Source organism: Inhella sp. (genome assembly GCF_041912635.1).
In the GTDB taxonomy this organism is placed as follows: domain Bacteria; phylum Pseudomonadota; class Gammaproteobacteria; order Burkholderiales; family Burkholderiaceae_C; genus Inhella.
The window spans coordinates 1-56,517 of record NZ_JAYRMO010000023.1; the positions used below are offsets into that span (position 1 = coordinate 1).

The 56,517-nt window shown below is 67.2% G+C and carries 50 protein-coding genes (1 of these 50 only partly in view); 32 read left to right on the plus strand and 18 right to left on the minus strand.

The window, feature by feature from the left end; all coding sequences use genetic code 11:
- Nucleotides 1-241 precede the first annotated feature (241 nt).
- The 7 genes from ACE3QP_RS13975 (at nt 242) to ACE3QP_RS14005 (ending at nt 12,700) form a co-directional block, all read left to right on the plus strand.
- Nucleotides 242-541 (plus strand): hypothetical protein, encoded by a 300-nt coding sequence (locus ACE3QP_RS13975; RefSeq protein WP_374436985.1) that lies wholly within the window; start codon nt 242-244, stop codon nt 539-541.
- Nucleotides 542-640: 99 nt separating this feature from the next.
- The gene (locus ACE3QP_RS13980; RefSeq protein ID WP_374436987.1) at nt 641-3,580 is read left to right on the plus strand and encodes a Tn3 family transposase; all 2,940 of its coding nucleotides are present in this window, start codon (nt 641-643) and stop codon (nt 3,578-3,580) included.
- A 542-nt stretch (nt 3,581-4,122) separates the two neighbouring features.
- Nucleotides 4,123-4,839 carry a hypothetical protein gene (locus ACE3QP_RS13985; protein WP_374436988.1) on the plus strand — a complete coding sequence of 239 codons (717 nt, stop codon included), beginning with the start codon at nt 4,123-4,125 and terminating at the stop codon, nt 4,837-4,839.
- An 84-nt stretch (nt 4,840-4,923) separates the two neighbouring features.
- On the plus strand, nt 4,924-6,462 hold the full coding sequence (locus ACE3QP_RS13990) for an RCC1 domain-containing protein (RefSeq protein WP_374436990.1): 1,539 nt from the start codon (nt 4,924-4,926) through the stop codon (nt 6,460-6,462).
- Nucleotides 6,463-6,505: 43 nt separating this feature from the next.
- Nucleotides 6,506-7,579, plus strand: coding sequence for a S8 family serine peptidase (locus tag ACE3QP_RS13995; RefSeq protein WP_374436992.1), 1,074 nt, complete (start codon nt 6,506-6,508; stop codon nt 7,577-7,579).
- 111 nt (nt 7,580-7,690) lie between these two features.
- Nucleotides 7,691-9,379, plus strand: a complete 1,689-nt coding sequence (locus ACE3QP_RS14000; RefSeq protein ID WP_374436994.1) for a phage integrase family protein — start codon at nt 7,691-7,693, stop codon at nt 9,377-9,379.
- A gap of 147 nt (nt 9,380-9,526) precedes the next feature.
- Entirely contained in the window at nt 9,527-12,700 is a 3,174-nt protein-coding gene (locus tag ACE3QP_RS14005) for a PAS domain S-box protein (RefSeq protein ID WP_374436996.1), read from the plus strand.
- A 13-nt stretch (nt 12,701-12,713) separates the two neighbouring features.
- On the opposite strand, the gene purL is transcribed toward ACE3QP_RS14005, so the two are convergent.
- A complete protein-coding gene (gene purL / locus ACE3QP_RS14010; RefSeq protein WP_374436998.1) occupies nt 12,714-16,691 on the minus strand; it encodes a phosphoribosylformylglycinamidine synthase in 3,978 nt (1,325 codons plus the stop codon).
- Nucleotides 16,692-17,164: 473 nt separating this feature from the next.
- Between purL and ACE3QP_RS14015 the strand changes: the two genes are divergently transcribed.
- Nucleotides 17,165-19,150, plus strand: coding sequence for a hypothetical protein (locus ACE3QP_RS14015; RefSeq protein WP_374437000.1), 1,986 nt, complete (start codon nt 17,165-17,167; stop codon nt 19,148-19,150).
- Here the strand turns inward: ACE3QP_RS14015 and ACE3QP_RS14020 are convergent, their stop codons facing one another.
- From ACE3QP_RS14020 to sdhC, 9 genes are all read right to left on the minus strand, one after another.
- Entirely contained in the window at nt 19,151-20,476 is a 1,326-nt protein-coding gene (locus tag ACE3QP_RS14020) for a TRZ/ATZ family hydrolase (protein WP_374437002.1), read from the minus strand. It abuts the gene before it with no gap.
- A 31-nt stretch (nt 20,477-20,507) separates the two neighbouring features.
- Nucleotides 20,508-21,461: a nucleoside hydrolase gene (locus tag ACE3QP_RS14025; RefSeq protein WP_374437003.1), complete on the minus strand. Its 954-nt coding sequence runs from the start codon at nt 21,459-21,461 to the stop codon at nt 20,508-20,510.
- On the minus strand, nt 21,458-22,366 hold the full coding sequence (locus tag ACE3QP_RS14030; RefSeq protein ID WP_374437004.1) for a ribokinase: 909 nt from the start codon (nt 22,364-22,366) through the stop codon (nt 21,458-21,460). Before ACE3QP_RS14030 ends, ACE3QP_RS14025 begins: the two co-directional genes overlap by 4 nt.
- Before the next feature lie 73 nt (nt 22,367-22,439).
- Nucleotides 22,440-23,750: a citrate synthase gene (gltA, locus tag ACE3QP_RS14035; protein WP_374437104.1), complete on the minus strand. Its 1,311-nt coding sequence runs from the start codon at nt 23,748-23,750 to the stop codon at nt 22,440-22,442.
- A 20-nt stretch (nt 23,751-23,770) separates the two neighbouring features.
- Nucleotides 23,771-24,052: a succinate dehydrogenase assembly factor 2 gene (locus tag ACE3QP_RS14040; protein WP_198109128.1), complete on the minus strand. Its 282-nt coding sequence runs from the start codon at nt 24,050-24,052 to the stop codon at nt 23,771-23,773.
- A 2-nt stretch (nt 24,053-24,054) separates the two neighbouring features.
- Nucleotides 24,055-24,762, minus strand: coding sequence for a succinate dehydrogenase iron-sulfur subunit (locus ACE3QP_RS14045; RefSeq protein WP_198109127.1), 708 nt, complete (start codon nt 24,760-24,762; stop codon nt 24,055-24,057).
- A 15-nt stretch (nt 24,763-24,777) separates the two neighbouring features.
- The gene (gene sdhA / locus ACE3QP_RS14050) at nt 24,778-26,550 is read right to left on the minus strand and encodes a succinate dehydrogenase flavoprotein subunit (RefSeq protein ID WP_198109126.1); all 1,773 of its coding nucleotides are present in this window, start codon (nt 26,548-26,550) and stop codon (nt 24,778-24,780) included.
- A 3-nt stretch (nt 26,551-26,553) separates the two neighbouring features.
- Nucleotides 26,554-26,913: a succinate dehydrogenase, hydrophobic membrane anchor protein gene (sdhD, locus tag ACE3QP_RS14055; RefSeq protein WP_374437007.1), complete on the minus strand. Its 360-nt coding sequence runs from the start codon at nt 26,911-26,913 to the stop codon at nt 26,554-26,556.
- 9 nt (nt 26,914-26,922) lie between these two features.
- Nucleotides 26,923-27,348, minus strand: a complete 426-nt coding sequence (gene sdhC, locus ACE3QP_RS14060) for a succinate dehydrogenase, cytochrome b556 subunit (protein ID WP_198109124.1) — start codon at nt 27,346-27,348, stop codon at nt 26,923-26,925.
- A 197-nt stretch (nt 27,349-27,545) separates the two neighbouring features.
- On the opposite strand from sdhC, the gene ACE3QP_RS14065 reads away from it, so the two are divergent.
- From ACE3QP_RS14065 to ACE3QP_RS14100, 8 genes are all read left to right on the plus strand, one after another.
- Complete coding sequence (locus ACE3QP_RS14065) at nt 27,546-28,535, plus strand: malate dehydrogenase (protein ID WP_374437009.1); 990 nt, start codon at nt 27,546-27,548, stop codon at nt 28,533-28,535.
- A 59-nt stretch (nt 28,536-28,594) separates the two neighbouring features.
- A complete protein-coding gene (locus tag ACE3QP_RS14070; RefSeq protein ID WP_374437010.1) occupies nt 28,595-29,578 on the plus strand; it encodes a CoA ester lyase in 984 nt (327 codons plus the stop codon).
- Between the two features lie 17 nt (nt 29,579-29,595).
- Nucleotides 29,596-30,093, plus strand: coding sequence for a hypothetical protein (locus tag ACE3QP_RS14075; RefSeq protein WP_374437011.1), 498 nt, complete (start codon nt 29,596-29,598; stop codon nt 30,091-30,093).
- Nucleotides 30,094-30,281: 188 nt separating this feature from the next.
- The gene (rpsU, locus tag ACE3QP_RS14080; protein ID WP_198100531.1) at nt 30,282-30,494 is read left to right on the plus strand and encodes a 30S ribosomal protein S21; all 213 of its coding nucleotides are present in this window, start codon (nt 30,282-30,284) and stop codon (nt 30,492-30,494) included.
- A gap of 106 nt (nt 30,495-30,600) precedes the next feature.
- Nucleotides 30,601-31,047, plus strand: a complete 447-nt coding sequence (locus ACE3QP_RS14085; RefSeq protein ID WP_374437013.1) for a GatB/YqeY domain-containing protein — start codon at nt 30,601-30,603, stop codon at nt 31,045-31,047.
- Between the two features lie 5 nt (nt 31,048-31,052).
- The gene (locus ACE3QP_RS14090) at nt 31,053-31,397 is read left to right on the plus strand and encodes a TIGR01244 family sulfur transferase (RefSeq protein WP_198109119.1); all 345 of its coding nucleotides are present in this window, start codon (nt 31,053-31,055) and stop codon (nt 31,395-31,397) included.
- A gap of 80 nt (nt 31,398-31,477) precedes the next feature.
- On the plus strand, nt 31,478-32,068 hold the full coding sequence (locus tag ACE3QP_RS14095; RefSeq protein WP_374437014.1) for a TRAP transporter small permease subunit: 591 nt from the start codon (nt 31,478-31,480) through the stop codon (nt 32,066-32,068).
- On the plus strand, nt 32,065-33,756 hold the full coding sequence (locus tag ACE3QP_RS14100; protein WP_374437015.1) for a TRAP transporter large permease subunit: 1,692 nt from the start codon (nt 32,065-32,067) through the stop codon (nt 33,754-33,756). Before ACE3QP_RS14095 ends, ACE3QP_RS14100 begins: the two co-directional genes overlap by 4 nt.
- A 69-nt stretch (nt 33,757-33,825) precedes the next feature.
- Here the strand turns inward: ACE3QP_RS14100 and ACE3QP_RS14105 are convergent, their stop codons facing one another.
- On the minus strand, nt 33,826-34,911 hold the full coding sequence (locus ACE3QP_RS14105) for a TRAP transporter substrate-binding protein (RefSeq protein ID WP_374437017.1): 1,086 nt from the start codon (nt 34,909-34,911) through the stop codon (nt 33,826-33,828).
- Between the two features lie 100 nt (nt 34,912-35,011).
- Complete coding sequence (gene pmbA, locus ACE3QP_RS14110; RefSeq protein ID WP_374437018.1) at nt 35,012-36,373, minus strand: metalloprotease PmbA; 1,362 nt, start codon at nt 36,371-36,373, stop codon at nt 35,012-35,014.
- A 52-nt stretch (nt 36,374-36,425) separates the two neighbouring features.
- Between pmbA and yjgA the strand changes: the two genes are divergently transcribed.
- Together yjgA and mog are read left to right on the plus strand one after the other, a co-directional pair.
- Entirely contained in the window at nt 36,426-36,998 is a 573-nt protein-coding gene (yjgA, locus tag ACE3QP_RS14115) for a ribosome biogenesis factor YjgA (protein ID WP_374437019.1), read from the plus strand.
- Nucleotides 36,998-37,582, plus strand: a complete 585-nt coding sequence (mog, locus tag ACE3QP_RS14120; protein ID WP_198109113.1) for a molybdopterin adenylyltransferase — start codon at nt 36,998-37,000, stop codon at nt 37,580-37,582. The genes yjgA and mog overlap by 1 nt, the downstream gene beginning before the upstream one ends.
- Here mog and ACE3QP_RS14125 read toward each other — a convergent pair.
- The 3 genes from ACE3QP_RS14125 to ACE3QP_RS14135 form a co-directional block, all read right to left on the minus strand.
- A complete protein-coding gene (locus tag ACE3QP_RS14125; RefSeq protein WP_374437021.1) occupies nt 37,579-38,271 on the minus strand; it encodes a hypothetical protein in 693 nt (230 codons plus the stop codon). The two genes, mog and ACE3QP_RS14125, sit on opposite strands and share 4 nt — an antisense overlap.
- Before the next feature lie 161 nt (nt 38,272-38,432).
- Nucleotides 38,433-39,197, minus strand: coding sequence for a serine O-acetyltransferase (cysE, locus tag ACE3QP_RS14130; RefSeq protein WP_374437022.1), 765 nt, complete (start codon nt 39,195-39,197; stop codon nt 38,433-38,435).
- Nucleotides 39,198-39,273: 76 nt separating this feature from the next.
- Nucleotides 39,274-40,014, minus strand: a complete 741-nt coding sequence (locus ACE3QP_RS14135; RefSeq protein ID WP_374437024.1) for an RNA methyltransferase — start codon at nt 40,012-40,014, stop codon at nt 39,274-39,276.
- Between the two features lie 104 nt (nt 40,015-40,118).
- Between ACE3QP_RS14135 and ACE3QP_RS14140 the strand changes: the two genes are divergently transcribed.
- The 3 genes from ACE3QP_RS14140 (at nt 40,119) to mutS (ending at nt 44,713) form a co-directional block, all read left to right on the plus strand.
- Nucleotides 40,119-41,051: an inositol monophosphatase family protein gene (locus ACE3QP_RS14140; protein WP_374437026.1), complete on the plus strand. Its 933-nt coding sequence runs from the start codon at nt 40,119-40,121 to the stop codon at nt 41,049-41,051.
- A gap of 291 nt (nt 41,052-41,342) precedes the next feature.
- Nucleotides 41,343-42,053 carry a PEP-CTERM sorting domain-containing protein gene (locus tag ACE3QP_RS14145; protein ID WP_374437027.1) on the plus strand — a complete coding sequence of 237 codons (711 nt, stop codon included), beginning with the start codon at nt 41,343-41,345 and terminating at the stop codon, nt 42,051-42,053.
- Nucleotides 42,054-42,163: 110 nt separating this feature from the next.
- Complete coding sequence (mutS, locus tag ACE3QP_RS14150; RefSeq protein WP_374437029.1) at nt 42,164-44,713, plus strand: DNA mismatch repair protein MutS; 2,550 nt, start codon at nt 42,164-42,166, stop codon at nt 44,711-44,713.
- Between the two features lies 1 nt (nt 44,714).
- Here the strand turns inward: mutS and ACE3QP_RS14155 are convergent, their stop codons facing one another.
- A complete protein-coding gene (locus ACE3QP_RS14155) occupies nt 44,715-44,936 on the minus strand; it encodes a DUF1161 domain-containing protein (protein ID WP_374437031.1) in 222 nt (73 codons plus the stop codon).
- Between the two features lie 72 nt (nt 44,937-45,008).
- Between ACE3QP_RS14155 and ACE3QP_RS14160 the strand changes: the two genes are divergently transcribed.
- The 9 genes from ACE3QP_RS14160 (at nt 45,009) to ACE3QP_RS14200 (ending at nt 53,361) form a co-directional block, all read left to right on the plus strand.
- Entirely contained in the window at nt 45,009-45,827 is an 819-nt protein-coding gene (locus ACE3QP_RS14160) for an alpha/beta hydrolase (protein WP_374437033.1), read from the plus strand.
- A 160-nt stretch (nt 45,828-45,987) separates the two neighbouring features.
- Nucleotides 45,988-47,634, plus strand: a complete 1,647-nt coding sequence (locus ACE3QP_RS14165) for a CTP synthase (protein WP_374437034.1) — start codon at nt 45,988-45,990, stop codon at nt 47,632-47,634.
- Nucleotides 47,631-48,488 (plus strand): 3-deoxy-8-phosphooctulonate synthase, encoded by an 858-nt coding sequence (gene kdsA / locus ACE3QP_RS14170; protein ID WP_374437036.1) that lies wholly within the window; start codon nt 47,631-47,633, stop codon nt 48,486-48,488. Before ACE3QP_RS14165 ends, kdsA begins: the two co-directional genes overlap by 4 nt.
- Complete coding sequence (locus tag ACE3QP_RS14175; protein ID WP_374437038.1) at nt 48,488-48,793, plus strand: DUF1330 domain-containing protein; 306 nt, start codon at nt 48,488-48,490, stop codon at nt 48,791-48,793. The genes kdsA and ACE3QP_RS14175 overlap by 1 nt, the downstream gene beginning before the upstream one ends.
- Nucleotides 48,794-48,851: 58 nt before the next feature.
- On the plus strand, nt 48,852-50,138 hold the full coding sequence (eno, locus tag ACE3QP_RS14180; RefSeq protein WP_374437040.1) for a phosphopyruvate hydratase: 1,287 nt from the start codon (nt 48,852-48,854) through the stop codon (nt 50,136-50,138).
- 4 nt (nt 50,139-50,142) lie between these two features.
- Nucleotides 50,143-50,448 (plus strand): septum formation initiator family protein, encoded by a 306-nt coding sequence (locus tag ACE3QP_RS14185; RefSeq protein ID WP_374437042.1) that lies wholly within the window; start codon nt 50,143-50,145, stop codon nt 50,446-50,448.
- Nucleotides 50,445-51,059 carry a nicotinamide riboside transporter PnuC gene (gene pnuC, locus ACE3QP_RS14190; protein WP_374437044.1) on the plus strand — a complete coding sequence of 205 codons (615 nt, stop codon included), beginning with the start codon at nt 50,445-50,447 and terminating at the stop codon, nt 51,057-51,059. Before ACE3QP_RS14185 ends, pnuC begins: the two co-directional genes overlap by 4 nt.
- Nucleotides 51,056-51,634 carry an AAA family ATPase gene (locus ACE3QP_RS14195; protein WP_374437046.1) on the plus strand — a complete coding sequence of 193 codons (579 nt, stop codon included), beginning with the start codon at nt 51,056-51,058 and terminating at the stop codon, nt 51,632-51,634. The genes pnuC and ACE3QP_RS14195 overlap by 4 nt, the downstream gene beginning before the upstream one ends.
- Before the next feature lie 44 nt (nt 51,635-51,678).
- Entirely contained in the window at nt 51,679-53,361 is a 1,683-nt protein-coding gene (locus ACE3QP_RS14200) for a bifunctional UDP-sugar hydrolase/5'-nucleotidase (protein WP_374437048.1), read from the plus strand.
- A gap of 4 nt (nt 53,362-53,365) precedes the next feature.
- On the opposite strand, the gene ACE3QP_RS14205 is transcribed toward ACE3QP_RS14200, so the two are convergent.
- Both ACE3QP_RS14205 and ACE3QP_RS14210 read right to left on the minus strand, forming a co-directional pair.
- Complete coding sequence (locus ACE3QP_RS14205; RefSeq protein WP_374437049.1) at nt 53,366-54,334, minus strand: Hsp33 family molecular chaperone HslO; 969 nt, start codon at nt 54,332-54,334, stop codon at nt 53,366-53,368.
- Nucleotides 54,331-54,855: a gamma carbonic anhydrase family protein gene (locus ACE3QP_RS14210; protein ID WP_374437051.1), complete on the minus strand. Its 525-nt coding sequence runs from the start codon at nt 54,853-54,855 to the stop codon at nt 54,331-54,333. The genes ACE3QP_RS14205 and ACE3QP_RS14210 overlap by 4 nt, the downstream gene beginning before the upstream one ends.
- Before the next feature lie 56 nt (nt 54,856-54,911).
- Here ACE3QP_RS14210 and ACE3QP_RS14215 point away from each other — a divergent pair, with 56 nt between their 5' ends.
- Together ACE3QP_RS14215 and ACE3QP_RS14220 are read left to right on the plus strand one after the other, a co-directional pair.
- Nucleotides 54,912-55,718, plus strand: a complete 807-nt coding sequence (locus tag ACE3QP_RS14215) for a ferritin-like domain-containing protein (protein WP_374437052.1) — start codon at nt 54,912-54,914, stop codon at nt 55,716-55,718.
- 8 nt (nt 55,719-55,726) lie between these two features.
- Nucleotides 55,727-56,517, plus strand: the 5' portion of a protein-coding gene (locus tag ACE3QP_RS14220; protein ID WP_374437054.1) for a DMT family transporter. 109 nt of this gene lie beyond the right edge of the window; 791 of the gene's 900 nt are visible here — the first part of the coding sequence; it begins with the start codon at nt 55,727-55,729; its stop codon lies off the right edge, out of view.

The window sequence follows — 56,517 nt, forward strand, 5'->3', positions numbered from 1 at the left end:
AGGGGCCGGACGCAAGGCGCCGGCGCGCAGCCGGACTCGCGTCCGGCAAGCGCTGGCAACGCAGCAGCGGGCCCCTGGGCGACCGAACCCTCTGGGCCGGGGCCATTCAGGGGGCCATCCGTCGTTGCCGGCTCGTTGTGGGGCCCGCCCCACGGCCTCGCCGACGCCTCGTCTGGCCCCCTGACTGGTCCCCGGCGCGGGGTACTCCCAAAGCCCGACAGCCTCCTTGCCCTGTGCTAGCGTGAAGCGCATGCTCGGCCCCACGCGCGCTCCGCTGAAACACTGGCTGTTCCACTGGCCCAGCCTGCTGACCTGCCTGCTGTGCGTGGGCGTGGTGCTGGCCACCGCCGATCTGCGCGCCACGGACCGCATCGAGGCGCAGCGCCGCGAGGTGCAGCGCCTGCTGAGCGAGGCGCAAGCCCGGCTGGATCTGGTGGTGGAGTCCACTTTCAGCCCGGCGGCCGGCCTGGTGGTGCTGATCCGCGTGGATGGGGGTGATCTCGGTTTCCGTGCACAGAGTAGCGGTTTGCGGCGCGGGTAAACCCGCGCGCGTATGAGACCCCCCTGGGCCAACGCCTACTGACCCGCTACGTCTCGGTGGATAACGTCCCCGCCCTTCCGGGATCCGTCAGGGGCGAGCTTGACCACGTTTCGTCAGCGCTTTGTTGGCGCCAAGGAGTTGCCGAGGTCGCTCACTGAGTTCGACGTCGAACAGTCGTTCCAGCTGAGCAAGGCGGATGTGGAGGCTATTCGCCTTCGTTTCAGAACCGCCGGCCGGCTGGGCGCCGCCGTGCAACTGCTGGCCCTCCGTGCGACAGGCCGAACCATGGAGCGGGTGGTCGGGCTGCCTCGCGCCTTGCTCCGCTACCTGTGCGACGCCTTCGGCCTTCCTGAAACCTCGCTGGCCAGCCTCAAAACCCTGTACCAGCGACGCGCCACCCTCTTCGCCCATCAAGCCTGGGCCCTGGAGCACTGCGGCGCCACTGCGGTCGACGACACCGTCATGTCTGAGCTGGCGGAGGTCCTGGCCAAGCTGGCCAACTCTGCGGCCTCGGTCGATGAACTGGTCAAGGATGCCGAGGTTTGGCTGCACGACCGAGACCATCTGCTTCCCAGCGATCGCGTGCTGCGCGACGCCGCTCGGGATGCATTTGCCTCGGCCGACGCGATGTCGCACGGCATCGTGCGCGCCCAGCTGTCGAATGAACAGCTCACCAAGCTGCTGGCGGCCGTGCACAGCAAGCGCCGCGGCCGGGGCGGCGGCTCGGTGCTGGAGTGGCTCAAAGGCACCGTCGGTAAGCACAGCCCAAGCGGCCTTGCCGAGGTGACCAGCAAGATCAGCTACCTGAAGCAGCTCGGCGTGCATGACTGGACCTTGGAAGGCCTGTCGGGACCCCGAATGCGCGCCTACGGTCAAGGGGTCGTCAACCGGCCGCCCGTCGAAACCAAGCGCCTCAAGCCCGACTCGCAAGCCTTGGAGGTGGTCTGCTTTCTTCGCATGACCCTGCTGAACCTGACCGATACGGCGCTGTTCATGGCCGCGCGCCGCATCAGCGACCTGATGCGGCATGCCAGCGTGCGTGTGCAATCCAAACAGACGCGCGGCCTGACGCACTACCGCGAGCGCCAGGACCAGATCCGCGCGATCGTCCATGGTGAGGACCAGGCTGACGAGCAGAAGATCGCAGCCCTCAAGCAACTGCTGCCCGCCCATGAAAGCGAGCAGCGCTTCAGTCGCGCCGCCCTGGTGCGCCAAGGCGTGGTGGACGACGCGATACGAGTCACCGCCTTGCTCAATGCCCTGGTCGGGCTGGACATCCAGGGCCACGTCGCCACGGCCTCTCTCAAGCTGGTTGGCCTGCTGCGCGCGCTTCGCGAGGGCAACGTCAAGGAGCTGCCACGGGACTTCGATCTGGGGCAGGCGGATCCGACTTGGCATGCATTGCTCAGCGACCCCAACCGCGTGCGGGCGCTGGCCGCGCTGCGCGCCTGCACCCTGGTCTCGGTCCGCCGGGACCTGCGCGCCGGACGGCTCTGGATCAATCACAGCCAGGAGTACCGCAACCGGGAGGAGATGCTCATCCCTCCCGCGCAATGGAAGAAGGAGCGCAGCCATCTGATCAGCGCCCTGAGCCTGACGACCGATCCAAAGAAGTTCCTCGAACGCCTGAACGCCAATCTGGAGGTCGGCCTGCGCGGCCTGGCCGAGGCGATCGAGGGGGGTGGCGTGGAAATCGATGCGCAGGGAGACTTTCGTCTGCCCGCGCTCGCGCCGCTGGAAGTGGATGACGAGGTGCGGCGCAACCGAGAGTTGATCGCCGCCGCGATCGGCGAGACGCAATTTAGCGACCTCATCGTCGAAGTGGATGTGCACGTTGGCTTCAGCGAAGTGCTGCTGGGCCGCAAGCCCGCTTCGATCCAAGAGCTGCTCGGGTGCTACGGGGCCTTGCTGGCCCATGGCACGGAGAACGACGCTAAGGGAGTCGCCGCCATGGTGCCCGGTCTGGAGGCTGCCCATGTCACGGCCGCCATGCGCGCACTCGAAGCCCAGGGGCGGCTGCGCCGCGCCAATGAGCGGGTCGTCGCCTTCCAGCGCCGCTTCCCGATCGCCGAGCTCTGGGGCAAGGCCGACAAGGCCTCGGCCGACATGATGGCCTTGGATGCCTCCAAGCACCTCTTCAGCGCCCGCATCGACCCACGCCGGCGCACCTACGCCGTGGGCATCTACACCCATGTCCTCAGCACATACGGCGTCATCTATGACCAGCCCATCGTGCTCAACGAACGTCAGGCCGGCGCCGCGCTCGAAGGCGTGGAGCAGCACAACGCCCGCGTCGAGGACGGCATCAAGCTGTCGCTGTTGGCGGTCGATACGCACGGCTACACCAACGTCGCGATGACGGTGGCCAAGCTGCTGGGCTTTGATCTGTGCCCGCAGCTGCGCAATCTCTCCGAGCGACGCCTGTTCCTGCCGCGCGGGATGGCCGTACCGGCGGCTCTCCGCGCGGCCGCCCTCTGCGACGTGTCCGAGCGCGCCATCGTCAAGGGCTGGGATGAGCTGCTTCGCCTGGTCGCTTCGATCCGAACGGGGCGGATCTCTGCCAAGCTGGTGCTGGAGCGCATGGGCAGCGCGGCCCAAGGGGATCCCCTGCACAAGGCCGCCGATCACTTGGGCCGCCTGCTGCGCACGCTCTACCTATGCGACTTCTTCAGCAATCCGGACTTCCGGCGCGAGATCCATACCCTGCTCAACCGAGGCGAATCGGTGCACCAGTTGCAGCGCGCCATCTTCCACGGCCGGCTGCTCCCGGAGCGCGGCCGCCGGGGCGACGAGATGCGCGCCATCTCGGGCTCGCACGCCCTGCTGACCAATATGGTCATCGCCTGGAACACCATGAAGATGCAGGAGGTCGTCGACCGGCGGCGCAAGGATAAGCAGCCTGTTGAGGAGGCCTGGATCCGCCGCATGGGTCCGGTGCAGTTCGGGAACATCAATTTTCGGGGGACCCTGTCCTTCGGAATCGAGCGCCACGCGGCGACGCTCCTGCAGCGCCAGCAGCCACAGCGCAGGCGCGCTTGATTGGGCGGCCGATGGCCTGGCCGGCCACGCCCACCAGCGCCTGTCCAGATCCGCACCCGCCTCCTCGCCATGGGATCGGTGCAAAAAGTAGCGGTTTCGAGATTCGTGCCATTACGAATCAACGGCTTACCGCATGACGGCGAAAGCACGATCTATGGGATCGGTGCAAAAAGTATCGGTTTCCCTCTCCGCGCTGCTTCGGCGCCCCATTCGGCCTGAACGGGCCTGTCCCTGGCTCGCGCAGAAGCCGAGCACTCATGCGAGGCCGCCGACTTACAGACAGCTACAGAGCAGATGCACATTTCCCCGCCTTTTGGGGTGTCCACAGCCCGGGCCTCCACAAGGCCCGGCTTAGCGCCACGATTGTTCATGCTGGCATCCACGCAAAACTATGAGGAGCCCGCGCCAGGCAATCCGTCAATTGGATGAAGGGAATACCCTCCAGAGTAAGGAGCCGAGGACAACTAATCTTCCCTCTGAAAGTTTATCCGCGGCATTGGGCCAGCGGTGCGCTTTCGCCTTTTCAATCTATGGAGGATAAATTGATCATCAAGAATCCAGAGAAGATGAAGGGATATTCACTGCCTTTCCGAGAGGTTGCCGTTGCGGTAGCGATGGCAATGGTCGGCAGTGCTGCCATGGCCGACCAAGAGTTGGCGGAAAAGTTCCCGCAGATCGCCAACGTGCCATTGATGAGCCTTCCGCCCCTCGGCAGCATTCCAACTTACTACGTCAACCTTGATGCTCTCACGATGGCAGACCTCCTGCGGCGGGACCGCGAGGAGGGCAGGAAGTATTTTAGTAAAGGCAAACCATCTCACCTTGAGAAGTTCATTGTCAAGAGAGCGCACTTGCCTGTAGGGAACTCTTCCGGCAATGGATTCTCACAAGGAAACCCGAATATATGCATCACTGAGATAAATGCCAGTATTCCGGCCTGGAACAACTGGAACGATCCGCCGGCTTCATTTAATGCGCCAATTGTGGCGGCCCGGACCTGCACCACGAATCCTGCGGTAGGACCGATAACAAGAAGTAGTCCTGCATTGACATCGCTTTACACCAGCTTTGGTGTAAAGGTTGTTCATAATCCAGGATTCAAAGTGCAGGTGCTAAACAAGATTGGCGAAAACGTGAGTGCTGTTCAGGCCAATCCGGAGCCCGCCATTGGATGGGGAACGTCCTTTTTCGACACGAACGGAACAGGTGGGCGTTTGCAAGAAGTGGTCTGGATTAATGCCGCGTACATCTATAATTGATAGTTGAATGAGGCGGCGAGTAATTGCGTGCTCAACGGGTTACTCGCCAAATTTTCTTGAATGCGCCTTGGCGGGTCTGTCGGTATGCGAGTTAAGCTGCATGTATTTCATCTTGCTGTCGCCATCAACTGCTTCTGGTTTGGGCAGAATTCGGCTGCTGCAATCCCCCAGATTGTCAGCTCTGACACCCACACGCTTGCGCTCAAAAGCGACGGCAGCCTATGGGCGTGGGGCAACAACTATCGGGGGGTGCTTGGCGATGGAACGACGACAAGCAGGCCAAGTCCCGTGCTTATTGGGCGCGAATTTGTAAATATTGCCGCCGGCTATCTAAGTAGTTTTGCGATAAAAAAGGATGGCAGTTTGTGGGCTTGGGGGCCGAATGAGCAAGGGCAACTGGGGGATGGCAGCACGACTGATCAACTACGCCCCGTCAAGATTGGTGAAAATTTTGAGTTAGTCGTCGCAAATTGGTTCTCCGCTGCGGCCCTCAGCCGGGACGGCGGTCTTTGGACATGGGGGAAGAACGCCCATGGCATCCTTGGCATAGGCTCACTGACGCCTCCTGTATTGACTACTCCAGTCAGAATCGGGGAGGGATTTAAAAAGCTGGCCAGCAGCAAGGCGCACGTCCTGGCGCTAAAAGGTGATGGCAGTTTGTGGGGCTGGGGGGCAAACGGCGAAGGCGAACTTGGCGATGGAACGCTTACTGACCGGTACATTCCAAAGCTACTTGGTCAAGGCTTCGAAAGCATCACGGCAGGCGAGAGTTTCTCATTGGCCATCAAGCGGGACGGAACGCTCTGGGCCTGGGGTTGGAATGCCTACTCGCCGTTGGGGATCGGGAAACTTTCGACAGGACTCTATCCCGATCCTCGATGGCCAGCCGGCGTTTTTGTGAATCGGCCAACAAAAGTCAGCGGGACCGGGTATGTTGCAGTAACCAATGGCAGCTATCACGCGCACGCCATCAAGGCCGACAATAGCCTCTGGGGTTGGGGACTCGGTATATACGGCGCACTAGGCGACGGGCTGGATACGGCGCCAGATGGCAAAACGCATATCGTCTACGAGCCGAAGAAGATTGGCGACGAATACTGGAAGACGACCCCGGGAGGGGGCGGAAACAGCGGTTTTGCAATAACCTTTGATGGCACTTTGTTCGCCTGGGGAGGAAATGCAGGCGGACTGCTGGGTGACGGCACTCTTATCAATCGGCTAGTTCCAACAAATATCGGGTTCAATGTTTACACGGACCAACCTGAAGTGACGATGGTGTCTATTGGCACACTTCGCCGTCGATCCGTGAAAGCCCAATTTTCTCCAGCCCGGATGGACGCAGGAAAATTTGGTTGCAGTTTCGTTGCAGCGGTTTTTCCATGGGATGGAAGCATCTTGACCCTATCATCGAATGGATGGGGTGTTCATGATGACCGCAACCCATCGCCATTCCGGTGCGGACGGTTGACGGCACAGGAGGCTGAACTTGCAATAGAGGCGGACTTGTCGCAGTACTCAGGTGCGCATATCTACATCGGATATGGACTCGGAAGCGTCCCGCGAGATGCGCTTCGCGACATGCTGACCAACAATCGCGTCTTTCACAGGTATACCGTTGAATGAACTACCGCCCTAGTGATAAGCGCGCATGAAGTCGGATTGATGAATGTTGTTAATTCAATATGAACGACTATTTTCTATAGTCTTGGTTGGCCTTTTGGCGACAGCAATCACGAATGCGTTTGCACGACCTCTTGCAACTCAGTCTGAGTGTCATGTCGGAAACTCTGAATCTGCGGCGTCTAGACAGTGGTGGCATCGGAGCTTGCATATTCGCCATGACCAGGAGCAAATCCGCGGCGCCGGAATCACAATCGCACTGATTGACAGTGGTGTCGACCTATCACACCCCCTGCTGCGCGATAGGTTGGACGGTCGTGGTGCCAATTTTGGCGACTGCAACATGGATCTTGCCGACTGCTCAAGGCCTGATGCTCCGGCACCACAGGATCAGTTAGGCCACGGAACTCAAGTTGCGGGTGTCCTAGTTGGGCCGGTTGTCGGCGTTGCAGCATCCAGGGCCAAACTCCTCCCGATCAAGATCAACCCTGGCACAGAAGATGATTTCTCCGCACGAACGGTATCCGCTGCAATTCGGTACGCCGTTCTGGCTGGAGCGCATCTGATTCACCTCAGCTTTGCAATGCCTAACGCGACGCAGGCGGAGCGTAGTGAGGTCGACAGCGCACTGTCATTTGCTGAGCAGTCTCGTGTCGTTGTGGTCGTCGCTGGAGGGAACCACGGTCCCCTTGCTGTCTACCCTGCGACCCACCCATCAGTTATTGCGGTAGGCGGCATCGGATGCTCTGGCGAGCCGTTGAGGGGCACGGCGATTAGCTCGGAAATCGTTGTGGCTGCCCCGGCAGAGCAGGTGCAAACGACCCTCTTGGGAGGAGGCACTGGACCTTCGATGCGAGGGACGTCCATCGCGGCTCCATTTGTAACGGCGACGTTGGCGAACCTACTGGCGCTGAATCCTGACCTCACTGCGGCCCAAATGCGAGCGGCCCTCATGACTTCAGCGACGCCATTGCGTTGGGGCGGGAAGTCAAACAGCAAGTTGCACTTCAAGCAACTCGGGTTTGGGCTGCTCAACGTTCAAGCGACGAAGGGCCGCCTGAACAAAGTAGGCAAGCCGAGGGCATTTCCATCTATTGATGACGGAAGACAAGGCCGGTGACTCTGCATGCAATTGCAGACAGCATTTGGTTTCGCTCGCTCATCTTGGATCGTGCTGTAGCGATAAGTCTTCTTATCGACACAGCAACGAATCAGGACGAAACTGTTCCCCGTGAAAATCGTCCAGGTCGCAGCTGCGGGCGTGAGCAAGGACAGCGAAGGCTGGCCGAGCTCGGCCGCGATCGCAGCTCTGCGTGCTTGGGTCGAGGGCATTCCGGCACCTGAAGTGGCCGCGCGCTACTGGACGGCGCAGGAGCGCGTGGGCCGAAACGCCCGTGGTTTGATCGCTGGTGTGAAGCAGCAGTTGGGGCAATGGGCAAACGCCCGCGGCAGGCCAGACCTAGCCGACGCTGTGGCCGCGCTGCGTCCCACCGCGCAGAGTCGCGACAGGCTGGCCGCTCTGCTGGACAGGCTGCACCGTTTGCCACCAGCAAACCCGCTGATAGGCGATGAGGTGGGGCGATGGCTGCCGCCACGCGTTGCCAGGGTTCTGCTGGCCGCTGGAATGCGCACACTGGCCGACCTGACTCTGCGTGTGCCGCGCCGCCGCCGCTGGTGGAGTGTGGTCCCGGGGCTTGGATCTGCAGGCGCGCGCCAGGTGGAAGCCTTCTTTGACGCGCACCCGGCACTGACGGAGCGCGCCAGGGCCCTGGTCGCAGTCCGTACGCCCGACTTGGTGCCCTGGGAAAAGCTGGAAGTGCCTGAGGTACTTGACGGCACGCAAGGGCGGTACCGGGCGCCCATCAGGGACTGCCTGCTGCGGGCTGACAACGATTACGACGCGATCAACGCCTGGCTGCAACTGCACGAGTCCCCGGCCACGCAGCGTGCCTACCGCAAGGAGGCTGAGCGCTTGCTGCTGTGGGCCATCGTGGAACAGGGCCGGGCGCTGTCATCGCTGAGCACCGAGGATGCCACCGCCTACCGTCGCTTCCTGAGCCAGCCGTCGCCCCGGATGCGCTGGGTGGGGCCGGCCCGGCCGCGCAGCTCGCCAGAGTGGCGGCCGTTCACTGGTGCACTGGCGCCGCGCTCCGTGGCCTATGCCCTAAGCGTGCTCAATGCAATGTTCCGGTGGCTGGTCGAACAGCGCTACCTCCTGGCCAACCCCTTCGCCGGGGTCAAGGTGCGTGGTTCCGGGGCCGCAGCTGTCGACGCGCGCCGCGCCTTCACAGCCGGCGAGTGGATGCTGCTGCGCGTGGTCGCCGATGGATTGGAGTGGTCCTACGGCTGGTCGCCCGAGGCCGCGAAACGCATGCGCTTCGTGCTGGACTTCTGCTATTCGACGGGCCTGCGAGCCAGTGAGCTGGTTGGGGCCAAGCTCGGCCAGCTGGAGCGAGATCGGACCGATGTGACATGGCTGCGTGTCCGGGGCAAGGGGAATCGGGAGGGGCGGGTGGCGATCCCAGCGCTGGCCAGCGAGGCCTTGGACCGCTACCTGCTGGAGCGCAAGCTGCCAACGTCGCCATCGCGCTGGGATCCCGCAACCCCGCTGATCGGAAGCTTGGGGACCGAGCCCGGCATCACCGCCGGCCGGCTCTGGGCCATGCTTAAGCGCTTCTTCGCCACCGTCGCCAAAGCGGTGCAGGACGACAACCCAGCCCTGGCGGAGAAGCTGCTGAAGGCCAGTCCGCATTGGATGAGGCACACCCATGCGACGCACTTGCTCGACTCCGGCGCCGACCTTGCGGCCGTGCGCGACAACCTGCGGCACGCGTCAATCAACACGACTTCGCTGTACTTGCACAGCGATGACGCACGCCGCGCCAGTCAAGTCGGAGCGGCGTTCAAGCGGCGGGAGTAGCTCCGAGTGGCCGTGGGTTAACCCGCATGCGAAACCGCTACTCTGTGCACGGAAACCGAGATCACCCCGGATGGCGACCTCAGCGCCGAGCGCTTTGGCCGCCATGTCGAGGCCCTGCAGGCCGAGCGGCCGCAGGTGCGCAATGTGGTGGCCGCGCCGGACGACGTGGTGCGCCTGGTGCACCCGCTGCGCGGCAATGAAAAGGCGCTGGGGCTGGACTACCGCACCGTGCCGGCGCAGTGGGCCCAGATCGAAGCGGTGCGCAGCGCCCGCCGCAGCCTGATCTACGCGCCGGTGAAATTGGTGCAGGGGGGCTTGGGCGTGATCCAGCGCAACCCGGTCTTCGTCAACACGCCGGAGGGCGAGCAGTACTGGGGCTCGGTCTCGCTGGTGGCCGATCTGCAGCGCTTCATGGCCCTGGCCCAGTTGCCCGAAAAGGAGCTGAAGCTGGGCCTGTTCCAGCAGCGCCCCGATGGCAGCGCGGGCGAAGCGATTTGGGGTGATGGGCGCTTGCCGGCACGGGACACAGCGCGGGTGCCCGTGCGCCTGCCGGGCGCGCAATGGTTGCTGCTGGGCCGCCCGCCGCAGGGCTGGCAGACCGGGCGCGACTGGGGCGACCCCGTGGTGCTGGGGGTGGCGGCCGGTGGCCTGCTGGTCTGCGGGCTGAGCTTTGCCCTCGGCCAGCGCCGCCGCCTGCTGCAGCTGCGCAACGCCGAGCTGGCGCGTGAGATCGAGCAGCGCCGCCAGGCCCATGAGGATGCCGAGGCTGCACGCGCCCGCTACGAGGGGTTGGTGGCCATGGCCTCGGACTGGCTGTGGGAGCAGGACGCGCAGTTCCGCCTGACCTACCTTTCCAAGAGCGATGCCAGCGTGATGGGCTCACTCAACACCCTGCTAGGCCTGCGCCGCTGGGAAGCCCCGAACTTGCTGCCCGGACCGGACTGGGCGGCTCACCGCGCGCAGCTGGAACGGCACGAGGCCTTCCGGGACTTCGAGTACAGCCTGCTCGGGCCGGACCGTCAGGTCATCCACGTCAGCGTGTCAGGGGCACCGGTGTTCGACGAGCAGGGCCAGTTCTGCGGCTACCGCGGCACCGGACGGGACCTGACGGCGATCCGCGCAGCCGAGCTGGAGCTGCGCCACTCCAGCGAGGAGCTGGGCGAGGCCCACGACCGCCTGCAGGCCCTGTTCGACGCGGCGCTCGAGGTGGCCATCATCGCCACCGATGCCGACGATCGCATCACCGTCTTCAACCGCGGCGCCGAGCGCATGCTGGGCTGGCGCGCCGACGAGGTGCTGGGCAGCTCGCCGCACCGCTTCCACGATCCGGCCGAGATCGAGCAGCGCGCGCGCGAGCTCAGCGCGCGCTTCGGACGGCCAGTGAGCACCGAGGAAGTCTTCGTGCTGCCGGCGCGCGGCACCGGCAGCGAAACGCGGCTGTGGACCTTCCGCACCCGCAGCGGCCAGGCGCTGACGGTCTCGCTCACCGTCTCCGAAGTGCGCGACCGAGCCGGCCGCCTGCTCGGGCATCTGGGCATCGCACTCGACCAGAGCGCCCAGCTGGCTGCCCAGCGTGCCGAGCGCGAGGTGGCGCAACGCCTGCAGGCCCTGCTCGACTCGGCCATCGAGGTTGGCATCATCACCGTCGACCTGCAGGGCCATGTCACTCTTTTCAGCCGCGGCGCCGAGCGCCTGCTGGGCTGCAACGCCGCCGAGGCCCTGGGCCTGCAGGCACGCGAATTCCACGCGCGCGACGAGATCGAGCAGGAGGCCCAGCGCCTGAGCGCCCAGCAGGGCCGGCTGGTGCAGCGCCACGAGGTGTTTGAACGCCAGGCCGCCGGCCTGGATGGCGGGCACCGCCGTATCTGGACCTATGTGCGCCGCGACAACGGCCAGCACCTGCGCGTCTCGCACACCTTCACGCGCCTGCACGACCTGCAGGGCCAGCACATCGGCTACCTGGCCGTGGTGCTGGACATCAGCGAGCAGCTGCGCGCCCAGGATGCCCTGGCCGCCAGCAACCGGCGCCTGCAGGCCGTGCTCGATTCGGCCATGGATGTCGGCATCCTTGTGGTGGCGCTGGATGGACGGGTGGAGCTCTTCAACCGCGGTGCCGAGCAGCTGTTCGGCTACCGCTCCGCCGAAGTGATCGGCCGCAACGCCATGATGCTCCACGACGCCCAAGAACTGCAGCGCCGCACCGCTGCCCTGAGCCAGGAGCTGGGCCGGCCGGTGCACAAACACGAACTGTTCACGCTCAACCTCGACGCCGACGGCCACAGCAGCCTGAGCCATTGGGTCTATGTGCGCAAGAACGGCGAGCGCGTGCAGGGGGCGCTGCGCTTCAACGAAATGCGCGATGCCGATGGCCACCCGCTCGCCTACCTGGCGATCTGCCTGGACGTGAGCGAGCAGGCGCGCGCGCAGGCCCAGCTGGAGCAGCTGAACGCCGAGCTGGAAGCCCGCGTGCAGGCCCGCACGGCCGAGCTGCGCAGCGCCATGCAGACCCTGCAGCAAGCCCAGGACGAGCTGCTGCGCGCCGAGAAGATGGCCGCCCTGGGCTCCCTGGTGGCCGGCGTGGCGCACGAGCTCAACACCCCGATCGGCAACTGCCTGACGGCCGCCTCCACGCTGGAGGAACGCAGCCGCGATGTGCGCCGCGCCTTCGAGGCCAACAGCCTGCGCAAGTCCGCTCTGGCCTCCTTCCTGGCCGAGGCGCATGGCGCCAGCGAGCTGCTGCTGCGCGGCCTGCGCAACGCCGCCGATCTGGTCTCGCACTTCAAGCAGGTTTCAGTGGACCAGACCAGCGAGCAGCGGCGCCGCTTTCCGCTCGCCGCGCTGGTGGAGGACGTGCTCTCGGTGCTGCGGCCCAAGCTCAAGCATTCGCAGATCGGCCTGCACACCCGCATCGAGCTGGCGCAGGATCTGGACGGCTACCCCGGTGCGCTCGGTCAGCTGCTGACCAATCTGGTGCTGAATGCCCAGGTCCACGCCTTCGAGGGCGTGGCCAGCCCGCAGATCTGGATCGAGGCGCGCGCGCTCGAAGACGGCGAGCACCTGGAGCTGCAGGTCAGCGACAACGGCGTGGGCATGAACGAAGAGGTGCGCCGGCGCGCCTTCGACCCCTTCTTCACCACCAAGATGGGCCAGGGCGGCACCGGCCTGGGCCTGAACATCGTCTACAACATCGCCACCGGCGTGCTGGGTGGGCAGGTGGAGCTGCGCTCCGCCCCGGGCCAGGGCACGAGCTTCATCTTCAAGCTGCCGCTGGTGGCCCCGCACGCCCGCGAAACCGCCGATGCGCTAAGGACCGGCGGCTGAGGCCGCCGGAGCCTCAGCTACACCAGCGCCGTGCGTTCTGGAACATGCGGATCCACGGCGAGTGCGCCGCCAGATCCGCCTCGCCGCGCCAGCTCATCTGCGCATTGCGGAACACGCGCTCGGGGTGCGGCATCATGGCCGTGAAGCGGCCGTCCGGCGTGGTGACGGCCGTGAGCCCGCCCGCGCTGCCATTCGGGTTCAGCGGGTAGGCCTCGGTGGGCTGGCCGGCGCCGTCGACGAAGCGCATGGCGCGCTGCAGGCTGGCGGCGTCGCCCTGCACGCTGAAGTCGGCCCGGCCTTCGCCATGGGCCACCACGATGGGGGCACGGCTGCCGGCCATGCCGGTGAAGAAGATCGAGGGCGAGTCCAGCACCTCGACCATCGTCAGGCGCGCCTCGTACTGCTCGGAGGCATTGCGCACGAACTTCGGCCAAGCCTGGGCGCCCGGAATCATCGCAGCCAGGGCGGCCAGCATCTGGCAGCCGTTGCACACGCCCAGCGCGAAGGTATCCGGGCGTGCGAAGAAGGCCTCGAACTGGGCTTTCAGGCCGGCATCGAAGAGGATGGAGCGGGCCCAGCCCTCGCCGGCACCCAGGGTGTCGCCGTAGGAGAAGCCGCCGCAGGCCACGAAGCCGCGGAAATCCCTCAGCGCATGTCGGCCGGACTGCAGATCGCTCATGTGCACGTCCACGGTCTCGAAGCCGGCCAGGTGCATGGCATAGGCCATCTCGACATGCGAGTTCACCCCCTGCTCGCGCAGGATGGCCACGCGCGGCTTGCTGGCGGCCTTGAAGGCGGCGGCCACGTCTTGCGCGGGGTCGAAGCTCAGGTGGCGATGCAGGCCAGGCGCCTGCGGATCGGTGGCTAGCGCGTATTCGGCGTCGGCGCAGGCGGGGTTGTCGCGCAAGCGGGCAATGCCGTGGCTGACCTTCTCCCACTCCTGCAGGGCCTCGGCAAGGCTGAGCTTGAGCACGCACTGCGCGTCGCGCCAGACCGAGATCGCGCCGTCGCTGCTGGGCTTGCCCACCACATGGCTGTGCGCGGACAGGCCGTGCTGGCGCAGGATGGCGAACACGGCATCGCGCTGCGCGGCGCTGACCTGGATCAGCGCACCCAGCTCCTCGTTGAAGAGCGCCCGCAGGGTCTGCTCATGGCGACGGCCGCTGACCTGGGCCGCCCAGTTCTTGGCGTCGCCCATCTCGGCCTTGCTGTCATCCACGCCGGTGCTCTCGGTCACCAGCATGTCGATGTTCAGCGCCAGGCCCAGCCGGCTGGCAAAGGCCATCTCGCAGGCGGTGGCCCACAGGCCGCCGTCGCTCTTGTCGTGATAAGCCAGCACCAGCCCCTGCGCGCGCAAGGCGTTGATGGCGTTCACCAGCTGGACCAGCAGCTCCGCCTGGTCCAGATCGGGCACGGCGCCGCCGAACTGCTGCTGCGTCTGCGCCAGGATCGAGCCGCCCATGCGGCCCTGGCCCCGCCCCAGATCGATGGCGATCAGCACCGAATCCCCCTCGCGTGCCAGCTCGGGCGTCAACGTGCCGGCCACCGTGGGCAGGCTGGCGAAGGCCGAGACGATCAGCGAGACCGGTGCGGTGACCTGCTGGCCATCCCACTTCGTGCGCATGGACAGCGAGTCCTTGCCCACCGGAATGCCCACTCCCAGCGCCGGGCACAGCTCCATGCCCACAGCCCTGACGGTGTCAAACAAGGCCGCGTCCTCGCCGGCCTCGCCGCAGGCGGCCATCCAGTTGGCGCTGAGCTTCACATGCTTGAGCTCGATGGGCGCCGCCAGCAGATTGGTGATGGCCTCGGCCACCGCCATGCGACCCGAGGCCGGTGCGTCCACGGCCGCCAGCGGGGTGCGCTCGCCCATCGCCATGGCTTCGCCGGCCAGACCTTGGTAGTCCGCCAAGGTGACGGCGCAGTCCGCCACCGGCACCTGCCAGGGGCCGACCATCTGGTCGCGGTGCGTCAGGCCCCCCACGGTGCGGTCGCCGATGGTGATCAGGAAGCGCTTGCTGGCCACGCTGGGATGGCGTAGCACGGCGCGTGCGGCCGGCTCCAGTTCGATGCCGTCGGCCACGAAGCGGCCAGCGTCGCGCGCCACACGGGCCACGTCGCGCGTCATCTTGGGCGGCTTGCCGAGCAGCACGTCCATCGGCATGTCGATGGGGGTGGCCTCCGGGTGCAGGGGGTCGTCCAAGCGCAGCTGCTTCTCGTCCGTCACACGGCCCACCACCGCAAACGGGCAGCGCTCGCGCTCGGCGAAGGACTGGAACAGGGGCAGCGACTCCGGCGCGATGGCCATCACGTAGCGCTCCTGGCTCTCGTTGCACCAGATCTCCTTGGGCGCCAGGCCGCTTTCCTCCAGCGGCACGGCGCGCAGGTCAAAGCGCGCGCCCTTGCCGGCGTCGTTCACCAGTTCGGGGAAGGCGTTGGAGATGCCGCCAGCGCCGACGTCGTGGATGGCCAGGATGGGGTTATCCGCGCCCAGCTGCCAGCAGCGGTTGATGACCTCCTGCGCCCGGCGCTGGATCTCCGGATTGCCGCGCTGCACCGAATCGAAATCCAGCTCGGCACTGTTAACGCCGGCGGCCATCGAACTGGCGGCACCACCGCCCATGCCGATTCGCATGCCCGGGCCGCCCAGCTGGATCAGCAGGGTGCCGGCGGGGAATTCGATCTTCTTCGTCAGGTCGGCGCGGATGGCACCGATGCCGCCGGCGATCATGATGGGCTTGTGATAGCCGCGCTGCACGCCGGCCACCGCCTGCTCATAGGCGCGGAAGTAGCCCAGCAGGTTCGGGCGGCCGAACTCGTTGTTGAAGGCGGCGCCGCCGATCGGTCCCTCGATCATGATCTGCAGCGGGCTGGCGATGTGCGCTGGCTTGTTTTCCGGCGTTTCCCAGGTTTCATTCAGGCCGGGCAGGCGCAGGTGGCTGACGGTGAAGCCCGTCAGCCCCGCCTTGGGCCGTGCGCCACGGCCGGTTGCGCCTTCGTCGCGGATCTCGCCGCCGGCCCCGGTGGCCGCGCCCGAGAAGGGCGAGATGGCGGTCGGGTGGTTGTGCGTCTCCACCTTCATCAGCACCTGAGCCTGCTCGGTGCGGGCGCGGTACACGCCGTCCTCGCCGGGCACCCAGCGCTCGATGGCCGAACCCTCCATCACCGCCGCGTTGTCGGCGTAGGCGATGACGGTGCGCTGCGGGTTCAGCTTCTCGGTGTTGCGGATCATGCCGAACAGCGAATGCGACTGGGGTTCGCCGTCGACGATGAACTGGGCGTTGAAGATCTTGTGCCGGCAATGCTCGCTATTGGCCTGCGCAAACATCATCAGCTCGACATCGCTGGGGTTGCGCTTGAGCTTGTGCGCGAAGGCGTCCAGCAGGTAGTCCACCTCGTCGTCCGACAGCGCCAGGCCCCAATCCCGGTTGGCGGCTTCCAGCGCCGTACGGCCCTGGCCCAGCACATCCACGCGCTCCAGCACCTGGGCGTCCTTCTCGTCAAACAGATGGCGGGTGCCTTCCAGGTCCACCAGCACCGACTCGGTCATGCGGTCGTGCAGCAGGCCCGCGGCCAGCTGCCATTCGGCCTCGCTCAGGGGCTTGGCGCTGCCCAGCAAGGGCTTGTCCAGAGTCAGCAGGTATTCGGTCACGCGCTCCACGCGCTGGATCGGGAAGCCGCAGTTGTGCGCAATGTCGGTCGCCTTGGAAGCCCAGGGGCTCACCGTACCCAGTCGAGGCGTCACCAGCACCTTCGCCACCGCGCCGCTCGGCGCGGGCGCGGCCGCTTCACCGTAGCGCAGCAGCGCCGCCAGACGCTCGGTCTGCGCCGCATCCAGGGCCTGGGCCGTGGCCACCCAATGCCAGTAGCGCGCCTGCACCGCCTTCACGCGCGGCAACACCGCCTGCAACTTGCCCAGAAGGGCCTGAGCCCGAAACGCCGACAAGGCGTTGCCGCCTTCGAAACCGTGCAGATGGTGGTGAGAAGCCATGGGGTGCGCGATAAAAAAGCGAGCCGCGCGGGTGGCGCGGCTGAGCTGGAAGGGGGATGCGGGATTCTACGGGGGCGGCTTACATCTGGGGACGGGCCCCGCCGCGCTGAGGCCTACGATGCCGCCCTGCTCCGCATTTCCGCCCGTGCCCCCGGCATGGCCATGGTTCGATGTCCCGCCTTCCCTCCGACTGCCCTCGCCCCCCTGAAATCGACCGCCGCAGCCTGCTGCTTGGCACCGCGGCGGGCCTCATGGGCGCCGCGGTAACCCCAGCCTGCGGCGGCGGGAGTGGGAGCCCTGCGCCCTCACCCACTCCGGCGCCGGCTCCCAGCCCCGCGCCAGCCCCCAGTCCCGCCCCGACGCCCTCTCCCTCGCCCAGCCCGCCACCCGCCCCGGCCCCGGTCCCGGCCCCGGCCCCGGCCCCGGCCCCGGCCCCGGCCCCGGCCCCGGCCCCGGCCCCCACCGTCGCACGCATGTGGCTGCAAAACTCCGGCAGCATCGCGGGGGCGCGCTACTTCAGCGCAGGGCAGGCCTTTCTGCCCGGTGCTGTTCCCAGCGGGCAGGTACCGGGCTGCAGCCTGAGCAGCTTCCAAGCCACGGTGCTGAACCGCTGGCCGGATGGGAGCGTGCGCTTTGCGTTGCTGGCCGGCCGTGCCGAGCTGGCGGCAGGTCAGAGTCTGGAGCTGCGCCTGTTTGCGCGCCCAGAGACTGTGTCGGCTTCGCCGGTGAGCGATAGCGCACTGGCCGCCCTGGAGATGAGCCTGCGCTTCGACAGCCATGGTGAGTTGCACTGGAGCGAACTGCACCGCCGGCAGGCTGTGCGCAATGCCGCGAGCGGCACGTGGTCGCCCGGGCAGGTGCGGGAGCTGGTGCGCGGCCCTTGGATGTCTGCCTGGCTGTACCGTGCCAGCTTGGGCGCCTCCGAACAACTGAGCGCCTGGTTTGAAGTACGCCTAATGGCGGATGGCGAATGGGAACTGCTGCCCTGGCTGGAAAACAGCTGGTTTGACCGGCCCGGTGCCACCTCCTTTGCGGGCCGGCTCGCCCTGCAGCTGCAGGGTAGCGAGCGCTTCAGCCAAGTCATCGATCTGCCCCACCATTGCCGCGTGCCTGTGCTCGCCGGAGACCAGCCCTACCGCCGCCAGCCCGAGTCCTGGGCTCGCGTGCGCCACGACACCGAGCAGTTGCAGCAAACCGGCCTGGTGCCCAGCTACCACTCTGGTGCCAGCAATGCCCTGCTGGACCGGCAGGCTCGAAGCTACAGCCCGCTTAGTCAGCTTGGTTATCCGGCGGCCATGGGCAGCACGGGTTACCACCCCTCGATCGGCCTGCTGCCGGAGTGGGATGTGACTTACCTCGTCAGCCAGGGCGACGCCCGCGCATGGGATGCCGTGATGGCGCACGCCCTGGGCAGCGGGCGTTACCCCCTCGTGCAGCGCGACTCCACGACACTGCAGGCACCGCGGCCCGCGCAATACCCCAAGCTAGTGCTACGCGGCGGCGCTGGCATCACCGGCACGGGCAGCAGCAGCATCGGCCAACTGACCCCCTCCGTCAGCGGCAGCGCCGCACCTACCTGGGCCAGCAGCCATCACCCTTCGCTCGGATACCTGGCGTATCTATTGAGTGGGTGGACCTACTTTTCTGAGGCCGCGCAGTTCTCTGCCGCCGTGCACCACTTCAAGCAGACCGACACCACCCGCCAGGGCGCGCAAGGCCTGCTGCTGAGCGAGGCCGGCGCCAACACCACGCGGGGCGCCGCCTGGGCCTTGCGCACCCTGCTGCAGGCCTTCCTGGTGAGCCCCGACGGCGATGCCCAGCGCGAGGCGTGGCTGGGCGTGCTGGAGGCCAACATCCAGGCCATGCACCAGCGCTATGTGGCACGACCCAGCCACCCGCAGGGCTTCTGCAAGCCCTACAGCGACTACACCGCCGGTGACGGCAAATACCTGCACGCCGCATGGATGGAAGACTTCCTTACGGCGGCCTGGGGCTACATTAAGGCGGCGCGCCTGCCCCTAGGCAGCGAGCGTCAGCAGCAGCTCGACGCCTTCTTTGCCTGGAAGGCGCGCAGCATCGTCGGGCGCTTCGGGGCGCCGGGGGATGCCAACGCGTTCCACTATGCCGACGCCGCGCAGTACACGCTGGCCATTGCGCCGTCCGACACCCTGAATTACGAAGACGGCAGCGGCCCGTGGTACGCCCATTGGGGCCAGATCTACCAGGCCACACTGGGCAAAGCCAATGTGGCCCAGAGCGGCGACCGCCTGCGCGGCGCCTACTTCCCGGACCCGACCAGCTATTGGGGCAATCTGCAGCCGGCGCTGGCCTATGCAGTGCAGCACGGAGCGGCCGGGGCAGCCGAGGCCCGCCTGCGCATGACCAGCGACCCTGGCTGGAGCCGCTTCACGGCTGGCCTGCCACTGCACCCCGTCTGGGGAGTGCGGCCCGCCAACTGATCAGCTGGCCTGCCCCGCCTTCATCTGGGCCACGGTTTCTTCCACCTGGCCCAGCACCGCGCCCAGATCGAAGCGGGTGAGCCGGCGCTGCTGCAGCACCCGCTCGCCCTGCACCCACACATCGCTGACGTGCTCGCGCGCGGCCACGTAGACCAACTGGGCATCGGAGTGGTAGACCGGGCGGCATTCGGGCGCCGAGAGGTCCACCGCGATCACGTCGGCCAGCTTGCCGACTTCCAGTGAGCCCAGATCGTGCCCCCGGCCCAGGGCCTTGGCGCCGCCCAGGGTGGCCATCTCCAGGGCGCGACGGGCGTTCAGCACGGTGGGCTGGCCGGTCGAGCCCTTGGCCAGCAGCGCGGCCTGGCGGATCTCCTCGAACATGTCCTGGCGGTTGTTGCTGGCCGCACCATCGGTGCCCAGCGCCACGTTCACACCGGCACGGTCCAGATCGGCGATACGGGCAATGCCGCTGGCCAGCTTGAGGTTGGAGCTGGCGTTGTGGGCGATGTGCACACCCTTGCGGGCGCAAAGCTCGATCTCGGCATCGTTCAGATGCACCATGTGCACGGCGATCATGCGTTCGTTCAGCAGGCCCAGGCGGTCCAGGCGCTCCATGGGGCGGATGCCGAACTGCTTGATCCCACCCTCGACCTCATCGGCCGTCTCGTGGATGTGGCAGTGGATCTGCATGTCGTGCTGCTCGGCCATGTCGCGCAGCTTGACGAAGGTCTCGTCGCTCACCGTGTAGGGCGCGTGCGGGCTGCTGGTGAACTGCAGCAGGCGCTCGCCCTTGAACTTCTCGTAGGCTGCCAGGCCCTTGTCGATGTAGTCCTGCGGACCACTGGCATAGCCGGTCGGGAAGTCGATCACATTGATGGACACCGCGCAGCGGATGCCGGCCTGAAGCGCCGCCTCGGCCATGGCCTCGGGGAAGAAGTACATGTCGTTCAGCGTGGTCACGCCACCGCGCAGGGCTTCGGCGGCGCTGAACAGCGAACCCAGGCGCGTCCAGGCGTGGCTGACCCAGCGCTTCTCCAGCGGCCAGATGTGATGGTTCAGCCAGTCCATCAGTCCGAGGTCATCGGCCACGCCGCGCAGCAGGCTCATGGCGCTGTGCGTGTGGCTGTTGATCAGGCCGGGCATCAGCACATGCTCGGGCAGTTCCACCCGCGCCGCATCGGCATGCGCGGTCAGCAGGGCGTCGCGCGCGCCGACAGCCGCGATGCGCTCGCCCTCGATCAACAACGCCTGGCCTTCCAGCACGCCTTCGCCAGGCTTCATGCTCAGCAACCAGCGGGGCAGCAGCAGGGTCTTGTTCTTGCTCATCCTTCGTCTCCTTCTTGGAATGGGTCAGTCTTCAGTGGCGGGCCCAGGCTTGCAGGCACAGCTCGGTCAGGGCCTGGGCGTCGGCATCCACGGCGGCGGCGTGCGCGGGCAGTGCGTCCCACTCGGCCTGGCCCCGCGCCAGTCCCTGCCAGTCCTGCACGGTCTGGCCATGGGCGAGGCCGCCCTCCACCACCCGCATGGGGCCGTGGCGCCAGCTGAAGGCCTCGGGCATCAACAGGGCCGCCACGGCAATCGCGTCATGCGCCACCAGGGCGGCCAGGCCGTCACGGGTCTGGTAGTAGCCGGCGTAGGGCTGCGCCGCCTGCCACAGCAGCTCGGCTGCCGCCCCGGCCTGGCGCAGGGGTTCGAGTTCCGGCAGGGCGATGCGCACGCGCTGGGTTGCATCGAGGCCGATGACGCGCAGGGCGCGCCAGGGCGCTGCCAAAACCTCCGCGGCGGCGCGCGCATCGTTGTGGATGTTGGCCTCGGCACAGGGCGTGACGTTGCCGGTGTAGCCATGACAGCCGAAGGCCGCACCCATCACCGTGAGGCTGGCCACACGGCCGGCCAGCGCCGGGTCCTGGCGCAGGGCCAGCGCCACATTGCTCAGGGGCCCCACGGCCAACAGGTGCAGATCCGCATGCGCCCGGCTGGCCGCCAGCAGGGCCTCGGCCGCGTGCTGGGCCTGCGCCTGCGCGCGCGCCGGCGGCAACCGTTCGGCCAAGCCGCTCATGCCATCGTCTCCATGCACCGCAACGGCGTAGCGGGCCTGGCCCTGCAGCGGTTGGGCGGCGCCGGCGTGCACCGGGATGTCGTGGCGGGCGAACAGGCTGAGCAGGCGCAGCGCATTGCGGGTGGTCTGCTGCACGCTGGCATTGCCGAACACGGTGGATAGCCCCACCAGCTCGAACTCGGAGCGCGCCAGGATCAGGCCCAGGGCCAGCGCGTCGTCCACGCCGGGGTCGGTGTCCAGCCAGACCTTCATGCCCCCTCCTCCAGCCAGGCCTGCAGCTCGGCACGCCTCGGCATCGCGTCCTGCACACCGGTGCGGGCCACCGCCCAGGCGGCGGCGGCCTGGGCGAAGCGCAGCGCGTCGGGCAGAGCCTGGCCCTCGCTAAGGGCAGTAACCAGGGCGCCGACCAGGGTGTCGCCGGCGCCGACGGTGTCCACGGCCCGGACGGCGCGCGCCGGCATGCTCAGCGTCTGCTGCGCATCGGCCCAGACACAGCCAGCGGCCCCCAATGAAATCAACACAGCGCCAGGGCCCAGAGCCCGCAGCGCCGCCGCGGCAGCGACCGGGTCTTCGCGGCGCCCCAGCAGAGCCGCCGCCTCGCCCTCGTTCACCACCAGCACATCGCACAAGGGCAGCAGCTCGCGGCCCTCTTCGCGAAAAGGGGCAGCGTTCAGCAGCGTGCACACCCCGGCGTCGCGGGCCCGGCTGAAGGCACGGCGCAGCGCGTGAATCGGCAGCTCCTGCTGGGCCACCAGCCAGCGCAGGCCGGCCAGCGGCAGGTGCTCGACCAGGTCGGCGCCCACCATCGCGTTGGAACCCGCCACGGTGACGATCTGGTTCTCGCCGTCCTCAGCGCCCACCACGATCAGCGCAACGCCCGGTGTCTCGTCCACCGGCTGCTGCACCGCCTGCACATCTACCCCTTCAGCGCGCAGTTGCTCCAGCAGCACGGCGCCCTGCTCGCGCAGGCCGATGCGCGCCGCCAGCGCCACCCGCGCCCCCAGGCGCGCGGCGGCCACCGCCTGATTGGCCCCCTTGCCGCCCAGGCAGCTGGAAAAGCGCTGGCCGCGCAAGGTCTCGCCGGGATGGGGCAGGCGCGGCGCGTGCACGATCAGGTCGCGATTGACGCTGCCAAGGATCAGGATGTGGGCATGCATGGTGCTGCGCATTGTGTGGTGCGCGCCAATGAAAAACGCCCCCGAAGGGGCGTTGTGACGGGCTCAGCCGCGATCAGCGTTGGCCGATGGGCTTGACGTCGCGCGACTTGGCGCCGACGAAGAGCTGACGCGGACGGCCAATCTTGTACTCGGGGTCGCCGATCATCTCGTTGAGCTGGGCGATCCAGCCGACCGTGCGGGCCAGCGCGAAGATCGCCGTGAACAGCGGCACCGGGATGCCGATGGCGCGTTGCACGATGCCCGAGTAGAAATCCACGTTCGGGTAGAGCTTGCGGGCGACGAAGTATTCGTCTTCCAGCGCGATCTTCTCGAGCTCCATGGCCAGCTTGAACAGCGGATCGTCCTGCAGGCCCAGATTGCCCAGCACCTCGTGGCAGGTCTCGCGCATCAGCTTGGCGCGCGGGTCGTAGTTCTTGTAGACGCGGTGGCCGAAGCCCATCAGCTTGACGCCGCTGTTCTTGTCCTTGACCTGCTTGATGAACTCGCCGATCTTGGCCACGCCGCCGTTTTGCTGGATGTCGCCCAGCATGTTCAGGCAGGCCTCGTTGGCGCCGCCGTGCGCTGGGCCCCACAGACAGGCCACGCCGGCCGCGATGGCCGCGAACGGGTTGGTGCCGGACGAACCGCACAGGCGCACGGTCGAAGTCGAGGCGTTCTGCTCGTGGTCGGCGTGCAGCGTGAAGATGCGGTCCATCGCGCGCACCAGCACGTCGTTGGGCTTGTATTCCTCGCAAGGCGTGGCAAACATCATGCGCATGAAGTTGCCGGCGTAGCTGAGGTCGTTCTTCGGGTAGATATAGGGCTGGCCGATGGTGTACTTGTAGGCCATCGCCACGAGCGTGGGCATCTTGGCGATCAGGCGGATCGCCGCGATCTCGCGGTGCTCGGGGTTATTGATGTCGGTGCTGTCGTGATAGAAGGCCGACAAAGCCCCCACCAGGCCGGTCATCACCGCCATCGGGTGGGCGTCGCGGCGGAAGCCGCGCAGGAAGAACTGCATCTGCTCGTTGACCATCGTGTGGTGCATCACACGGTGGTTGAACTCTTCCTTCTGGGCGGCATTGGGCAGCTCGCCGTACAGCAGCAGGTAGCAGGTTTCCAGGTAGTCGCAGTTCACCGCCAGCTGCTCGATCGGGTAGCCGCGATACAGCAGCTCGCCCTTGTCTCCATCGATGTAGGTGATGGTCGAGTTGCAGGAGGCCGTGCTCAGGAAGCCCGGGTCATAGGTGAACTTGCCGGTCTGGGCGTACAGCTTGCGGATGTCGATGACATCCGGGCCGATCGAACCCTTATAGATCGGCAGCTCCATGGTGGGGCTGCCATCGCTGAAGGCCAGCGTGGCCTTGACGTCGGAGGGGGTCATCATCGTGGGGCTCCTGGGGTTTACGAGAGATTCTGCGATTCGGGTGGCTGGCGCAGCAATGCCAGCAAGGCATGAACTTCAGCCTGATCCAGCTCCCCTTCGGGCTCGCGACGCGCCAGCAGCAGATCGAGCAGGTCGTTGTCGCTCAGATCCATCAGCTGGTTCAGCGCCTCACCCTGCGCCACGGTCAGACCCGAACCGTGACGCTTGAAGAAGCGCTCGATGAAGAGATCGTTCTCCAGCAGGCCGCGGCGGCAGCGCCAGTGCAGCTTCGAGAGCGCGCGTTCATCGAGCAGTTCCATCTTTACACCGCGCGGCGGACCATCAGTTCTTTGATCTTGCCGATCGCCTTCGTGGGATTGAGACCCTTGGGGCAGACATCGACGCAGTTCATGATGCTGTGGCAGCGGAACAGACGGTACGGGTCTTCGAGGTTATCCAGACGCGCAGCGGTGTCCTGGTCGCGGCTGTCGGCAATGAAGCGGTAGGCCTGCAGCAGGCCGGCCGGGCCGACGAACTTGTCCGGGTTCCACCAGAAGCTCGGGCAGCTGGTGGAGCAGCTGGCGCACAAGATGCACTCGTACAAGCCGTCGAGCTCCTCGCGCTCCTGCGGCGACTGCAGACGCTCCTTGTCTGGCGGCGGCGTGTCGTTGACGAGATAAGGCTTGATCGAGTGGTACTGCTTGAAGAACTGCGTCATGTCGACGATCAGATCGCGCACCACCGGCAGGCCGGGCAGGGGCTTGAGCGTGATCGTCTTGGGCAGCTGACGCATGTTCGTCAGGCAGGCCAGGCCGTTTTTGCCATTGATGTTCATCGCGTCCGAACCGCACACGCCCTCGCGGCAGCTGCGGCGGAACGAGAGCGTCGGATCGACCGACTTGAGCTTCACCAGGGCGTCCAGCAGCATGCGCTCGCTGCCATCGAGCTCGATCTCGATGGTCTGCATGCGCGGCTTGGCGTCCTGGTCCGGGTCGTAGCGGTAGATGTTGAAGATGCGCTTGTCGCTCATGTTCTTCTTTCGGCCTTAGAAGGTACGAACCTTCGGGGGAACGCTCTCGACGGTCAGCGGCTGCAGCTTGACCGGCTTGTAGTCCAGACGCGAGCCCTCGCTGTACCAGAGCGAGTGCTTCATCCAGTTGGCGTCGTCGCGATTCGGGTAGTCGTTGTGCGCGTGGGCGCCACGGCTTTCCGGGCGGGCCGCGGCCGAGACGATGGTGGCCTGGGCCGCCTCGATCAGGTTCTCGACTTCCAGGGCCTCGACACGGGCAGTGTTGAAGACCTTGCTCTTGTCCTTCAGGCCGATCGACTTCACGCGTTCGCGGATCTGCGCGATCTGCTTGACGCCTTCGTCCAGCATGGCCTGGGTACGGAACACGCCGGCGTGCTTCTGCATCGAGGCGCGCAGATCGTTGGCCACATCCTGCGCGTACTCGCCACCGGTGGCGGAGTCCAGGCGCGCCAGACGCGCCAGGGTGCGGTCGGCCGCATCCTTGGGCAGCGGCTTGTGCTCGCGGTTCTTCAGGTTGTAGTCAACGATGTGCTTGCCGGCCGCGCGGCCGAACACCACCAGGTCGAGCAGCGAGTTCGTACCCAGGCGGTTGGCGCCGTGCACGCTGACGCAGGAGCACTCACCCACCGCGTACAGGCCATTGATGACCTCGTTGGGGTTGCCGTTCTTCGGCACCACCACCTGACCGTGGATGTTGGTGGGGATGCCACCCATCTGGTAATGGATGGTCGGCACCACCGGGATCGGTTCCTTGGTGATGTCGACGTTGGCGAAGTTGTGGCCGATCTCGAACACCGAAGGCAGGCGCTTGAGGATGGTCTCCTTGCCCAGGTGGGTCATGTCCAGCAGCACGTAGTCCTTGTTCGGACCGCAGCCACGGCCTTCCTTGATCTCCTGATCCATCGAACGCGAGACGAAGTCGCGCGGCGCCAGGTCCTTCAAGGTCGGCGCATAGCGCTCCATGAAGCGCTCGCCATTGGAGTTGCGCAGGATCGCGCCCTCGCCACGGCAGCCCTCGGTCAGCAGCACGCCCGCGCCGGCCACGCCGGTCGGGTGGAACTGCCAAAACTCCATGTCTTCCAGCGGAATGCCGGCACGCGCCGCCATGCCCAGGCCGTCACCGGTGTTGATGAAGGCATTGGTCGAGGCCTGGTAAATGCGGCCGGCGCCGCCGGTGGCCATCAGCACGGTCTTGGCTTCGAGGATGTAGACCTCGCCGGTCTCCATCTCCAGCGCCGTCACGCCCACGCAGTCGCCATCGGCGTCGCGGATCAGGTCCAGCGCCATCCACTCGACGAAGAACTGCGTGCGCGCCTTGACGTTCTGCTGGTACAGGGTGTGCAGCAGCGCGTGGCCGGTGCGGTCGGCAGCGGCGCAGGCGCGCTGCACCGGCTTCTCGCCGTAGTTGGCGGTGTGGCCGCCAAAGGGACGCTGGTAGATCGTGCCGTCCGGGTTGCGGTCGAAGGGCATGCCGAAGTGTTCGAGCTCGTACACGACCTTCGGGGCCTCGCGGCACATGAACTCGATGGCGTCCTGGTCACCCAGCCAATCCGAGCCCTTGACGGTATCGAAGAAGTGGTAATGCCAGTTGTCCTCGCTCATATTGCCCAGCGAGGCGCCGATGCCGCCCTGGGCGGCCACGGTATGGGAGCGGGTCGGGAAGACCTTGGAGAGCACGGCCACGTTCAGGCCAGCCAGCGCCAGCTGCAGCGAGGCGCGCATGCCGGAGCCGCCGGCGCCGACGATCACGACGTCGAACTTCCGACGAGCCAGGTTTTGGGTTTGCATCGCTTACAGCCTCCAGAGCACTTGAAGCGCCCAGCCGGTGCAGCCCACCAGCCAGACCAGGGTGAACACATGCAGCGTCAGGCGGATGCCGACCGGCTTCACATAGTCCATCCAGATGTCACGCACACCGACCCACGCGTGGTAGGCCAGCGAAAGAATCATCGTGAAGGTCAGCACCTTCATCCATTGGGCCGAGAAGATGCCGGCCCAGCGGTCGTAGCCGATGGCGCCGGGCAGCAGCATCTGCACCAGCACCACGACCGTGAACACCGCCATCAGCGCGCCGGTGATGCGCTGCGCGAGCCAGTCGCGCAGACCGTAACGGGCGCCTGTGACCAGGCGCTTGTTGCCATAGGTAGACATGGGAACTCCTCAGTACAGGCCAAACAGCTTGGCACCCAGCGCCGCCGTCAGCAGCAGGCTCAGGCCCAGTACCAGCAAAGCGCTGGAGCGGCCCTGCTCCTTGCTGACGCTGTGCGTTGCATCCATCCACAGATGGCGCAGGCCGGCGCAAAAATGGTGCAGATAGCCCCAGATCAGCCCCAGGCAGACCAGCTTGATGAACCAGCCCGGCACCGCGCCAATACCCGCCACGAAGGCGTTCGTGAACTCCTCGTAGCTGATCTCGCTGGTGAGGCTCTTGTCGAAGAACCAGACCAGCAAGGGCAGCAGGATGAAGAGCAGCAGGCCACTGATGCGATGCAGGATCGAGACGAAGCCGGCCGGCGGCAGCCGGTAGCTGGTCAAGTCCGTGAAGACATTGAGGTTGGTGTATTGAGGGCGTGTTTTGGTGTTCATTGATTCGCCTTGGTGCGTCGGGTTGACGTAATCGGCTGTAAACAACGGCCGGCGATTCTAGGCACCCTCCCTGGCACCACCCTGACGTGGGCTCTTGATGTACGACAGAAACACTCGCAGAAATCCGGGGGAACCCTGCCCTAAACTCCCGCGCCATTTCCATCCCGTTTTCTCAACTCTCCCTTCGGAGCCTCCCCATGAGCAAGAAGCCCGTTCGCGTCGCCGTCACCGGTGCCGCCGGCCAGATTGGTTACGCCCTGCTGTTCCGTATCGCCTCGGGCGAAATGCTGGGCAAGGACCAGCCGGTGATCCTGCAGCTGCTGGAGATCCCGGACGAGAAGGCCCAGAACGCGCTCAAGGGCGTGATGATGGAATTGGAAGACTGCGCCTTCCCGCTGCTGGCTGGCATGGAAGCCCACAGCGACCCGATGACCGCCTTCAAGGACACCGACTACGCACTGCTGGTCGGCGCCCGCCCGCGCGGCCCCGGCATGGAGCGCGCCGATCTGCTGGCTGCCAATGCCCAGATCTTCACCGCCCAGGGCAAGGCCCTGAACGCCGTGGCCAGCCGCAACGTCAAGGTGCTGGTGGTGGGCAACCCGGCCAACACCAATGCCTACATCGCCATGAAGTCGGCGCCGGACCTGCCGGCCAAGAACTTCACCGCCATGCTGCGCCTGGACCACAACCGCGCCGCCAGCCAGATCGCCGCCAAGACCGGCAAGGCCGTTGGCTCGATCAAGAAGCTGACCGTGTGGGGCAACCACTCGCCCACCATGTACGCCGACTACCGCTTCGCCACCATTGACGGCGCCGCGGTCAAGGACCTGATCAACGACCAGGTCTGGAACAAGGACGTGTTCCTGCCCACCGTCGGCAAGCGCGGCGCGGCCATCATTGCCGCGCGCGGCCTCTCCAGCGCCGCCTCGGCCGCCAATGCCGCCATCGACCACATGCGCGATTGGGCGTTGGGCACGAATGGCGAGTGGGTCACCATGGGCATCCCCTCGGCCGGTGACTACGGGATCCCCGAAGGCGTGATGTACGGCTTCCCCGTTACCTGCGCCAACGGCGAGTACCAGGTCGTCAAGGGCCTTGAAGTCGATGCCTTCAGCCGCGAGTGCATGACCAAGACCCTGAACGAGCTGCTGGAAGAGAAGGCCGCCATCGAGCACCTGCTCAAATAAGCCCGCCTGACTCGACCCGGGGCCGGTTTCGACCGGCCCTTTTGCTTTTCGCCCCTGCCATGCACCCACGCCTCGCCCTCTTTGCCGGTGAAACCCAGCCCCTGAGCCTGCCGGTGGTTGACCACTATTGCGGCATCGAGAAGCTGATGCGCAAAAGTCTGGCCTTGCAGGCCGCGCGCGGTCCGGTGTTCGACGTGACGCTGGACTGCGAGGACGGCGCCGTGGTGGGCGCCGAGACCGAGCATGTGCAGCTGGTGGCGGAGCTGCTGGCCAGTCCGGAGAACCGCCATGGCCGCGTGGGCGTGCGTGTGCACCCGGTGGATCACCCGGCCTTCGAGCTGGAGCTGCAGGCGCTGGCCGCCGCTCCGGTCGCACCGGCCTACCTGATGCTGCCCAAGATCGAGTCGCACGCCCAACTGGCACGCGGCGCAGCGGCGGTCCGGCAGGCGTGGGGGACAAGGTCGGCGCCGCCGCTGCAGGCGCTGATCGAAACCCACGGCGGCCTGCGCGAGGTCGAGACCATCGCCGCCCATCCGGCGCTGCAGTCCCTCTCATTCGGCCTGATGGATTTCGTCTCTGCCCACCACGGCGCCATTCCGCGCGAGGCACTGACGCTGGACGGGCAGTTTGACCACCCCTTGGTGCGGCAAGCCAAGCTGGCCATTGCAGCGGCCTGTCACGGCCATGGCATCGTGCCCTCGCATTGCGTCGTCACCGAACTGCGCTCGCGCTCACGCCTGCAGGAAGCGGCGCGGCGCGCCGCGCGCGAGTTTGGCTACACGCGCATGTGGAGCATCCACCCCGATCAGATCGAGCCCATCCTGGAGGCCTTCGCCCCCAGCACGGCCGAGGTGGACGAGGCCATCGAGATCCTCGATGCCGCTCAGGCCGCAGGCTGGGGGCCGATTCGGCACCGCGACCAGTTGCACGACCGCGCCAGCTATCGCCTCTTCTGGAGCCTTCTGGAGCGCGCCCAGCGCACCGGCCAGGACCTGCCCGTGGAAGTGCGCCAGCGTTACTTCGGCGCGACAATCGCAGCCTGACTCTGCGGAACTCTCCCATGCGCACGCTTCTGCTTGCGGCCTCTTGCTCGGCCATCTGCCTGGCCTTCGCGCCCGCCCACGCCAATCCCACGCCACCCAAGCCGATCAAGAAGGTCAGCAAGGCCAAGCCCGCCCTGCCCGTGGAGCCGCCCGAGCCGGAAACCCTGGACGACGAGCGCATGGCGGTGGTGCCGCGCGTGCTCGTGGGTGACTCGCAGTGCGAGTTCGGTCGCAGCGTCCGGGTTGATCCCCACCCCAGCCTGGCCGGCCGATTCATGCTGACCCTGGGCAAGCAGCAGCACATCCTGACGCCGCAACCCACCAGCACCGGCGTCATTCGCCTGGAAAACGCCAAGGCAGGCCTGGTCTGGCTGCAGGTGCCCATCAAGTCGATGCTGATGAATGCCAAGCTGGGTCAGCGCCTGGCGGACAACTGCCTGCACACCGCGCAGACCGCCGAACTGGAAGCCATGAAGGCCGCCGAGCTGGCGCAACCCGAGAGCGCCGCTCAATAAGTCGAAAAGATTCGTATATACTCGCGCGCTTTGCTAGCAAACCCCGCGTCGATTTGTCGGCACAAGGTATGCAAAGGGCAGCCGGTACTCAGGTCCGGACCCCGGAGCACCGGTGAACTAGTTCACCAATTAGCCAGCCCTGCACACCCGCCACAAACACCGAGCGAAACCGAAGGAAGCTTCCACACATGACCACCATCCGCGTCAAAGAAAACGAGCCGTTCGACGTCGCCCTGCGTCGCTTCAAGCGCACCATCGAAAAGCTCGGTCTGCTGACCGACCTGCGCGCCCGTGAATTCTTTGAAAAGCCCACGGCCGAGCGCAAGCGCAAGAAGGCTGCCGCCGTCAAGCGCCACTACAAGCGCGTGCGCAGCATGCAGCTGCCCAAGCGCATGTACTGATCGGCAACGATCACCGGCCCGGGCTCGCTTCGACGCCCTGCCCTGACGGCCCGCGCCACCTGGTGTCGCGGGCCGTTTTGTTTTCACCCCCGCCGCATTACCGACGATGAGCCTCAAAGACCGCATCACCGAAGACATGAAAACCGCCATGCGCGCCAAGGACACCGAGCGCCTGGGCACCATCCGCATGCTGCTGGCCGCCGTCAAGCAAAAGGAAGTGGATGAACGCGTGGTGGTGGACGACACCGCCCTGGTCGCCATCGTCGACAAGCTGATCAAGCAGCGCAAGGACGCCATGGAGCAGTTCCGTGGCGCTGGCCGCGAGGATCTGGCCAGCAAGGAAGAGGCCGAAGTGGCGGTGCTGCAGGTCTATCTGCCCGAGCGCCTCTCCGCCGACGCCCTGCTCGCGGAAGTCAAGGCCATCGTGGCAGAACTGGGCGCCAGCGGCCCGGCCGACATGGGCAAGGTGATGGGCGCCGTCAAGGCCCGTCTGGCCGGCAAGGCGGACATGAGCCAGGCCTCCGCCGCCGTCAAGCAGGCCCTGGCGGGTTGAAGGCCATGAGCATCCAGATCCGCCAGATCGCCGCCGACGTCTGCGTGGCACCGCAGCTCGCCCCCGAGCACATGGGCGAGCTCGCCGGCATGGGCTTTCGCAGCGTCGTCAACAACCGCCCTGATTTCGAGCATGGCCCGGATCAACCCGCCCAGGCCGACATCGAGACGGCCGCCCGGGCGGCCGGGCTGGAGTACCGCTACCTCCCGGTGTCGGGCGGCTTCCAGACGCCAGAGCAGGTGGCCGCCATGGCCGAGCTGCTGAAAGATCTGCCGCGCCCCTTGCTGATGTTCTGCCGCTCGGGCGCGCGCTCCGCCAACCTCTACGCACAGGCTTGCCAGCTCGGTTGAACGCGGGCAATCCCTAGTGGGGTCGCGGCCATCGCCGCGGCCCTGCTCCGTACAGTCGGGCCCCTCTCCGTGGGGGTCGCATGAATGGGTTGCTGAAGTTCTCGCAGGGCGTCGACGCCCTGAATGCCTGGGTGGGGCGTTGGCTGTCCTGGCTGGTGTTGCTGATGGTGCTGATCAGCGCGGGCAACGCCATCGTGCGCAAGGTATTCAGCAACAGCTCGAACGCCTTCCTCGAGATCCAGTGGTATCTGTTCGCCGCCATCTTCCTGCTGGCCTCGGCCTACACCCTGCTGCGCAACGAGCACGTCAAGATCGACGTGGTGCTGGGCCGCTTTCCGCGCCGCACGCAGGTGAAGGTCGAGATCTTCGGCTTGCTGGTGTTCCTGCTGCCCTTCGTGGTCTACGTGAGCGCACTGTCCTGGCCTGAGGTTCACAAGGCCTTCGTGTCGGGCGAGATGAGCGAGAACGCCGGCGGCCTGATCCGCTGGCCGGTGTATGCGCTGCTGCCGGTGGGCATGGCGCTGCTGGGCCTGCAGGGGCTTTCCGAGGTGGTCAAGCGGCTGGCCTTCCTGGCCGGCCGTGGCCCCGACCCGAGCGCTCGCCAGCAGGCCAAGACCGCCGAGGAGGAACTGGCCGAGGCGATCCGCAAGCAAAGCGGGAGCGCCGCATGAACGAGTTCATCGTCGCCAACCTCGCGCCCATCATGTTCGGTGGGCTGATCCTGTTCCTTCTGATGGGCTTCTCGGTCGCCTTCTCGCTGGCGGCCTGCGGTCTGTTCTTCGGCTACCTGGGCGTGGCCCTGGGCGTGCCCGGCCTGGAGTCGCTGATGCATGCGCTGCCGCTGCGCATCTTCGGCATCATGAAGAACGAGACCCTGCTGGCGATCCCCTTCTTCACCTTCATGGGGCTGATCCTGGAGCGCTCCGGCATGGCGGAGGACCTGCTCGACACGATTGGCCAGCTGTTCGGACCGGTACGCGGCGGCCTGGCCTTCGCGGTGATCCTGGTGGGCGCCATGCTGGCGGCCACGACCGGCGTGGTCGCGGCATCGGTGATCTCGATGGGCCTGATCTCGCTGCCCATCATGCTGCGCTACGGCTACGACCGCCGGATTGCCTCGGGCGTGATCGCCGCCTCGGGCACGCTGGCGCAGATCATTCCGCCCTCGCTGGTGCTGATCATCCTGGCCGACCAGCTCGGGCGCTCGGTCGGCGATCTGTACAAGGGCGCCTTCATCCCAGGCTTCGTGCTTACGGCGCTCTATGTCGGCTTCGTGCTGCTCGTCACGCTGTGGCGGCCGGCCTGGGCACCCGCCCTGCCCCTCAGCGCCCGCACCATCCGCGAGGACAGCGGCGCAAGCGGCCTGCGTTCGCTGGGTGTGCTGGTGCTGCTCACGGTGGTGCTGGCCGTGCTGTTTGCGAAGCAGCGCCCGGCCGAAGCCCCGATGGACGAGACCATCGTGCTGTCCATGTGCGTGGGCGTGGCGGTGGCGTTCTCACTCGCCGTGCTGAACCGGCTGTTCAAGCTCGGGCTGCTGTCGCGCATGGCCGAGCGGGTGACCTTCGTGCTGATCCCGCCGCTGGCGCTGATCTTCCTGGTGCTGGGCACGATCTTCCTCGGCATCGCCACACCGACGGAGGGTGGCGCCATGGGCGCAGTGGGTGCGCTGGTGATGGCCTTGGCGCGGCGCCGCCTGCAGCTGCCGCTGCTCAAGCAGGCCATGGACACGACCATGAAGCTCAGCTGCTTCGTGGTCTTCATCCTGATCGGCTCGACCGTCTTCAGCCTGGCCTTCCAGGGAGTGGACGGCCCACGCTGGGTGGAGCACCTGCTGACCTCACTGCCGGGCGGCCAGTTGGGCTTCCTGATCGTGGTGAACGTGCTCGTGTTCGTGCTGGCCTTCTTCCTGGACTTCTTCGAACTCAGCTTCATCGTCGTGCCCCTGCTGGGCCCGGTGGCCGAAAAGCTGGGCATTGACCTGGTCTGGTTCGGCGTGCTGCTGGCGGTCAATATGCAGACCTCCTTCATGCACCCGCCCTTTGGCTTTGCGCTGTTCTACCTGCGCAGCGTGGCGCCGACCGAGGACTACAAGGACCGCGTGACCGGACAGACCGTGGCCAAGGTCAGCACCGGCCAGATCTACTGGGGTGCCGTGCCCTTTGTGCTGATCCAGATCGTGATGGTGGCGCTCATCATTGCCTTCCCGGGTCTCGTCACCCACGACAAGGCCACAAGCGTCAAGGACGTGGACACCGAGCAGATCTACAGGGACATGGAGCCGGCCACACCCACGTTCGCGCCACCGCCGATTGAGGAGGACGTTGCCGCCTCGGCGCCGGCCAGCGCCGCCTCGGAATGAGGCGGGGTGCCACGCTGCAACGACAAGGGGCCCCGCGGGCCCCTTGTCACATCCGCATCCGGTGCGGCCTCAGAGCTTGTTGACCTTGCTCTGCATGTAGTTGTCGAAGAAGGCTTCGGTGTAGCGGAACCAGCGGTTGCTTTCCTTGCGGAAGGCCGCGTAGTCGCTGTAGACCTTCTTCCAGTTCGGGTTCTTGGCCATCAGCTCGCTGTACAGACCCATCGACTCCTGGAAAGCCAGGTCCATCACCGGCACCGGCATTTGCACCAGCTTGGTCTTGTTGGCCAGCAATTGCGTCAGCGCGGCGGGGTTGCGGGCGTCGTACTTGGCCTGCATCTCGGTGTGCGCAAAGGCGGCCGCGGCCTCCACGATGGCCTTGTACTCGGCCGAGAGGCCATTGAAGGCCTTGGTGTTGATGTAGAGGTCCAGCTGCGGGCCACCCTCCCACCAGCCCGGGTAGTGATAGAAGGGCGCCACCTTGAAGAAACCCAGCTTCAGGTCGTCATAAGGACCCACCCATTCAGCGGCGTCGATGGTGCCCTTTTCCAGAGCTTGGTAAATCTCGCCGCCCGGAATGTTCTGCGGCACACCGCCCATGCGCTCCAGCACACGGCCGGCAAAGCCGCCGATGCGCATCTTCAGACCCTTGACGTCTGCGACCGTCTTGATTTCCTTGCGATACCAGCCGCCCATCTGAGCGCCGGTATTGCCCATCGGGAAATGAACGATGTTGTAGTTGGCGTAGAACTCGCGCATCAGCTTCAGGCCGTTGCCCTCGTACTGCCAGGCCGTCATCTGGCGGCTGTTCAGTCCGAAGGGGATGGCACAGCCGATGGCGAAGGTCTCGTCCTTCCCGAAGAAGTAATAGGGCGCCGTGTGCGCCATCTCCACGGTGGCGTTCTGCACGCCATCCACCACGCCGAAAGCGGGCATCAGTTCGCCACCGGCATGAACGGAAATCTGGAACTTGCCGCCCGACATCTCGGCCACCTTCTTGGCGAAGACCTCGGCGGCGCCATAGATGGTGTCCAGCGCCTTGGGGAAGCTGGACGCGAGGCGCCAGCGCAGCACGGTTTGGGCTTGCACAGCCGGGGCCACGCCCGCGGCCAGGATGCCGGCCAGACCTGCCTGGCCGACAAAGGAACGACGCTCCATCGATTGCTCTCCTTGAATGAGGGAAAACCTGAGACCCGCGCAGTCTAGGAAGGGCCGTCCGGATTCCCTCTGCGGGCAAACCCGTCAGCCCTTCTTGCGCTCAGGAGCCTGCCAGCTTCATGCGCGAGACCAGCACCGACCCGACGGTCTTGGTTCCCAGGGTGTAGCGGTCGGTGCCGATCGCCACGATGTCCTGGAACATCTGGCGCAGATTGCCGGCGATGGTCACTTCCTGCACCGGGAAGGCGATCTCGCCGTCCTCCACCCAATAGCCGCTGGCGCCGCGCGAGTAGTCGCCCGTCACGTAGTTGACGCCCTGCCCCATCAACTCGGTGACGAAGAGGCCCCGCCGCATGCGACGGATCAGGGTTGGCAGGTCATCCCCGGCGGCCGTGCAGCGGCTCTTCATCACCAGGTTGTGCGAACCGCCGGCATGGCCGGTGGTCTTGAGCCCCAGCTTGCGCGCCGAGTAACTGGACAGGAAATAGCCCTGCAGCACTCCGCCCTGCACCACGCTGCGGGCCTGCGTGCGCACACCCTCGTCATCGAAGGCCGAGCTGCCCTTGCCACGCGGCAGCAGCGGGTCCTCGTCAATGTCGATGTGCGAGGCCAGCACCGGCTGACCCAGGCTGTCCACCAGGAAGCTGGCCTTGCGATAGAGCGCGCCGCCGCTGGTGGCCTGCACCAGGGCCCCCAGCAGGCCGGCCGCCACGGTGTTCTCGAACAGCACCGGCACCTCGGCCGTGGCCACCTTGCGCGCCTTCAGGCGCGAGAGCGCACGCTCGGCCGCATAGCGCCCGACGGCCTCGGGCGCCGCAAGGTCGGCGGCGCTCCGCTCGGAGCTGTACCAGGCGTCGCGCTGCATGTCGGCGCCGCGACCGGCGATCGGGGCGACCGAGATCGAGTGCCGGCTGCTGGCGTAGCCGCCGCGAAAGCCGCGGCTGTTGCCGGCGAAGAAGTGCGACTGCTGGGCCGACACGGCCGCGCCCTCGCTGTTGCTGATGCGCCGGTCGGTGGCCAGCGCGGCGGCTTCGCAACGCAGCGCCAGCTCGCAGGCCTGGCTGGCATCGATGGCCCAGGGGTGGAACAAGTCCAAATCGGGCGCGGGTTCGAGGAGCAGATCCCCCGCATCCGGCAGCCCGGCGGCCGGGTCCTCGGCGGTGAAGCGGGCGATGTCGTAAGCCGCCTGCACGGTGTCGGCCAGTGCCTTGTCGGAAAAATCCGAGGTGCTGGCGTGGCCGCGGCGCTGGCCCAGGTAGACGGTGACCCCGAGCGATTTGTCGCGGTTGCGCTCGACGTTCTCTAGCTTCCCCAGGCGCGCCGAGACCGACAGGCCCGCGCCCTCGCTGACTTCGGCCGCCGCGTCGCTGGCGCCGCGTTCCCGCGCCAGTTGCAGGGTGCGCTCCACGAGGTCCTGGAACTCGTCACGCGAATGGGCAAAGCCTTGGGCTGGGGTGCTCATGGATGGGGCCGGCACAGGGCCAGGAAACAGGGGCGCTCATTATGATGAGCCGATGTCCTTCAATGACCGCCCCAAGCGCCCTCGCCCGGGCCCGCTCTCGCACCTGCAGCACGACGCCGACAGTGATGAGTACGGCCCCAGCCGCACCCAGCTCAAGCGCGAGTCCGATGCGCTGCAGAAGCTCGGCGAAGACCTGCTGACCCTGCCCGACAGTCGGCTGAACGCGCTCCAAATGCCCGAAACCCTGCGCTTCGCCCTGCGCGACGCCAAGAAAATCACCGCCCACGGCGCCAAGCGCCGCCAGCTGCAGTACATCGGCAAGCTGATGCGGGGTGTCGAGGCCGAGCCCCTGCACGAAGCCGTGGCGGCCTTCCGTCTGGGACATGCGCAGGACCAGTTGCGTCTGCACAAGCTGGAGCATGTGCGCACCCAGCTGATCGACAGCGATGAGGCCCTGCAGACCTACATCGAGCAGCACCCGGGCGTGGATGTGCAGCAGCTACGCAGCCTGGTGCGCTCGGCGCGCAAGGATGCTTCCGCCAACCCCGAAGCCCGCAGCGGGCGGGGCTTTCGCGAGCTGTTCCAGTTCCTGAAGGAGCAGCCCGAAGCGGAGGACGCGGCCTGATGGAGAGCGTCCGCATCGGCATCGTGTCCTGTTCGGACCGGGCCAGCACCGGCGTTTATGAGGACAAGGGCCTGCCAGCGCTGCGCGAGTGGCTGGGCAAGGCACTGCGCAATCCGATCGAGTTTGAGCCGCGCCTGATCCCCGACGAGCGCGCCACCATCGCCGAAACCCTGCGCGAACTGGTGGACCAGACCGGCTGCCACCTGGTGCTGACCACCGGCGGTACCGGCCCGGCCCCGCGCGACGTGACCCCGGATGCAACGCTGGACGTGGCCGAGCGCGTCATGCCCGGCTTTGGCGAGCAGATGCGCCAGATCTCGCTGCGCTTCGTGCCCACGGCCATCCTGTCGCGTCAGGTGGGCGTGATTCGCGGGCGCTGCCTGATCCTGAACCTGCCCGGCCAACCCAAGGCCATCGCCGAAACGCTGGAGGGCCTGCGCGGCGCCGATGGCGGCCTGGAGCTGCCCGGCATCTTTGCCGCCGTGCCCTATTGCATCGATCTGATCGGCGGGCCCTACCTGGAAACCGACCCGGCCGTCTGCAAGGCCTTCCGGCCGAAGAGCGCCCAGCGCAATCCCGCTTAGCTCCGCATGCGGCGCCGGGCGCCGATGGCGGCCAGGCCCAGCAGGGCCAGCCAGCCCGTTGGCGCCTCGGGCACCTGCTGGGCCGGCTGGAACACGAAGTTGTCACCCACCCAGTTGCCGGACAGGCTACCGCGCTCATGGCGATCGATGCGGTAGCCGGTGATGCCGCTCAGGGAGAGGAAGACCGAAGTGTCCATGCGGCGCAGCAGCTCGGGCTGGCCGTCCACGTCATCGGGCAGGGCCAGGCTGACGGAGGCCAGCACGTCCAGGCCATGCAGCGCGTGAACGGTGACCTCGTCGGCCCCGCCGCCGTAGCCGTAGTACTCGTTCTGGCCAAACCAGGCCTCGGTGAGCACCTGGTCGGTGCTGATGAACAAGTGGTCGTTGGTGAACTCGCCGCCGAACTGCGCCGCGACATTGGTGACGAAGTGATGGCCCGACTGCGGCAGGCCGAACAGGGGGCCATCCGGCGGCGCCACGCGGTAGGCATCGCCCACCACGCTGAAGCGCTCGTCCCAGATCACATTCCGATAGCTCAGGCTGGCGCCGTTGGCGTAGTACAGGCCCGTCGCCCCCGTCACCGCCGGCAGGCTGGGCAGGTCGTCAAAGCTGGCAAGCACGGGCGCGGCCTGCACGCCGAGTTGCCCGGCGCCCAGCAGGGCGGCAACGAGGAGGGAATGGAACTTCATGCGGGCGCTCCTTGCTGTGGGGGTGTTCCACGATGGGCAGGGCTCGCATCCTCGGGCCAGGGCCGCGCGGGTGGGTCGCATGTTTGTAAGCAGAGGCAACACCCAACGGCCCCGCCACCCGGCTGCGGGGTGGGTAGAACCCTGAGGGGGGCTCGGTCGCCCTACTTCACCAGCCGGCTGAGCTGCTCGGCGTCGAAACACTCGTCTTTGAGCGCGTCCGAAGGCACGCAGTTCTTCTTGCCGCTTTCGCTCAGCTCCTTGATGGCAGCCCAGAGCAGCGCGATCTGGTGCTCGTGCCCGGCGGCGTTGTCGATCAGACCCTTCATGGCCTGCGACACCGGGTCGTCGCCCTGCGTCACCGCATAGGCGCTGAACCCCATCTTGCTGGCCGCTGCCTCCCGCTGCGGATCCTTGGCCTCGATGATGCGGGCCGGGTTGCCCACCGCCGTGGCCCCAGCCGGCACCGGCTTGGTGACCACCGCCCCGGAGCCGATGCGCGCGCCCGCTCCCACCGTGAAGCCGCCCAGCACGCAGGCGTTGGCCCCCACCACCACCCCGCGCTCCAGCGTGGGGTGGCGCTTGGCGCCCTTGACGAGCGTGGTGCCCCCCAGCGTCACCCCCTGGTAGATGGTGACCTCATCGTGCACCTCGGCCATCTCACCGATGACGATGCCCATGCCGTGGTCGATGAAGACGCGCCGACCGAACTGGGCACCGGGATGGATCTCGATGCCGGTCAGCCAGCGGCTCAAGTGCGAAACAAAGCGGCCCAGGGTCTTGAAGCCATGCGTCCACAGCCAGTGCGCGCGACGGTGCAGGATCAGCGCGTGCAGGCCCGGGTAACACCAGAACACTTCCCAGGCCGTGCGGGCGGCGGGGTCGCGTTCAAGGATGCAGGCGATGTCTTCGCGCAGACGGGCAAACATGGGGCAAATCCTTCTTGGGGGCGGCGAGTGTAGGCAGGCGAGAGGTGCTTGCCTTCGGCTCAGGGCAAGGCCAGCGTCAACAAGGGGATTTGTCTTGCGCCGCCGCCTTTTGCATCGCCCTTGCGATACCGCGCAGGATGTGCAACTCCTCGGACTGCAGCCCGGCGCGGTTGACGAGCTGGTTCAGCCGCGGCATCAGCTTCTTCGGGGCCACCGGGTCCAGAAAGCCGATGTCCACCAGCGCCTGCTGCCAATGGGTCAGCAGGCCCTGTACCGCCTGCGCGTCGGCCAGCTCGGGCGGCTTGGTGCGGGCCTGCACCGGGAAGCCGCCCAGGGCCTGGCGCCATTCGTAGGCCAGCAGCTGCACGGCCTGCGCGAGGTTGAGGGAGCCGTAGTCGGGATGCGTGGGGATGGAGACCAGGGCATGGCAGCGGTACACGTCCTCGTTGCTCATGCCAAAGCGCTCACTGCCGAACACCAGGCCGAGGCTGGGCCGCAGCGCCCGGCCAGCCAAGCCCTCGAACAGCGGCCGAGGGGCGCTGCAGGGCGGACCGAAGTCGCGCGGTGTCATGGCAGTGCCCACCAGGAACTGCACGCCGTCGAGGGCCTCGGCCAGGCTGTCGACCACGCGTGCGCGCTCCAGCACCTCGGTGGCGCCGCTGGCAAAGGCCAGGGTCTCCTCCTGCTGCAGCACATCGGCAAAGCGCGGCCGCACCAGCACCAGGTCGTCAAAGCCCATCACCTTCATCGCGCGCGCCGTGGCCCCGACATTGCCGGGGTGACTGGTGTTCATCAGGATGAAGCGTGTGGAATGCACGACGGCGCGCCCCGCAGGACTCAGTAGAATCCCGCGATTATCCCGGCTGCTGCCGGGCGCTCTTTTTTACCGCCAGCCCACCCAACTTCCAGGAAGACGACCGCATGTCCTCTGCTGCTTTGCATCCCATGCTGAACGTGGCCATCAAGGCCGCCCGCGCCGCCGGTGCCATCATCAACCGCGCCTCGCTGGACCTGGACATCATCAAGGTGGGCGCCAAGGCGTACAACGACTTCGTCACCGAAGTCGACCACGCGGCCGAGGCCGTGATCATCAAGACCCTGCTGGAAGCCTATCCCCAGCACGCCATCCTGGCCGAGGAATCCGGCAAGGAGCATGGCAACCAGAAGTCCGACTACCAGTGGATCATCGATCCGCTGGACGGCACCACCAACTTCATCCACGGCCTGCCGATCTACGCGGTGTCGATCGCGCTGGCGCATCGCGGCCAGGTGCAGCAGGCGGTCGTCTATGACCCGACCCGCAACGACCTCTTCCACGCCAGCAAGGGCCGCGGCGCCTACCTGAATGACCGCCGCCTGCGCGTCTCGCGCCGCACGCGCCTGTCGGATTCCTTGGTGGGCACCGGTTTTCCCTTCCGCCGCGGCGACAACTTCAAGCGCTACCTCAAGTTGTTCGAAGACGTGATGCAGCAGACCGCCGGCGTGCGCCGCCCGGGTGCCGCTTCGCTCGACCTCTGCTATGTGGCCGCTGGCTATTACGACGCCTTCTTCGAGACCGGTCTCTCGCCCTGGGACGTGGCGGCAGGCTCGCTGATCATCACCGAGGCCGGTGGGCTGGTGGGCAACTTCACCGGCGAGAGCGACTTCCTGCACCAACGCGAGGTGCTGGCCGGCACCCCCAAGATCTACGCCCAGTTGGTGCCCCTGCTGCAGCCCTACAGCCGTGTCATCAACACCGAAGAAGCCGGCGAAGCACCTGAAGCAGCGCCCGCCCCGGCGCCGGCGGCTGCCCAGCCCAAGTCGCGCCGCATCACCAGCACGCGCAGCGCCGGCGCCGAAGACGCGCCCTTCTAAGCCCCCGGCTCCCCAAGCCTCGACGCCCCGCGACGCGGGGCGTCGGCATTTGGGGCCCTGCAACAAACGCAACACAGCGGCCGCCCGGCTGCAACCCGGCCGAAACGGCCCGCCGCGATGCTGACTGCACCCCAACCCAAGGGGCTCAGGAGCACACGATGAAACACCGTCTGTCGATCAACCCCTTGTGGCTACTGGCTGCCTTGCTGGTTGGCCTTGTCGGATTGATCAGCCCGCTGCACCGCACCCGCACGGCGCGCGCCTGAGCCCAATCCCTCCAAGGAGCCTTCGATGACCCCCCGCATTCCCCGCCTCGCCCTGCTGCTGCTCGCCAGCTTCTCCATCCACGCCGTCGCAGCCCCGGTCTATGAACAGGCGCCGGTGGCGGGCCCCAATGTCGGTGCCGTCTGGACCAGCCACTTCAACAGCAGCAACAGCGGCTGGCAAGCCCAGGACGACTTCTCGCTCGGGGCCAACGCCGCCATCAGCCGCGTCACCTGGCGCGGGATCTACTTGACCAACCAAGCACCCTGCTGCGGCAATGGCGCACCGAACACCAACTCCTGGACGGTGGAGTTCCGACAGGACGATGGCGGCACTCCGGGTGCGCTGGCCTTCAGCAAGACTTTTGCGGACAGTGCGGTCCACCGCAGCAACGCGACCGACGGCGTCTTCGCCGGCAACTCGGTCGATGTGTACGACTTCGACCTCGCCCTGGGCAGTGCTTTTGCCGCCGAGGCCGGCACAAACTACTGGTTCTCGGTGCGCTCGAACGCGGATGGGTTCTCGCCGTTCTTCGGCTGGACCATGGCCGGCCCTTACGAAGCGGGAGACGTCACGTTCCAGAACAGCTACGCCAATGGGGTCGTGACCGGCACCTTCGCCGCGCGTGGCGGTGACCGCGCGTTTGCGCTCTACGACGTACCCGAACCCACCGCCCTCGCACTCGCCGGCGTGGGTCTGCTGGCGGCGGGTTCGCGCCGCAAGCGCAGCGCCAGCTGATTCCCGGCCGTGCGGGGGCAGGGTCGGGATAATCCGGCCCCCTCGCGCGCCCGCCCCCGATCACCTTGTCCTCTGCGCCCCTCGCCCCGCTCGAAACACACACCCCCTTGATGCAGCAATATTTGCGCATCAAGGCCGACCACCCGGACCTACTGGTGTTCTTCCGCATGGGGGACTTCTACGAGGTCTTCTACGACGACGCGCGCAAGGCCAATGCGCTGCTGGACATCACGCTGACCGTGCGCGGCAGCAGTGGCGGCGAGCCGGTCGTGATGGCCGGCGTGCCGGTGGCGGCGCTGGAAAACTACTTGGCCAAGCTGCTGAAGCTGGGCGAATCGGTCGCCATTGCCGAGCAGGTGGGCGAGGTGGGCGCCAGCAAGGGCCCGGTCGAGCGCAAGGTGGTGCGCATCGTCACCCCGGGCACGGTGACGGACGCCGAGTTGCTGGCCGACAAGCAGGACGCCCCACTCCTTGCACTGCATGCCGCCGCGGGCCGCTTCGGCCTGGCCTGGGTCACGCTCGCACAGGGCGAGATCGGCCTGCTGGAATGCAGCCACACCGAGCTGCCCGGCTGGCTGGCGCGCCTGAACCCGGCCGAGATCCTGCTGGCGCGCGACCACTCCGCGCCCGGCCAACCCGAAGCCCTGAGCGTGGTGCGCGCCCCCACCACCGCCCGCCCGCCCTGGCAGTTCGAAAGCGCCCTGGGCGAGCGCAAGCTGTGCGAACAGCTCGGCGTGGCCAGCCTGCAGGGCCTGAACGCGCAGGATCTGCCGGTGGCCCAGGCTGCCGGCGGCGCCCTGCTGGCCTACCTGGAACACACGCAAGGCCGCGCGCTGGCGCACGTAAAACGGCTGGCAGTGCTGCGCGCCAGTGAGCTGATCGACCTGCCGCCCGCCACCCAGCGCAACCTGGAGCTGACGCAGACTCTGCGCGGTGAAGAGGCGCCCACCCTGCTCTCCTTGCTGGACAGCTGCCGCACCGGCATGGGCAGCCGCGCGCTGCGCCATTGGCTGCTGACGCCGGCGCGCGAGCGTTCCCTGGCGCAGGCGCGCCAGGCGGCCATCGCCACCCTGCTGGAACTGGGCTTCGAGCCCCTGCGCGAGGCGCTGCGGCGCGTGTCCGACGTCGAGCGCAGCACCAGCCGCATTGCGCTGCGGCAAGTGCGCCCGCGCGAGCTCGCCGGCATGCGCGAAACCTTGCTGCTGCTGCCCGAGCTGGCCGCCGCCGTGCCCCCTGGCGCCGCGCTGCTGAACCAGCTGCGCCAGGATCTGGCCGCACCGCCTCAGGTGGCCGAGCTGCTGCGCGCCGCGCTGGCGGAGCAGCCCGCGGTGTGGCTGCGAGATGGCGGCGTCATCGCCAGCGGCTTCGATGCCGAACTGGATGAGCTGCGTGCCATCAACGCCAACTGCGACGCCTTCCTGCTTGACTTGGAACTGCGCGAGCGCGAGCGCACTGGCATCCCGAACCTGCGCGTGCAGTTCAACAAGGTGCACGGCTTCTACATTGAGGTGACGCAGGGCCAGAAGGACAAGGTGCCGGACAACTACCAGCGCCGCCAGACCCTGAAGAACGCCGAGCGCTTCATCACGCCCGAGCTCAAGGCCTTCGAGGACAAGGCGCTCTCCGCCAGCGAACGCGCCCTGGCGCGCGAAAAGTTCCTGTTCGAGCGCTTGCTCGACGACCTGGGCGGCTTCGTGCAGGCGCTGGCCACGGTGGCGCGCGCCCTGGCCAGCCTGGACGTGCTGGCCGCGCTGGCCGAGCGTGCCGCCACGCTGAACTGGTGCGCGCCCGAGTTTGTAAGCTACCCCTGCATCGACATCCAGGCCGGCCGCCACCCGGTGGTGGAGGCGCGCCTGGCCGAGACCAAGGGCATTGCCTTCCAACCCAATGACTGCCGGCTCGACGCCAAGCGTCGCCTGCTCGTCATCACCGGCCCGAACATGGGCGGCAAATCAACCTTCATGCGCCAGGTGGCCTTGATCGCACTGCTGGCCTCGATGGGCTCCTACGTGCCGGCCCAGGCCTGCCGGCTGGGGCCGCTGGATGCCATCCACACCCGCATTGGCGCGGCGGACGACCTGGCCAACGCCCAGTCCACCTTCATGCTGGAAATGACGGAGGCCGCGGCCATCCTGCACGCCGCCACCGAACAAAGCCTGGTGCTGATGGACGAGATCGGCCGCGGCACTTCGACCTTCGACGGCCTGGCGCTGGCCGGTGCCATCGCCACGCACCTGCACGACAAAAACCGCTCGCTCACCCTGTTCGCCACGCATTACTTCGAGCTGACCGAGTTGCCGGCGCAGAAAAGCGAGGCCCACAACCTGCATGTCTCGGCCGTCGAGGCGGGCGATGACATCGCCTTCCTGCACGAGCTGCAGCCCGGCCCGGCCAGCCGCAGCTATGGCGTGCAGGTGGCGCGCCTGGCCGGCATGCCCGCGCCGGTGTTGCGCCAGGCGCGCGCCAGTCTGGAGGCGCTGGAGGCCCAGAAAGCCGGCGCCCAGGCCCAGGTGGATCTGTTCGCGGCGCCGCCGGCCGCCCCGCAGGCCGAAGAGCCGCCCGCGCTGAAGGCGCTGCGCGGCCTGGACCTGGACAGCTGCAGCCCGCGCGAGGCGCTGGAGCAGCTGTACCGCATCAAGTCCCTGCTGGGCAGGGAATGATTCAGCCGCGCTTGTAGACGACCTTCTTGCTGCCGCCCTCGCAGCTGCCGACCACCTTCTGGTCGGCCACCTGGTCGGTGGCCACGATGTCCAGCGTGTAGCCCTTGACACCCTTGGCATCCAGCTTGGCAGCGATCTCGGCCTTCAGCTCTTCGCAAGCCTTGGGGGCGGCCTGGGCAGCGCTGGCCAGCAGGGCGAGGGTGGCGATCAGAACGGTCTTCATGGAGAACTCTCCCTAGGTTTGGATGGTGGAGTGGGCATTCTGCGCCGGGCGACGACGGCACACTGCGCGCCCATGTCCACCCTCGTTTTCTCCCACGCCAACAGCTACCCCGCCGGTTGCTACCGCCTGATCTTTGACGCCTGGCGCGCGGCCGGCCATCAGGTCCACGCCCTCGAAAAGTACGGGCACGACCCCCAGCACCCGGTGAGCAGCAACTGGCCGCATCTGGTCAGCCAGCTGCTGCGCTATGTGGACGAGGTGGTGCAGCCGCGCGAGCCGGTCTACCTGGTCGGCCATTCGCTGGGCGGACTCCTGAGCCTCATGGGAGCCGCACGCCGCCCGCAGCAGGTGCGCGGCGTGCTGATGCTGGATTCGCCCTACATCCGCGGCTGGCGCGCGGGTTTCGTGGCCTTCGGCAAGCTCAGTGGTCGCATCCACAAACAGCCACCCGCCAGCATCGCGCAGGAGCGTCGCCAGCACTGGCCAGACCGCCTCACGCTGGAAGCGCACTTCCGCTCCAAGGCCCTGTTCCGGGCCTGGGACCCGCGCGTGCTGCAAGACTACCTGGATTGCGGCTTCGAGCCCGACCCCGAGCGCGGCGGCCTGCGCCTGGCGTTCCGCCGTGAAGTGGAGGCCGCCGTGTACGCCACCCTGCCCCATGCACTCACGCGCGCCACCCGCGGCCTGCGCGTGCCGCGTGCCTTCATTGCCGGCACGCACAGCCGCGAGATGCGCATGGGCGGCATCGAGGCCACGCGCCGCTTCGTCGGTCCGCTGTTCCGCGAGATCGAGGGCACACATCTGTTCCCGTTCGAGCACCCGGAGGCCACGGCGGCACTCGCGCTGCAGCTGCTGGACCAGTTGGCGGAGCAGCCGAAAACGGCCGGTTGAACCCGCACCTGCCTCGGCCTTGTTCCAGCCCGCAGGCCGGTTCCACGCCGGCCGGGTAAACCCGCGCCGATATACTTCGCCTTTCCTCTTGAGCGTTCTCGGCCTGATGGCCCCCCGCAGTGATGCCAAGGGGGTGCGGCGCGTGGGAACGCGGCGCGACATGACCAAATACGTATTCGTCACCGGCGGTGTGGTGTCCTCCCTGGGCAAGGGTGTGGCCGCCGCCTCTCTCGCAGCCTTGTTGGAGAGCCGCGGGCTCAAGGTCACGCTGATCAAGCTGGACCCCTACATCAATGTGGACCCGGGCACGATGAGCCCGTTCCAGCACGGGGAGGTTTTCGTCACCGACGACGGCGCCGAGACCGATCTGGACCTGGGTCACTACGAGCGCTTCATCACCACGCGCATGAAGCGCGCCAACAACTTCACCACCGGGCAGATCTACAAGTCCGTGCTGGAGAAGGAACGCCGCGGCGATTACCTCGGCAAGACGGTGCAGGTGATTCCGCACATCACCAACGAGATCCAGGACTTCGTCAAGCGTGGCGCCGGCGCAGGCACCGATGACGCGGTGGACGTGGCCATCGTCGAGATCGGCGGCACGGTGGGCGACATCGAGTCCCTGCCCTTCCTCGAGGCCGCGCGCCAGATGAGCCTGCGCATGGGCACGACGAACACCGCCTTCGTGCACCTGACCTATGTGCCCTGGATCGCCGCCGCTGGCGAGCTGAAGACCAAGCCGACCCAGCACACGGTGCAGAAGCTGCGCGAGATTGGCATCCAGCCCGACGCCCTGCTCTGCCGCGCCGACCGCCGCATCCCCGAGGACGAGCGCGAGAAAATCTCGCTGTTCACGAACGTGCCCGAGTACGGCGTGATCAGCATGTGGGACGTGAACACCATCTACAAGGTGCCGCGCGTGCTGCACGAGCAGGGGCTGGACCAGCTGATCTGCACCAAGCTGCAACTCAGCACCCGCAGCACCGACCTGACGCGCTGGGACACCCTGGTGCGCGAGGTCGAGCACCCGCAGCACGAGGTGCGCATCGCGATGTGCGGAAAGTACACCGACCTGTCGGATTCGTACAAGTCGCTCAACGAAGCGCTGCGCCACGCCGGCATCCACAACCACGCCCGCGTCAACATCGAGTACGTCGATTCGGAAGCGCTGGAGACGGGCGACATCGACCAGCTCGCGCAGTTCGACGCCATCCTCGTGCCGGGCGGCTTTGGCAAGCGCGGTGTGGAAGGCAAGATCCGCGCCGCCCAATACGCCCGCGAGCACAAGATCCCCTACCTGGGCATCTGCTTGGGGATGCAGGTGGCCACCATCGAATACGCCCGCCACATGGCCGGCCTGGAAGGCGCCAACTCCACCGAGTTCGACCCCGAGGCCAAGCACAAGGTCATCGCCCTGATCGACGAGTGGCAGGACGCCGACGGCTCGATCCAGAAGCGCGATGCCAGCTCGGACCTGGGCGGCACCATGCGCCTGGGCGCGCAGAGTTCGGATGTCAAACCCGGCACCATCGCGCACGGCATTTACGGCGACGTGGTGACCGAGCGCCACCGCCACCGCTACGAGGCCAACGAGCATTACCTCGACAAGCTGCAGCAGGCAGGCCTGGTGATCTCCGCCATCACCCAGCGCGAGAAGCTGACCGAGATCGTCGAGCTGCCGCGCGACAAGCACCCCTGGTTCGTCGGCGTGCAGTTCCACCCTGAGTTCAAGAGCACGCCCTGGGACGGCCACCCGCTGTTCATCAGCTACATCAAGGCAGCGCTGCAGCACAAGGAAGCCAAATGAAGCTGTGTGGGTTCGAGGTCGGCGTCGACAAGCCCTTTTTCCTGATCGCCGGCACCTGCTCGATCGAGAGCCAGCAGCTGTCGCTGGACGTGGCCGGCCTCCTGAAGGACGCCTGCACGGCCCTGGGCATTCCGCTCATCTACAAGGGCTCCTTCGACAAGGCCAACCGTTCCTCGGGCAGTTCCCGGCGCGGCGTCGGCATCGAGGCCGGCCTGAAGATCCTGGACGAGGTGCGCCGCCAAACCGGCCTGCCGGTGCTGACCGACGTGCACGACAACAGCCAGATCGCCGAAGTGGCCAGCGTGGTCGATGTGCTGCAGACCCCCGCCTTCCTGTGTCGCCAGACGGACTTCATCCGCGCCGTGGCCCAGAGTGGCAAGCCGGTGAACATCAAGAAGGGCCAGTTCCTTGCGCCCTGGGACATGAAGAACGTCATCGACAAAGCGCGCGCTGCCGCCCGCGAAGTCGGCCTGTCGGAAGACCGCTTCCTGGCCTGCGAGCGCGGCGTCAGCTTCGGCTACAACAACCTGGTGGCCGACATGACCAGCCTGGCCGAGATGCGCAATTCCGGCGCACCGGTGGTGTTCGACGTCACCCACTCGGTGCAGAAGCCGGGCGGCCAGGGCACGAGCAGCGGCGGCGCCCGCGAGATGGTGCCCGTGCTGGCCCGCGCCGGCGTGGGCGTGGGTGTGGCGGGCCTCTTCATGGAAACCCACCCGAACCCGGCCGAGGCCTTCAGCGACGGCCCGAACGCCGTACCGCTCAAGCACATGCGTGCCCTGCTGGAGCAACTCGTGGCCCTGGACCGCGTCGTCAAGGCCCAACCGCTTCTCGAAAACGATTTCTCCTGCTGATGTCTCTTCCTGCGTACCTGATCGTCGCCAGCAAGATCCGCGACCCCGAAGCCTTCAAGGCCTACATGGCCGCCGCCCCCGCCGCGATTGCCGCGGCCGGCGGTGAATACCTGGTGCGCGGCGGCGCAATCGACGTGCTGGAGGGCGACTGGCGCCCGGCGCGGCTGACCATCATCCGCTTCCCGAGCATGGTCGAGGCGCGCGCCTGGTACGAGGGCCCGGGCTACCAGACCGCGCGCGCGCTGCGCCAAGGCGCAACCGAGTATTTCGATATGACGCTGGTTGAAGGCTACCTGCCGGCCTGAATACGGCGGGTTACCAACCTAGAGTCCCCCCCGACTTCTTTTTCTTGCAAGGAACGCCATGAGCGCCATTGTTGACATCGTCGGCCGCGAGATCCTCGACAGCCGCGGCAATCCCACCGTCGAATGCGACGTCCTGCTGGAGTCCGGCACCCTGGGCCGTGCGGCCGTGCCGAGCGGCGCCAGCACCGGCAGCCGCGAGGCCATCGAGCTGCGTGACGGCGACAAGAGCCGCTACCTGGGCAAGGGCGTGCTGAAGGCGGTGGAGTTCATCAACACCGAGATCAGCGAGGCCGTGATGGGCCTCGATGCCTCCGAGCAGGCCTTCCTGGACAAGACCCTGATCGACCTGGACGGCACCGAGAACAAGAGCCGCCTGGGCGCCAACGCCATGCTGGCCGTCTCCATGGCCGTGGCGCGTGCCGCGGCTGAAGAGAGTGGCTTGCCGCTGTACCGCTACTTCGGCGGCATGGGCGCCACCCAGCTGCCGGTGCCGATGATGAACGTCGTCAACGGCGGCGCACACGCCAACAACAACCTGGACCTGCAGGAGCTGATGATCGTCCCCGTGGGCGCCAGCAGCTTCCGCGAGGCTCTGCGCTGGGGCGCCGAGACTTTCCACGCGCTCAAAAAAATCCTGCACGACAAGCACATGAGCACGGCGGTGGGCGACGAGGGCGGCTTTGCCCCCAACGTCGAGAACCACGAGGCCGCGATCCAGATGATCCTGCAGGCCATCGAGATGGCCGGCTACACCCCGGGCACTCAGATCGCCCTGGCGCTGGACTGCGCCGCCAGCGAGTTCTATGCCGATGGCGTCTACACGCTGGAAGGCGAAGGCGGCATCAAGCTGAACGCCGCGCAGTGGACCGACATGCTGGCCACCTGGGTGGACAAGTACCCCATCATCAGCATCGAAGACGGCATGGCCGAGGGCGACTGGGACGGCTGGAAGCTGCTCACCGAGCGCTTGGGGACCAAGGTGCAGATCGTCGGCGACGACCTCTTCGTCACCAACACCAAGATCCTGAAGGAAGGCATCGAGAAGGGCATCGCCAACTCGATCCTCATCAAGATCAACCAGATCGGCACCCTGACCGAGACCTTCGCCGCCATCGAGATGGCCAAGCGGGCCGGTTACACCGCCGTCATCAGCCACCGCTCCGGCGAGACCGAGGACAACACGATCGCCGACATCGCCGTCGGCACCAATGCCGGCCAGATCAAGACCGGCTCGCTGTCGCGTTCGGACCGCATGGCCAAGTACAACCAACTGCTGCGCATTGAGGAAGACCTCGGCGATGTGGCGGTCTACCCCGGTCGCGCCGCGTTCTACAACCTGAAGTAAGCCCTTGCGCTTCATTGCCGTGCTGCTGGCTGCGGGCCTGCTCTGGGTGCAGGCCCAGACCTGGTTCGGCCAGCGCTCGGCTGCGCGGGTCACCGAACTGCAGCAGCAGCTGCAGGATCAGGAGGCCGCCAACACCAAGGCGCGCGAGGCGCAGACGCGGGCGCGCGCCGAACTCAAGGACCTGCGCGAAGGCCTGGAGATGGTGGAAGAGAAAGCTCGCCTGGAGCTCGGCATGGTCAAGCCCGACGAGATCTTCGTGAAGCTGGACGGCCAGCCGTCCCTGCCGGCATCCGCCCCTTCGCGCCCGTGAAGGACTGGTTGCTGACGGCCGCCTTCACGGCCTGGGGGAGCCCCTTCACCTGGCTGGAGATCCTGGCCTTTGCCCTCTCGGTGGCCATGGTGCTGGGCAATATGCGGCAATGGCTGGTGGCTTGGCCCTTGGCCGCCGCGGCCTCGCTGCTCTACGCCCTGCTGTTCTGGGAGGGCAAGCTGTACGGGGAAGCCGCCCTGCAGCTTTTCTTCGTGGCCATGGCGGCCTGGGGTTTTGCGCAGTGGTGGCGCGGGCGCTCTCAGAGTGCGCTCACCGTGCGCCGCATGCCGCTGCAGGCCTGGGGCTGGAGCCTGGGCGCCATCGCCTTGGGCTGGCCGCTGCTGGGCTGGTGGCTGAGCCGCCACACCGACTCCCCCCTGCCCTATTGGGACGCGCTGCCCACCGTGGCCTCCGTGGTGGCCACCGTGCAACTGGGGCGCAAGTTCATCGAGAACTGGGGCTTCTGGGTGGCCGTAAACGCCGTCTCGGTGGTGCTGTTCGCGCTCAAGGCCTATTGGCTGACGGTGCTGCTCTACGCCGCCTTCATTCCGCTGGCCCTGTGGGGCTGGCGCGAGTGGGCGCACGCCGAGCGGGGCGCGCACGCCGCATGAGCGCCGTCTGCAAGGTGGCCCTGCTGGGCGCGGAGTGCACCGGCAAGAGCAGCCTGACCACGCTGCTGGGCCTGCGCCTGGCCGACCTGGACGTGGCCACGGTGGGCGAATACCTGCGCGAGTGGTGCCTGGCCAGCGGGCGCACGCCACGGCGCGAGGAGCAGGCGCTCATTTCAGCGGAGCAGTCGCGCCGGATCGCGGCAGCCGCCCAGAACCACCGTCTCGTCGTGGCGGACACCACCGCCCTGATGACGGCGCTGTACTCGATCCACTACTTCGAGGACGCCACCGCCCTGCCCGAGGCAGTGCGCGCGCAGCAGGCCTTCGACCTGACCCTGTTGTGCTGCCCAGAGGGCATCCCCTGGCAGGCCGATGGCTGGCTGCGCGAATCGCCGGCCGTGCGCCGCCAGGCGCATGAAGCTCTGGTGGCCCTGCTGCAGGCCAAGGGCCTTCCCTTCACCGTGCTGAGCGGCCCGCTGGATCAGCGCGCCGCCTTGGCCGAGATGCTGATCCGATCCCTGCCCACGCTGCGCCGCCCCCACCCGGCCTGGGCGGCGGAACGCGCGCGCGGCTGATGGCCGCGCACCGACAATTGCCCCCCGTACCGTCCAAGCCCACCATGTGCCTCCTCACCCGCCCCCTGGCCCTGGCCGCCGCCCTGTGTCTGGCCGCCTGCAGCAGCATCGCGCCGCCACACACCACCGCGCCGACCGGGCCGGTCAAGGTGCAGGTGCTGGCCATCAACGACTTCCACGGCAATCTGCTGCCGCCCGCGCCCTTCCGCATGCCCGACCCGGCCAACCCAGGCCAGCAGGTGCAGGTGCCGGTGGGGGGCTCGGAAGCCCTGGCCACGGCGGTGAAGCAGCTGCGCAAGGACAAGGCCAACCACATCTTCGTGGCGGCGGGCGACCTGATCGGTGGCACGCCCCTGCTCTCGGCGCTGTTCTTCGATGAACCGACGCTGGAATCGCTGACCACCATGGGCCTGCATGTGTCGGCCGTGGGCAACCATGAATTCGATCGCGGCGCGGACGAGTTGCTGCGCCGCATCCGCGGTGGCTGCGCGCCCAAGGAGGGCTGTCGCGGTCCGCAGCCGTACAAGGGCGTAGGCTTCAAGTACTTGGCCGCCAGCACGGTGGACAGCCGCACCGGCCAGACCCTGCTACCGGCCTACCACGTGCAGCAGTTCGAGGGCGTGCCGGTGGGCTTCATCGGGCTCACGCTCAAGGGTACGCCCGGGCTGGTGATGCCCGAGGCCGTGGCCGGCCTGCGCTTTGACGACGAGGCCGAGACCATCAACCGCCTGGTGCCCGAACTGCAAGCGCAAGGCGTGCAGGCCATCGTGGTGCTGATCCACGAAGGCGGCTACCCCAGCGGCGGCCACAACGAATGCCCGGGCATCAGCGGGCCCATCGTCGACATCGTCAAGCGCATGCACCCGGCGGTGGACGTGGTCGTCACCGGCCACACGCACCGCGCGTACAACTGCCGCCTCGAGGGCAAGCTCGTCACCAGCGGCGACAAGTTCGGCTCCATGGTCACCGAGATCGAACTGAGCCTGGACCGAGGCAGCCGCGACGTGCTGGAGGCCAAGGCGGTCAACCATCTGGTGCGCCTGGACCAGTACGGCAAGGACCCCGAGCAGACCCAGCTGCTGGCGGCTTACCAGGACAAGGCACGCCCGCTGATCGAGCGTGCCGTGGGCCGCTTGTCCAAGGAGGTGCCGCATGGCAAGGTGGACGACGCCGGCAACTGGCCGATGGGCTACATCGTGGCCGACGCGCACTTCGCCGCCACGCGCGCAGCGGAACACGGCGGCGCCCTGTTCGCCCTGACGAACACCGGCGGCGTGCGCGCCGGCCTGAGCTTCAAGGACGGTGGCCGCATCAATTTCGGCGACCTCTTCACCGCCCAGCCCTTCAACAACCAGCTCGTCACGCTGACCCTGAGTGGCGCCGAGCTGCTGGAACTGCTGGAGCAGCAGTGGCGGGAAGACGGCCAGTACTACCCGCTGCAGCCCTCGCAAGGCTTCAGCTACCGCTGGGATGCGCAGCGCCCACGCGGCCAGCGCGTGGTGCCGGGCTCGGTGCTGGTGCAGGGCGAGCCGCTCAACCCCGCGCGCGACTACCGCTTCACCGTCAACAGCTTCATTGCCACCGGCGGCGACGGTTACCAGGCGCTGAAGAAGGGCCGCGACCCGCGCCTGGGGGTGCAGGACATCGACGCGCTGGAAGCCTATGTGCGCAGCCTGCCGATGCTGCAGCCGCCGGCGGCGCTGGATCGCATCCAGCGCATCAACTGAAGCCCTACTGCACCGAACCCTGCGGCGGCGCCACGCTGCCCGCCGCCTGGAAGAGCTGGGCGCAATCCACCGCGTCGAAGCGGTACGGTGCGCCGCAGAAGTTGCAGGCCACCTCGACGTCGGCGCGCTCGGCCAGGATGGACTCGATCTCCTCGCGGCCGAGGCCCACCAGCATGCGGCCCACGCGCTCGCGCGAGCAGGTGCAGGCGAAGCGCGGCGTGGCCGGCTCGAAGCGGCGCAGCGGCTCCTCCCAGAACAGGCGGTGCAGCAGCTCGTCCATCGGCAGCCGCAGCAGCTCCTCGGGCTGGAGCGTGGCCACCTTCATGGCGATGCGTGGAAAGGCGTCCAGGAGCTCGGCCGCCTGTTCCGCGCCCACCCGGCCTTCCAGGTTGGCCTCGCCTTCCAGCGGCATGCGCTGGATCAGCATGCCGGCGGCGCTGTGCGCATCGGCCGCCAGCACGATCTTGGTATCCAGCTGCTCGGACAGCTTCATGTACTGCTCCACCGCCTGGGCCAGGCGCGAAAAGCGCGCCGCATGCTCGTCGTTCAGCGGCACCACGCCCTGATAGGGGTGCACGCCGGGCGGGCGGTCGTCCGCATCCAGGGTGATGGCACAGCGCCCGCCGCCGTGCACGTTCAGCAGGTCGGCCAGATCGAACTGCCCTTTTGAGTCCAGCCGCGGCACCGCTCCCGTGACATTGGCGGTGGCGCGGTAGCTCAGGTCGGTACGCGCCTCGGCCACCGCCAACTTGACGGGGCCATCGCCCGACATCTGCATCACCAGCGCACCCTGGAACTTCAGATTGCCCTGCAGCAGCAGGGCGCAGGCGCTCATTTCGCCCAGAAGGGCCATCACAGCATCCGGCAGGGGCTCCTGGCGGCGCGCCTGCAGTTCCTGCCAGGAGTCAGTCAGGCGCACCACCACCCCGCGCACCGGCAGGCCCTCGAACATGAACTTCTGAAACTCACTCATTCCATTCTTTCCAACTCAGCGCCATAGCGGGCGCCATTGCGCGCGTAATGCGCGGCGGATTGCAGCAGGCGCGCGCTTTCTTCTTCGGTCAGCTCGCGCAGCAGCTTGGCCGGGCTGCCGACGATCAGGCTGCGCGGCGGGAAGACCTTGCCTTCCGTCACCAGGGCGCCAGCGCCCACCAGGCTGCCCGCACCGATGCGCGCGCCGTTCAGGATCACCGCCTGGATGCCGATCAGGCAGCCCTTCTCCACATGGCAGCCATGCACCATGGCCTGGTGGCCGATGGTGACGTCATCCTCGATCACCAGCGGGAAGCCGGTGTCGGCATGCAGCACGGCGTTGTCCTGCACGTTGACGCGATCGCCCAGGGTCAGCTGATCTGAGTCGCCCCGCGCCACGGCGCCGAACCAGACCGAGCATTGCTCACCCAGGCGGACGCGCCCCACCACCGTGGCGCTGGGCGCCACCCAGCAACTGGCGGGAACCTCGGGCTCATGCTCACCCAGGCGGTAAATGCTCATGCTTGTCGCCTCACTGCGAAGGGATCGGGGAAAACGCGAAAGGATAATCGCGACCCATGATTGTCGAGCTCCGCCACCAGGCGCTGAGCCTGCTCGGCGAGCCCGACCCCCAACGCAAGCAAGACGGCGCGCGCGCGCTGTTGCGCGATTGGCAGGCCGGTGCCGTGCCGCTGGACCCGCAGGCCACGCCCCAAACTGACGCCCCCCTGCCCGGCCGCCCTGCGCAGCCGCGTCTGGTCGAGCACCTGGCGGTGCGCAGCCGCAGCCCGCATACACCCGAAGGCCGGGCCGCGCTGCTGCACGCCATCGCCCACATCGAGTTCAACGCCATCAATCTGGCGCTGGACGCCGTGCAGCGCTTCGCCGGCCTGCCGCCCGCCTTCTATGCCGACTGGCTGCAGGTGGCGGCCGAGGAGGCCTTGCACTTCGAGCTGCTGTGCGAGCACCTGGGCACGCTGGGCCACCGCTATGGCGACTTCGACGCCCACGACGGCCTGTGGGCCATGTGCGAGCGCACCGCGCACGGTTTCCGCGCCCGCATGGCCCTGGTGCCACGCACGCTGGAAGCGCGCGGCCTGGATGCCACGCCGCCGCTGCAGAGGAAGCTCGCCGCCTCGGGTGACCATCGCGCGGTCGAGATCCTCGGCGTGATCCTGCGCGACGAGGTCGGCCATGTCGCCATCGGCAACCGCTGGTACCGCTGGGCCTGCGAACGTGAGGGTGTGGACCCGGAAACGGACTTCCCGGCCCTGTGCGCCCAGTACCAGGCGCCGCGCCCGCGCAAACCCCTGAACCTGGGCGCCCGCGCCCTGGCCGGCTTCACCGCTGAAGAACTGGCCGCTCTGGAATCGACTGCTCTATGACCCGTGGAATGACCCGCCTCCAAGCCGACCTGCTGCTCACTGTCGTGGCCATCATCTGGGGCTCAGCCTTCGTGTTTCAGGCCCAGGGCATGGCGGCCCTCGGCCCGATGGCCTTCACCGGCGTGCGCTTTCTGCTCGGCGCGCTGGTGGTGCTGCCGCTGGCCTTGTGGGAGCAGCCGCGCCGCAAGGCCGCCTCGCGCGCCAAACCGATGACGCCGGCCGTGCTGGTGCTGGGCGCCCTGATGCTCACCGGCGCCGGCTTTCAGCAGATCGGCATCCAAACCACCACCGTCACCAATGCCGGCTTTTTGACGGCGCTCTACGTACCCCTGGTGCCTCTGCTGGCCGCGCTGGTGCTGAAGGAGTCGCCGCACTGGAGCGTCTGGCCCTGTGCCCTGGCCTGCGTGGCCGGCGCCTTCCTGCTCAGCGGCGCGCACACGCTGAGCTTCAACACCGGCGACCTGTGGGTGCTGGCCTCCACCCTACCCTGGGCCGCCCATGTGCTGTGGGTGGGTCGCCTGGCGGACCGTTTTGATGCCCCCTTCAGCGTGGCCTGCGGCCAGTTCGCCGTGGTGGGCGTGCTGGCCCTGGCCTATGCCGCCGTGGCCGAGCCCTTCACGCTGGCGCAGGTGATCCAGGTCTGGCCGGCCGTGGCCTTCACCGGCATCTGCAGCGTCGGCCTGGCCTTCACCGCCCAGGTGGTGGCCCAGCGCCACGCCCAGGCCAGCGACGCCGCCATCATCCTCAGCAGCGAAACCCTGTTCGCCGCGCTGTTCGGCTACTGGCTGCTGGACGAGCG

What these genes read in the sequence shown, in the direction of transcription:
- ACE3QP_RS13990 (WP_374436990.1), top strand. Translation starts at nt 4,924, where the DNA reads ATGCGAGTTAAGCTGCATGTATTTCATCTTGCTGTCGCCATCAACTGC.
- ACE3QP_RS13995 (WP_374436992.1), top strand. Translation starts at nt 6,506, where the DNA reads ATGTTGTTAATTCAATATGAACGACTATTTTCTATAGTCTTGGTTGGC.
- purL (WP_374436998.1), bottom strand. Translation starts at nt 16,691, where the DNA reads ATGGCTTCTCACCACCATCTGCACGGTTTCGAAGGCGGCAACGCCTTG.
- ACE3QP_RS14015 (WP_374437000.1), top strand. Translation starts at nt 17,165, where the DNA reads ATGTGGCTGCAAAACTCCGGCAGCATCGCGGGGGCGCGCTACTTCAGC.
- ACE3QP_RS14020 (WP_374437002.1), bottom strand. Translation starts at nt 20,476, where the DNA reads ATGAGCAAGAACAAGACCCTGCTGCTGCCCCGCTGGTTGCTGAGCATG.
- ACE3QP_RS14025 (WP_374437003.1), bottom strand. Translation starts at nt 21,461, where the DNA reads ATGAAGGTCTGGCTGGACACCGACCCCGGCGTGGACGACGCGCTGGCC.
- ACE3QP_RS14030 (WP_374437004.1), bottom strand. Translation starts at nt 22,366, where the DNA reads ATGCATGCCCACATCCTGATCCTTGGCAGCGTCAATCGCGACCTGATC.
- gltA (WP_374437104.1), bottom strand. Translation starts at nt 23,750, where the DNA reads ATGACCCCCTCCGACGTCAAGGCCACGCTGGCCTTCAGCGATGGCAGC.
- ACE3QP_RS14040 (WP_198109128.1), bottom strand. Translation starts at nt 24,052, where the DNA reads ATGGAACTGCTCGATGAACGCGCGCTCTCGAAGCTGCACTGGCGCTGC.
- ACE3QP_RS14045 (WP_198109127.1), bottom strand. Translation starts at nt 24,762, where the DNA reads ATGAGCGACAAGCGCATCTTCAACATCTACCGCTACGACCCGGACCAG.
- sdhA (WP_198109126.1), bottom strand. Translation starts at nt 26,550, where the DNA reads ATGCAAACCCAAAACCTGGCTCGTCGGAAGTTCGACGTCGTGATCGTC.
- sdhD (WP_374437007.1), bottom strand. Translation starts at nt 26,913, where the DNA reads ATGTCTACCTATGGCAACAAGCGCCTGGTCACAGGCGCCCGTTACGGT.
- sdhC (WP_198109124.1), bottom strand. Translation starts at nt 27,348, where the DNA reads ATGAACACCAAAACACGCCCTCAATACACCAACCTCAATGTCTTCACG.
- ACE3QP_RS14065 (WP_374437009.1), top strand. Translation starts at nt 27,546, where the DNA reads ATGAGCAAGAAGCCCGTTCGCGTCGCCGTCACCGGTGCCGCCGGCCAG.
- ACE3QP_RS14070 (WP_374437010.1), top strand. Translation starts at nt 28,595, where the DNA reads ATGCACCCACGCCTCGCCCTCTTTGCCGGTGAAACCCAGCCCCTGAGC.
- ACE3QP_RS14075 (WP_374437011.1), top strand. Translation starts at nt 29,596, where the DNA reads ATGCGCACGCTTCTGCTTGCGGCCTCTTGCTCGGCCATCTGCCTGGCC.
- rpsU (WP_198100531.1), top strand. Translation starts at nt 30,282, where the DNA reads ATGACCACCATCCGCGTCAAAGAAAACGAGCCGTTCGACGTCGCCCTG.
- ACE3QP_RS14085 (WP_374437013.1), top strand. Translation starts at nt 30,601, where the DNA reads ATGAGCCTCAAAGACCGCATCACCGAAGACATGAAAACCGCCATGCGC.
- ACE3QP_RS14090 (WP_198109119.1), top strand. Translation starts at nt 31,053, where the DNA reads ATGAGCATCCAGATCCGCCAGATCGCCGCCGACGTCTGCGTGGCACCG.
- ACE3QP_RS14095 (WP_374437014.1), top strand. Translation starts at nt 31,478, where the DNA reads ATGAATGGGTTGCTGAAGTTCTCGCAGGGCGTCGACGCCCTGAATGCC.
- ACE3QP_RS14100 (WP_374437015.1), top strand. Translation starts at nt 32,065, where the DNA reads ATGAACGAGTTCATCGTCGCCAACCTCGCGCCCATCATGTTCGGTGGG.
- ACE3QP_RS14105 (WP_374437017.1), bottom strand. Translation starts at nt 34,911, where the DNA reads ATGGAGCGTCGTTCCTTTGTCGGCCAGGCAGGTCTGGCCGGCATCCTG.
- pmbA (WP_374437018.1), bottom strand. Translation starts at nt 36,373, where the DNA reads ATGAGCACCCCAGCCCAAGGCTTTGCCCATTCGCGTGACGAGTTCCAG.
- yjgA (WP_374437019.1), top strand. Translation starts at nt 36,426, where the DNA reads ATGTCCTTCAATGACCGCCCCAAGCGCCCTCGCCCGGGCCCGCTCTCG.
- mog (WP_198109113.1), top strand. Translation starts at nt 36,998, where the DNA reads ATGGAGAGCGTCCGCATCGGCATCGTGTCCTGTTCGGACCGGGCCAGC.
- ACE3QP_RS14125 (WP_374437021.1), bottom strand. Translation starts at nt 38,271, where the DNA reads ATGAAGTTCCATTCCCTCCTCGTTGCCGCCCTGCTGGGCGCCGGGCAA.
- cysE (WP_374437022.1), bottom strand. Translation starts at nt 39,197, where the DNA reads ATGTTTGCCCGTCTGCGCGAAGACATCGCCTGCATCCTTGAACGCGAC.
- ACE3QP_RS14140 (WP_374437026.1), top strand. Translation starts at nt 40,119, where the DNA reads ATGTCCTCTGCTGCTTTGCATCCCATGCTGAACGTGGCCATCAAGGCC.
- ACE3QP_RS14145 (WP_374437027.1), top strand. Translation starts at nt 41,343, where the DNA reads ATGACCCCCCGCATTCCCCGCCTCGCCCTGCTGCTGCTCGCCAGCTTC.
- mutS (WP_374437029.1), top strand. Translation starts at nt 42,164, where the DNA reads ATGCAGCAATATTTGCGCATCAAGGCCGACCACCCGGACCTACTGGTG.
- ACE3QP_RS14155 (WP_374437031.1), bottom strand. Translation starts at nt 44,936, where the DNA reads ATGAAGACCGTTCTGATCGCCACCCTCGCCCTGCTGGCCAGCGCTGCC.
- ACE3QP_RS14160 (WP_374437033.1), top strand. Translation starts at nt 45,009, where the DNA reads ATGTCCACCCTCGTTTTCTCCCACGCCAACAGCTACCCCGCCGGTTGC.
- ACE3QP_RS14165 (WP_374437034.1), top strand. Translation starts at nt 45,988, where the DNA reads ATGACCAAATACGTATTCGTCACCGGCGGTGTGGTGTCCTCCCTGGGC.
- kdsA (WP_374437036.1), top strand. Translation starts at nt 47,631, where the DNA reads ATGAAGCTGTGTGGGTTCGAGGTCGGCGTCGACAAGCCCTTTTTCCTG.
- ACE3QP_RS14175 (WP_374437038.1), top strand. Translation starts at nt 48,488, where the DNA reads ATGTCTCTTCCTGCGTACCTGATCGTCGCCAGCAAGATCCGCGACCCC.
- eno (WP_374437040.1), top strand. Translation starts at nt 48,852, where the DNA reads ATGAGCGCCATTGTTGACATCGTCGGCCGCGAGATCCTCGACAGCCGC.
- ACE3QP_RS14195 (WP_374437046.1), top strand. Translation starts at nt 51,056, where the DNA reads ATGAGCGCCGTCTGCAAGGTGGCCCTGCTGGGCGCGGAGTGCACCGGC.
- ACE3QP_RS14200 (WP_374437048.1), top strand. Translation starts at nt 51,679, where the DNA reads ATGTGCCTCCTCACCCGCCCCCTGGCCCTGGCCGCCGCCCTGTGTCTG.
- ACE3QP_RS14205 (WP_374437049.1), bottom strand. Translation starts at nt 54,334, where the DNA reads ATGAGTGAGTTTCAGAAGTTCATGTTCGAGGGCCTGCCGGTGCGCGGG.
- ACE3QP_RS14210 (WP_374437051.1), bottom strand. Translation starts at nt 54,855, where the DNA reads ATGAGCATTTACCGCCTGGGTGAGCATGAGCCCGAGGTTCCCGCCAGT.
- ACE3QP_RS14215 (WP_374437052.1), top strand. Translation starts at nt 54,912, where the DNA reads ATGATTGTCGAGCTCCGCCACCAGGCGCTGAGCCTGCTCGGCGAGCCC.